Origin of the sequence: Enterococcus sp. DIV0660C (assembly GCF_017316125.1) — a bacterium.
Taxonomy (GTDB): domain Bacteria; phylum Bacillota; class Bacilli; order Lactobacillales; family Enterococcaceae; genus Enterococcus_B.
On the sequence record NZ_JAFLWA010000010.1, the window covers coordinates 1 to 57,671 of the forward strand.

Consider the following 57,671-nt stretch of genomic DNA (forward strand, 5'->3'; position numbering starts at 1 on the left):
TTGTCGTGACTCTTATTTTTGTTTTTTTTTTAAAGTAAAAATTCTTTAAGTGCTTGGTTCACTGCACCAATTGGAAAACCAACAATGCTGTAATAATCGCCACTTATTTCTTTAACAAATGCACCAGCAAAACTTTGTATGCCATAAGAACCAGCTTTATCCTGATAATCACCTGTTGCCAAATACGTATCGATTTCTTTTTCAGTTAGTGGATAAAAAGTTACTTCAGCTTGCGCTAAAATTCTTTCTTCTCGTTCTTTCGATTTTAAGACAACAGCAGTATACACTTGATGTGTTTCCCCACTTAGTGAGCGAAGCGTTGCTTTTGCATCGGCTAAATCCACTGGTTTCCCTAAAATTTTTTGATGATGAATAACCGTAGTGTCACTAGCAATCACTAATGTTTGTTCCGTTTGCTGCTCCACGACTGCTTGTGCTTTTTCATACGCCATTCGTTGAACGTACGCGATAGGGTCTTCACCGTCGATCGGTGTCTCATCAATGTCAGCTGGTTGAATTGCAAACTCAGAAACTAAACGACTCAACAATTCCTTTCTTCGAGGAGATTGAGAAGCTAAGATTATTTTCATTTTCTGCCTCTTTCCTATTTTTTAATGTGGATCTTGGATACGTTTAAACATTCGCTCCATATCCGAGTTAGTAAAATGGATCAATACCGGTCGACCATGTGGGCAATTGAATGGATTTTCACATTGTGCTAAGTCCTTTAGTAATACGCGGGCTTGTGCTTCATTCAAATAATGATTTGCTTTGATTGAACGTTTACAGCTCATCATGATTGCCGTTGCTTCACGAAATTTTTTCACACTAACACTACCTGTTGTCAGCAGCATATCAATCATTTCTCTGATGATCGACTCTTCTTCGCCACTTGGATACCAAGTTGGATGTGCGCGAACAATGAAACTATTCTGCCCAAATTCTTCCAAATAAATCCCGGATTCTTCAAGCAAATGTTTCTTTTCTTTTAGTTTCAATGCGTCATTGTTAGGATAGTCCAAAACAAAAGGTACCAACAATTCCTGTAAGTCATTCGACACTTCGCCGATTTTTTCACGGAAATATTCGTACTTGATACGTTCCTGTGCCGCATGTTGATCGATAATATATAAGCCCGTACTACTTTGTGCAAATAGATAAGTGCCATGCATTTGTCCAAAATATTCCAGTTGTGGAAAGCGTTCAGTTACTTTTTCTGTTTCCAACTTTTGAATGGCTTGATCCAATGCCCGGCTATTTCCTTGACCAAATTCCGGATGCAAGGCAAGTTCGTCTTCGTAAACTTGTTCTGAGGCATTTCTTTCTACTGTTTGGGGTTGTTCTTCTTGAAATTCGACATTATCCACAGTGGATAATGTTTCTTCTGTGATTTTATCCACAGACTTTTCTACAAAGTTTTCCACAGTATTTTCTTGTTTATCCACCATTTTCCCACCGTTTTCTGGATAATTCGTCGTTTCTTCAGAAAACGGAACAAAGTTTTCAACATTTTCCACAGAGTTATCAACAGTTTTTCCAAAATTAGGTTGTTTTGTTTCTTCCACATAAAAACTAGTTGTTTCTCGATCAAAATTTAGACTTTGTGGTTTCTTTGGTTTTTCATCTTCAAATGCATAAGATAAATCAATTTCTGTTTGTTCGACTTTTGGCTGGTCTGTGACTTTCTTTTTAAATCGTAAATTGTCTGCAGCACTAGGAATCAGATTTTCTTGACTAAGCGCTTCTTGGATTGCATTTGCTATCAAGTCAGTCAATTCTTTTTCTTTGGATAAGCGGACTTCTTGTTTTGTTGGATGAACATTTACATCTACTAATAGTGGGTCCATTTTGATTTCTAAAACAGCAATTGGATATCGACCAACCATCAATTTTGAGCCATAACCAGCTACAATCGCTTTATTCAAAGCAAAGTTTCTGATATAGCGTCCGTTAATGATCGTTGATAAATAATTCCGGCTCGCACGAGTTACCTCTGGAAGCGAGACATAGCCCACCAGTTCGAAGTCTAAATCTTTTGCTTCGATTTTCAACATTTTTTTGGCAGTAGTTAAGCCATAAATACCAGCAATAGTCTGCTTGAGATCACCATTTCCCGCAGTAGCTAACATCTTATTGCCATCATGAATGAGACGAAAAGCAATATTTGGATGGCTTAACGCCAAGCGATTCACAATGTCCCCAATATTTGCGAGTTCTGTATGCAACGTTTTGACATATTTAAGGCGAGCAGGTGTGTTGAAAAAAAGATTGCTTACAGTAATCTTCGTTCCTTGACGTAATGGTGCTGGGCGATGTTCCGTAACCTCCCCGCCTTTTAGTGCTACGAACGTTCCTTGATTTTCTTCTTGATTAGCTGTTTCAATCGTTAATTCTGAAACAGAAGCAATACTTGGAAGTGCTTCGCCACGAAAACCAAGTGTACGAATCCGAAATAAGTCATCTCGATTATGGATTTTACTTGTTGCATGACGCTTAAATGCACTTTCAACATCATCAGTCAAAATTCCCTCACCATTGTCTATCACTTGAATTGTTCGCAGACCAGCTTCTTCCACTAAGATATCGATTTGGCTGCTTCCTGCATCAATCGCATTTTCGACCAATTCTTTCACAACAGAGGCTGGGCGTTCGACAACCTCACCGGCTGCGATTTGATTGGCTAAACGTTCTGATAATTCTTGGATTTTCGCCATGGGTCTACGCCTTCTTTCTAAAGTTGTTTTTGTAATTCATATAATTTATTCAGTGCATCCATTGGCGTCATTTCTAATAAATTAAGTTTCTTCAATGATGTCACAACTTCTTGTTCTCCATCTGACAATTCAGCAAATAGAGAAAGTTGTTGTGTTTCCTCATTTACTTGTGCTTCCGAGATTTGTGCAGGCCGTTCCTGCATCTCCACAACAGATTTAACTGGTTCAACAGGGATTTGATGATGCTTTTCTTCCCCAGATTCAAGTGTTGCTAAAATCGTTGATGCTCGTTTCAACAAGTCTGTTGGTAATCCTGCAATTTTCGCCACATGGATTCCATAACTTTTATCAGCTGGACCTTCCATCATTTTATGAAGAAAGACAACTTCCCCGTCTTTTTCAACTGCTCCGACATGAACATTCTTCAATTGAGAGAGTTCTTCGTCTAAGACTGTTAGTTCATGATAATGCGTCGAGAAAAGTGTTTTTGCCTGAACATTTTGATGAATATATTCAATGATTGCTTGTGCTAGTGCCATCCCATCGTATGTCGCCGTTCCACGACCCAGCTCATCAAATAAAATCAAGCTATTTGGTGTAGCATTGCGCAGTGCTTGATTGGCTTCCATCATTTCAACCATGAAAGTACTTTGACCAGCAATCAAGTCATCGCTCGCTCCAATTCGAGTAAAGATTTGATCAAAAATCGGTAAAACAGCTTTCTGTGCCGGAACAAAACACCCCATTTGTGCCATGATGACAGTTAATGCAAGTTGGCGCATATATGTGCTTTTCCCTGACATATTCGGCCCTGTGATTAACAGAATCATCTCTTGTTCGTCCATCTCGACACTATTTGGAATGTATTCTTGGTGGCCTAGTACTTTTTCAACTACTGGATGCCTACCTTCTTGAATACATAATTGTTGACTATTATTCGTTAAGACTGGACGAACATATTGGTAACGTTCACTGATTGTCGCAAAGCTTTGTAAAACATCAACTGTACTGATTGATTTTGCCAATGTTTGTAAAGGTTGAATAGCTTTTTTCACTTCTTCACGAACAGCTAAAAATAGTTGGTATTCTAAATCGACAGACTTTTCTTCGGCTTCAAGGATTTGAGTTTCTAGTTCTTTTAACTCTGGCGTAATAAAGCGTTCTGCATTTGCTAATGTTTGTTTCCGCTCATACTTGCCTTCTTCTAAGCTCGCTAAGTTTGATTTTGTAATTTCGATATAATACCCAAACACACGATTAAACCCAACTTTTAAGTTTTTGATTCCAGTTTCTTTTCGTTCCCGAGCTTCTAGTTCAGCTAGCCATTGTTTCCCGTTTTTCATGGCTGAACGATAGGCGTCTAATTGTTCATTGAATCCATCGCGAATCACGTTACCTTCTGTGATTTGTAATGGAGGATCTTCATTGATTGCTTGGTTGATTAGCTGAACAAGGCCTTCCATTGGTTGCATTTTTTCTAATAGTGCTTGCCATTGTCCTTGGTCGATTCCTTCAATCAGTTGACGAATCATTGGCACTTGTTCAAGTGACGTCTTCAATTGAATCAAATCGCGACCATTCACATTTCCAAATGCCACTCGGCCGGCTAAGCGCTCTAAGTCATAAACTTTAGTCAACGCACTTTGCAGATCAATTCGTTCAAAATAACTATCAACTAAAGAAGCAACCATCTCTTGGCGGGTATTGATTGCATGTGATTGAATCAATGGTCGATCAAGCCATTGTTTGAGCATGCGACCACCCATTGCCGTTTTGGTTTCATCTAATAACCACAATAAAGTCCCATGTTTTTTACCTGTTCGGATCGACTGACTTAATTCCAAATTGAATTTGGAATAATAGTCCATTTTTAAATAGTGATCTGGTTGATATTCCACTGCGTTTTGAATATGGGCTAAACTTCTCTTTTGCGTCACCGCTAAGTAAGTCAATAGCTTTCCTGTCACTTCTTTTTCAAGTCCATCTGTTATTTCACGCGTCAAAAAATTAAATTCGGCATTTTCTTCCAATGTCTCTTGAGAAGAAAAAACTAAACCCAAACGAATACTTAATTGTTCACGTAAGCTAACAGAAATCTCTGTGCCCAATACTAATTCTTTTGTCTGCAATGCAGAAGTTTCATTTAAAACGCCTTCTTCATCAAAAAGATGTGCTGTTTTTAACTCGCCAGTGCTCAAATCAACATAGGCAAAACCAAACTCATCACCTTCTTGTACAACAGCAGTCAAGTAATTATTATCTTTTGCAGAAAGACCTTTACTGTCCATAACTGTTCCTGGTGTCACTAACTGAACAACTTCACGTTTAACCATGCCTTTCGTTGTTTTTGGATCTTCAACTTGTTCACAAATGGCCACTTTATAGCCTTTTTCAACCAAACTATCGATATACCCTTGTGCAGCGTGATGTGGCACGCCGCACATTGGGATTGGATCATCCGCATTGCGATTTCGGCTCGTTAACGTTAGCTCTAGTAGCTGTGAAACTTGGATTGCATCTTCATAAAATAGTTCATAAAAATCACCAAGACGATAAAACAAAAAAGCATCTTGGTATTGTGCCTTAATGCTTAGATATTGTTCCATCATTGGTGTGTTCTTTGTTTTTTGAGGCATTGTTTTCCTCCTCTAATAATTCATTGATTTCATCTTGAATCAACCCAGTCAAATAGTGTAAAAGATCATTTGCCTCTAGTAATTGGCGACGATATGCAATCACTAAAGGATGTTGTTCAAATGTTTTTGTCAATTGATTCGCACGAGCAATTGCTGCTTGCTCAGCAATCACTTTACCATAATGACCAAATTGGACTGCCTCTTTTTGCGCCACTTTGATCTCCTCGGTCAATTCTTTTAAATAGTTATTTTGATTTACTTTTTCTTCTAATTCCTTATAGCGAACAATAATTTCGTTTTTACCTAGAAGTTTCGTCAGTTGGTCAACTGTTTCTTGTATTTCTGGTTCATTTTCTAAAAAAGCCATTGATCTACCTCACTCCATAAATGGTCGGTCGTCATTGATTTGGATCAATTGAATGTCTTTTGCTTTTCCAGTTGTATCGTCAATCTCCAGCAAGCAACCACATAAAATAGCACGACCTTCTTCCACAACTTCAAAGCGCTTTGGCATTGCTGTTAAAAATTTTTCGATAACCACGTCACGACGCATTCCTAAAATACCATCGTATGGACCTGTCATACCGACATCCGTTAAGTAAGCTGTTCCATTTGGTAGAATACGTGCATCATTTGTCTGAACATGTGTATGTGTTCCCACAACGGCTGACACTTCACCATCTAAAAACCAGCCCATTGCTTGTTTTTCACTAGTCGTTTCTCCATGAAAATCAACAAAAATGATTGGCGTTCTTTTTCGTGCTTCAGCAACTAGTGCTTGCATTTTACGAAATGGGTCATCCAAATCAGTCATAAATGAACGAGCTTGCATATTGATAACGGCAAGTTCCACTTGATTGACTTTGACAAATACCATTCCTTGACCTGGTGTTCCTTCTGGAAAGTTCGCTGGACGAACCATTTTTTTCGCGTCATCAATAAATTCAAAAATACCGCGATTGTCCCATGTATGATTTCCCATAGTCACAACGTCAACACCATCTTGTAAAAGTTTTTTATAAATTTTTTCCGTGATACCTCTTCCAGAAGCAGCATTTTCACCATTCACGATAGTTACTTGTGGACGATATTTTTTCTTCAAACGAGGGACATATTCCGTAATCATTTCTCTTCCCATAGATCCCACTACATCACCAATAAACAATACCCGCACATTGATTCCTCTTCTCTTTTAACATCATTCTATTATTATAGTAGTTTTTTTTAAGAAAGAAAAGCTCTCTGAGAAGGTTGTAACCATGAGTCATAAGACAAACTGTGGAACAAAAAAGCCCGAGACTTTCTTTCGTCTCGGACTTCTTATCAAGGGCTAGTCATCAATGTTTGATTACTCATTGACTAATTGTATTTAAATTACAGCTAATTTTTTGAGTGCTTTCCAAATACCATCTTGATCAGTCGTATCAGTCACCAAATCGGCTGTAGCTTGAACTTCTGCTGACGCATTTCCCATTGCCACACCAATACCCGATTCACGTAACATTTCTCGATCATTCAATCCATCGCCAAAACTGATGATGGATTCGCGTGGAATTCCGACTTGGTCTGCCAAATGAAGGATCGTTGCAGCTTTTGAACCATCATGAGGCACAACATCTACACTGTTTTCATGCCAACGAACAAAACGAAGTTTGTCGTATTTTTGAAACTGTGTGTCATAACTTTTATTGAAGAATGCTAAAGCTTGATAAATGTCTTGATCTTCAACAAAAAATTGATCCAATTCAGGCAACACCGCGCCAAAGGAATGCATCGCTTCTTCCATGATTTGAACATCATTAGAAGAAGATCGCTTCATATTATCCAAACTAACAAACGCTGTATCAATTTCTTTTGTCTGAGCTTCTTCAACAAACGTGTCTAGCTGGTCACGATCCAACAAATTTTTGTAAACTTGTTCATGATCCAAGAATCCAGCTGCGCCATTACACAAAATATAATTTTCAAATTCTAATTCACGAATAATTTCTTGCGCATGAAAACGACTACGCCCTGTTGCGATTGTCACTAAATGTCCTGCTCGTCGCAATTGTTGCAATGCTTCTCTTGTGCTATCTAATGCTTGTTTGTTTGTGTCCAATAACGTTCCGTCAATATCAAAGGCAAATAAGCTTCGTTCCATGTCTGATCGTCTCGCTTTCTTATAGATATTTGCTTGCTTCTCTTACTGCCAACTTACTGAATGTTTCGTGTTCTAATAAATCTTTTACCCAGCCGGGATTCGTTTTGCTGTAATCGCGCAAGGCCCAGCCAATCCCTTTTTGAATAAAAAATTCGTTTGTTTTTATATCTTGTAGGATCGCTTTTTTCAATAGTGACTGGTTTACCTTTTCTTTTAATCCTAACTGTAAAGTAATTGCGATCCTTCGTAACCAAAAATCTTCTTGCTGAATGAATAGGTTAAACACTTGCTCTAGCTGATCTGGATGTGCCATACACCACGTCGTGTATACTTTACGCCAAGAATCAATACTGTCCCACCACTCTTTTTCTTGTACAAGTGATAACAACATTACCAAGTCAGAAAATGCCAGACGTTTCACATGAAGTTGAATCAGCTCGATTGCTACATATTGATACTCTCTTTCTGATTTTTGATAATATTTTTTTGCAAGTGACAAAATTTCTGTTACTTCTAGTTGTTTGCTTTGCGCCAGAAACATTTTTTGTAAACGCGCGCGTTCTGGTTTTGGCACACCTGCAAAAATGAAATGATTTTTCATGTACTTTTCCATGGTTACAGCCTGTTCTTCATTTTTAGGAAAAATAAGTTCGTCCAAGTTAGCTCCTCCGCTCAAAATAATAAGCAATTCACTTTTACAGTTTCCTTACCATTTCACGATTTATTTTTATTTTAAAAGTGCCCCTTTATTGTCAGTTAAATCGATTGGACAGATACCTTCTCATTTTATAGAGCATACGATCGTTTGTAAAGCGTTTTTACGCGTTTCTCTACTTGACACTTGCCCTTTACATCAACTATACTGTAATTTGTGTAAAATAATGCAGCAGGAAAATAATAGCTCGTCCCTAGTTTGTTGCCCCGTTTCGGGTTCAATTGTGTAACCGCGGCTGCAAAGGTGAAGATTGAAGAACAAACTATACGAATATGAATTTTTTAACGGATTATTTTACTCCAAAAACTAAACTTAATTTATTGGAGGAAATCTCAATGTCTCGTTATACTGGACCATCATGGAAAATTTCTCGTCGCCTAGGTATTTCATTATCAGGCACAGGTAAAGAATTAGCACGTCGCCCTTACGCACCAGGTCAACACGGACCTAACAGCCGTGGCAAACAATCTGAATACGGCATGCAATTAACTGAAAAACAAAAACTTCGTCACATGTACGGAATGAACGAACGTCAATTCCGTAACTTGTTCGTTAAAGCTAGCAAAATCAAAGAAGGTAAACACGGTGTTAACTTCATGATCTTACTAGAACAACGTTTAGACAATGTTGTTTACCGTCTAGGTCTTGCAACTACACGTCGTCAAGCACGTCAATTAGTTAACCATGGCCACATCACTGTTGATGGCAAACGTGTTGATATTCCATCATACCACGTAGAAATCGGTCAAGTAATCGGTGTTCGTGAAAAATCACAAAACATCGTAACTGTTAAAGAAGCTGTAGAAGCTACTGTTGGACGTCCAGCATTTGTAAGCTTTGACGCTGAAAAATTGGAAGGTTCATTAACTCGTTTACCAGAACGTGACGAACTTTATCCAGAAATCGACGAAGCTCTTGTCGTTGAATACTACAACCAAAGCCTATAATTCATGGCTTCAAAACCAAAGCAACCATTTTCGGATGGTTGGCTTTGGTTTTTTTTTTGCAAAAATACTTTACAAACTAACTTTTTTCTTCTAAACTATCGTTAACCAAAACAAAAATTAAAGTTAACGAAAAGAGGAAATTATGAAAACGACATTGAAGCCACTTATTATTGCTGCAGAATTTGCAGCCATCATCGCTATTTTGTCTCAATTTACGATTCCATTAGGGATTGTGCCATTAACTGGACAAACTTTCGCGATTGGATTAACAGCTACTTTATTGGGTCGACGTAACGGAACACTGTCTGTCTTAATTTATTTATTATTAGGAATTATTGGGCTTCCTGTTTTTGCAGGATTATCAGGTGGGTTGAGTATTGTTTTTGGTCCTACTGGTGGCTATTTGCTTGGTTTTATTTTCCAAGCCTGGCTGACTGGTTACCTCGTGGAAAAAAATGTTTCTAGCTATACTTGGGTTATCATTGCTAACGTGATTGGTTCATTTGTTACACTCATTTTCGGTGTCATTTGGCTAAAAGTCAGTGGTGACCTGTCGTGGCATACAGCCATGGTTAGTGGCTTCGTTCCATTCATTTTCCCGGGAATCATCAAAGCGATCGCTGCTGGTTATCTAGGAACGCTCATTCGTCATCGTTTACCAAAATATTTTGCCTTTGAACAGCAACAATCATAAAATGGAAAGTCTTAGCCATTTTGATTTTTTTTGCTGATTTAAAAAATTGAAACACGGCCAACTTTCAGCATAAAAAAGAGTGGAACAAAACAACTTTTTGTTTGTTCCACTCTTTCTTATTATCTTTAATTTGAACTAGAATCAAGCATTTCATTGATTTGTTCATCGTATAAGTTTTCAACGCTTTCGACAAATTTTTCAACTTCAGCTTTCGTACTTGTTCCCTCTTCCCACTTTACATAAAAGAGAAAATATTCTTTTTCCAATTCATTGATAAACTTGGAAATAGCTAACGTTTGTTCCTCAAAATTTTTCCACGTTTGCAATCCCTGAAGCACAGCCACGATTGCACTGATAATTGAGATCACCCTTAATAAATACATGTGCTCAGGTACCATTGATGCCAGAACGGGTATACAGGAAGACAAAATCAATTTTGATGCATTGCTAACAAAGATGATATTCTTTAATCGTTTTCTTTTTTTGCGTAAATGAGTAATTGGTTGCTTGATCCTTTTCTCTATGTATTCATTAAAATTATCTTTCGCTTGATTTTTTTCCATGCACAAAACTTCTTTCATTTTTATCCTATCATTATATTTAGTATAACTTTAACTTTAATATAAAAAAAGAGCTTCAGGCAATCCCTAAGCTCTTCACGTAATCGTCCACTTGCAAGTTCCCATCAAACCTGCAACAGACGAATCATTTATTTTGTTAAATCAATTTTTTTACTCATCCAATAGATAATCACACCGCCAACACCCATCGACACCAATTCTCCTAAGGCAATGATCGCCCAGTTAAAGAAAAAGGGTGCTTGATAGAAAAAGGTCAACTGACCTGCCACCGTAAACATTGAAAAAGCAAAAATCAATGCAGTAATAATCATTTTCGTTTTCATCTTCTTGACTCGTTTGGTTACTTGATAATTGATCAATAAAACGAACAAGGTACTGACACTCCCAATGACAACATCAACGAGGCCTAACGGAGAAAACAGATTGGCCAAAGCGACACCAAGAGTTACTGAGATAATATATTTCTTATTGTACAATGATAAATAATTAAACATTTCTGATAGACGAATTTGGATTGCGCCAAAGCTAATGACAGCTAAAAAGACGGTCACTGCTACGTAAAGTCCAGTAACTAACGCCATTCTTGCCATTTCCGTCGTCGTCCAGCGACTAGCAGCCTGGCTATTTTTCTGTTCCATAATTGTTCTCCTTTGCAAGATCAACATCTTGGTAATAACTACGACCAAAGGATGGGAATCTTCTTCCAACTGAAGTGCCGTAGTGCGGAAATTCCGCTACATTTATCATACAGGAATCAAGAAAAAACTCAAGATTATTTTAGCAACCATCCACCATCGATTGGCACGATTGCTCCTTGGATGTAACTCGCTTGAGGCGTTGCCAAGAACAAAGTCAGTTCTGCCACTTCTTCTGGTTTTGCCCAACGCTTAACTGGTGTTTCATCTGCTACCCACTGAGCCATTTCTCCTGTTCCTGCGAAATCAGCTGCGTTCATCGGTGTCTCGATTGCACCTGGCGCAATCGCTTTTACCCGAATCCCTTTTGCAGCATAATCCAAAGCAAGTTGTTTCGTAAAACCAACAATTGCATGTTTGGCACTCGTGTAGGCAATTCCGCCACCACCAGCTACTAAGCCGGCAATAGAAGCCATGTTGATGATCACACCTGCTTGTTGGGCAATCATTTCAGGTAAAAGTAATCTTGTTACGCGAAACATACTTTTTACATTTGTTTCATAGATGCTTTCCCACAATTCTTCACTTGTTTCAAGTAGCGGTTTATAGTCGTCCAAAATGCCAGCAGTATTTAACAAAATAGTCACAGTACCAAAATACTCATGACATTGTCTAATTGCTTGTTCCAATGAGGATTGATCTCTTATATCACCTACAAAAAAAGAAAATTGCTCAGAAAAATGTTGCGCAACTGTTCCCATTTTTCCGACTTGTCGATCAAACCCAAATACAAAAGCACCCTGCGCTAAAAAAGCGTGTACTTGTGCTTCACCAATGCCCGAAGCTGCACCAGTTACAAAAACGACTTGTTTGTCTAAGTCTGGATACTGGTTATTCATTCAACTACTTCCCAGTCATCTGCTAAAATATCACACACAGTTGGCGCAAAACTTGAAAATCCTTCATCACTCGTCTTGATTAAAAAATAAGGTGTTACTGGACAACCATCAAACTCATCATCTGTGACTAAAACGACATATAACTCAAAGCCACTCCAGCCCTTACGAATCATTTTTGCTCCTTGTTTCACTTTTGGTAAAATTTCTTCAAATGTCATTATTGTACCCCTTCTCATTTTTTTCTTTTTGAATTGCCTGTAATTTTTGAGTCAACTGAATATAATCTGTCAGCTGTAATTCCTGAGCAACAATAAAATAATCTAAGTCGGCCCAAGGTTTTTTGTGTACCTTACTTGTGGAGATCAATAAATCAACTGCTCGTCCGCGATAATTCGCCGGCAAAAAAACTAGTCGATAATCATTGCGGAAAAAATTACGGAGACTTGCCATCAATAATTCTTCTTCAAAGACCGGAAAATCAGTCATTAGCAAAACAGTAATTTCTGGTAATTGCGTCATAAATGCGCCCAAGGTTTTCATAACCGTCAAATAACGAGCCATCAAAAAACTTTGATTTTGAAACGCTAAGCTAGCTTCGGTTTCTTTTGCCTCTTCAAAAAAAGATAGCAACCATTGGTTCAACTTAGGATTTCTCACAATCAGGTGATTATGAAAGTCGCTACTGTTTCCATCAATCGTTGCCTTTGCATCTGGAAATAAAAAAGTAAAGATGTGGCTACTAAATAAATAATTTTCTGCTTCCATCGACAAAGGTTCCTCAGGTAGATGCTGTTCTTTTTGATAAAGAAGCAAGGCACGTTCTGCTTCGCGCAGAGCTTTAAATGGCGGCGTCTCTGCTGAATGATGGAATGAGTAGATCATTTCTCTGATTTGAGAATTAGAATAATATTCTTCTCTAGTCATCAATACTAAAAACAATGCTCCTAATTCATCCTCAACTTGAAAATAATTGGGAAACACTGGTGCCATTGCTTGGCAAAAACGTTTAAATAACAAGTTATTAGAAATCAACTCTCGTTTTCTGCGATTTAAAATAACAAAATGTTTTTGTGATTTTCGCAAAAAGAACGCACCTAGCATGTACTCTAGTCGTCTTTTCTTGATTTCATTCAGTTGAACGTGGAAAAAATCAATAATTTGATCGGCGATTTTTTTGACATCTGTTTGCGAAATTGTTTCGAATGGCCAAATTTTTCCACGGAACAATTGCCAAAAAGTCATATGTAAATATAAGCGAATGATTTCTTCTTCCCCTTTTGCGACATAACTTCTTCGTTGTAATGTAATTCCATATGAATGCAACTCTTGTTTCCATTCATTGATTTTTCGATGCGCCGTTGACTCACTGATATAATTTTTCTGAGCAAACTGGTACATCGTCCGAAACTCTTCAAAAAAAATGTCGTGCAACAACTGAAACTTCAGCGTACTTTGCACGAGATAGATTAAAAATCGTTCATGTTCTATCGGATCTAACGTCGTTGAAAAGTTATAGCCTGATCGGCGATTTTTGCTAAAAAGCGCTTGTGCCTTCCCGCTGAAGTGCTGATAACTTTTCGTTAATTCACTCAAATATTTTGTGACACTCCGCGCGTCAAGCTGTACACTTTGTGCAAGCTGAGCCGCAGTGTGCCACTCATGATCCTCGAAGCTTTCCAGCAGGAGAATCTGATAATATAAGTCTTTATCAAACGTCTTGAGGTAATCTGATGACAAATACATTTGCTCGGCTCCTTTGTGCTAGAACTTTTTGGTTATTGTAGCACAAAACGCCATTTCTCGCATTAAAACCAGCTAGCAAAAGGTTGGAAAATCAACGGTAGTAAGAAAACTGTGAGCATTCCATTCACACAAATAGCAAGTCCAGAAATGATTCCTTCCACTTCGCCAATCTCAATCGCTTTTGCAGTTCCTATAGCATGTGACGTACTACCTAAAGCAACGCCTCGTGCAACTGGACTTTTGATTTTAAATAAACGAAAGATGTGTGTGGCAATCAATGACCCAAAAATACCCGTTGATACAACAATTGCTAAAGTGACTGCATTAACGCCGCCCATTGTATGAGAAAGATCAACGGAAATTGCTGTCGTCACAGATTTTGGTAGCAAAGAAATCACCATCTCCTTCTTCAACAAAAAAAGATAACCAATTCCGACACTAACCAAACAATTCACCACAATTCCAGCAAGAATAGCCGAAATGACCGGAAGAAAATTTTCTTTCAGTAAATGTAGATTCTTATATAAAGGAATCGCTAAAGCAACCGTTGCAGGGGTAATTAGCATCGTTAAAAAATTTCCACCAACATTATAGTCAGCATAACTAATCCCCGTAAAATGCAAAAAGAAAATAATAACAACAATTGACAACACTAAAGGATTGATGATTGGTAATTTATATTTCCGCAAAAATTTATCTGATAATACATACACACCTAAAGTCAGGCTAAGACCAAACAATGGGTTTTTAAGAAACTCACTCAACTTGGTTATCCTCCACTTCATTTTTTTGGTTTTTTCGCTCTTGCAAATAATTGATTGCTGCTTCGACACCTTCTGCTGTTTTCCCAGCAGCCACCATCGTAACAATTGCACAAACGACTACTGCCCCCAATAAGACAGGCCAGATAGTTGCGATGTCGTCATAATATTCCAATAACCCCACGCCAGCAGGCACAAATAAAATGGTCAGATTGTTCAATAAAAAATCACCAGTTGCTCCAATTTTTTCAGGATCTACTAATTTCATTTCAAATGCTAGAAATAAAAAGATAATACCTAAAATACTTCCTGGAATTGGTAAATGGGCAAACACTCGTATTCCCTCGCCTAAGACAGAGAAAAAAAGAATAATGAAAAACTCTTGAAAAAATTTCATGTAATACACTCCTTACGTCTGATTTTCATTTTACTAACAATCTTTTTCTGAAAGTTTCAAAACGTGCTATTTCTAAGAAGCATCTTTTGAAAAAATAAATAAGTTTTATTTGGTATATTTAAAGGTGAAGTTGGTGAGTTGTAGGGGACTTTTTTTCTAAAAAAAGGGTTAGCTTGTTCCAGTTGGTCTAAATCATTTTTTCTTTTGATTGATTGCACTTATTACGACCTCGAAGAATGGCTAGCACGAGACACCGCACCTGCTTTTGTGTTGATGTTTCTTTTTTTTTGCACTTTTATAAATTTTTGGAGGTATATATGGATTACTCATTAATGACTCGTCTTGCGGCGGAAGTGTTGGGTACAGCTTTATTGATTATTTTAGGTAACGGTGCTGTAGCCAATGTAGATTTAAAAGGTACAAAAGGTTATGGTAGCGACTGGATGCTGATTGCTGTTGGTTACGGTTGTGGGGTTATGATTCCAGCAATGATCTTTGGTGGGATTAGTGGAAACCACATCAACCCTGCATTTACTATTTCTCTAGCAATGAACGGATTATTCCCTTGGGCAGAAGTTGCACCTTACATTGGCGCACAATTCCTTGGAGCAATCATTGGACAATTAGTCGTTGTTGCTTGTTACAAACCTTACTACGATCAAACAGAAGACGTAAACCACGTGTTAGGAACTTTCTCAACGATCAATAGTGTTGGTTCTAAGTTCAACGGCTTCGTTAACGAATTCTTTGGTTCATTCGTTTTATTCTTTGGCGCTTTAGGAATTACCAAAGCACCTTTCTTCCAAGACAATCTTGGAACTGCTCACTTAGCACTTGGTTTCCTTGTTTGGACACTGGTAGCTTCACTAGGTGGTCCTACTGGTCCTGGATTAAATCCAGCTCGTGACCTTGGTCCTCGTTTGTTACATGCAATCTTACCATTGAAGCACAAAGGTTCATCACAATGGAGCTACGCTTGGGTACCAGTTGTTGCACCTATCTGCGCTGGGATCGTTGCAGTCTTCTTATACAAAGCATTATTCATGGCTTAATCTTATCGATAAAAAGCGCACAATGAAAAATTTCATTGTGCGCTTTTTTTTGTTAATGTATGGTCCTTTCAATTTAGGCAACTTCTTACTTATCCTGCTAAGTTTGCTTCACTTTTCTCAATAACAGAATCATTGACACAGAAACGAGAAAACTTGATAAAAAAGATAGGACAAAGACACCACTTGTCGCCCCCTTTTCAATTCGTTATTCAATAGTCAATTATCGTAAGTGCTTGCTCGAACTCTTCTTGCAAATGCTTTTTTTGATAGGTCAAAAATGCTGGATAATGGTCACGTAAAACACCACGTAATTTCATTGGATTATATTTTTCTACCAACTTTTCTTGCAGTACAAATTTTCTTGTCAGTTGCCATTCATAATAATAGCCAAATGGGCGACAGCTATATTTCGTTCCATGAATGACCTGATCTTCAAATCGACGATGGGTATGCCCAAAAACGACTTGTTTTACATTGTCATACTGATCTAAAAGCTCCCCCATTGAAGCAGAACCCAAAAAGGCATTCAATTTATTCCAACGTTCATAAGGCGCAGATTGATAGACAATAAATTCTTTTTTTGGGACAAAATGCGTAGCCATTATGACAGCTAAATTTTTTTGCGCAAGTGTTTCAAGAAGTTGGTTAGTTGCCACTAGCACTTGCTCATTGACTTCCAAATCTGTCCCCTCTCGTTCAATCATTCGGTCATACCAATATAAACGCTTCATCCGTAAAATTTGTTCCTCATCAGTTAGTTCAGAAAACTGGTAATCATACCAACCATTCATTCCAAGTAGAACAGTATGGTCATTTAATGCAAGATAACGTTCATTCAAAAAATGGTTATCTGGAAAATGATTCATCATTGGCTCACCTGTCACATCTGCTAGTTCATGATTGCCAAAATTAAACGTCGTGGGCAATCCTCTCATCGCAAAAAAATCAACAACTGCCAAAGCCTGACTGACCTTATTGGCGATGTCACCTGCCAAATGTAGGCGCGTAATATCCCTTTTTTGTAACACTTGCCATAAATCATTCAATTGTGATTCGCCAAATTTATTGATATCTACGTGTAAATCACTAATTACTGCCAGTTTCCCCATTTATTGTTACCTTCTTAATTGAAATTTTTTAATCTTTTCTAACAACAGGTAGATTGCCCTTTAATAACCCGCTTGGACCTTTCAATTGCAAACTTTGATACGTTGGTTCTAAAGCTAAAGTTGTCGGATTATCTAAATACATTTCAGCACTTTTTTTGATACGGATTGGTCCTAATGGCGTATCTACCAAAATGGAGTACAAACTAAGATCAACCGTTGACTGTTTTTTGATCAAAATCAAGCGAAAAGCCGTATCTAATTGACAAGTGATCCGACTATCAGCAAACGGCCCGTCACCATTTTCTAGATCCAGCAAAATTTGTTCATCTTCTTTTCGATGGCTTTCTAACCAGCTTTGTGCTTCCTTTGTCACTATTAATTCCATAGTCGATTCTCTCCTAACATTTATTGATGAGCCTTCACCCATTCACTTTTTGTAATGCCTCTTAATATAACCGAAATCATTTTTTCTTTCCAACGTCGTGCATCAGGAATCATTCCTTCTTGTTTCATTCCGAGTTTTTCCATCACGCGACCAGAGTTTGGATTTTCAACATCATGGTAAGCAAAAATGCGTACGAGATCCAACTTAGTAAATCCCAAAGTAAGTAAAGCTTCCGCTGCTTCTGCGATGTATCCATTTCCCCAATAGTTTTTGTTCAGCACATACCCTAGCTCAGCAACTGCTGCAACATCTTCAATTCTCAAATCAATCGTACCAATCATCTTACCCGTTTCTTTGACTTCAATGGCATACTTTCCCAAAGGAGCATTCATAAAATAATTGGCGATTGAAATTTTTGTTTCTTCTAATGTTTGATGGCGAATAAAAACAAAACGAGTCGTTTCTTCATCGTTCGCGTATTCAAACATATCTTCCGCATCCATGATCGAAATAGGGCGCAACCATAGTCGAGCTGTCTCTATTTGTTGATGCTCAGCAAAAATCAAGTTTCGGTTTACTTTTAATTCCATCTGCATCACGCACCAATCGCTAGTTTTCTAATTACTGTAGCGAAATTTAACAGAAGAAGCAAGTATTTACCTGACTTTCCTTAGCCTTTCCTTAAAAGAAAAAGAATAAAAAACAAAACAAGAAAGTTTTAATAACTAGTTGAAAAAGAATAATGTTTTGTTCACAGTTTGTTAATATCTCTTAGCTATAGTTTTCTTATCAAAACAAATCAAGTATTTGGAGGAATCATTATGAGCGAGCAAATCAAAAATATTTATTTTATTGAAGAAACACAAAACATAGAAGGTTCATATATTGAAGTCAAAACTCTTTTTGTCAATGAAGACAAAGAAACGGCTCTTCAATTTTACGAAACACAGACAAAGAAACAGCAAAAGTCCTTTGGTTTGACGCTCAGTGAATATAAAATCAAGGCCGAAGCAAGTTATTTCTATCAACTATTAAAACGCTGGAGCCATTTACCTGCCGATTTTTATCGTAAAATGAATATCGTTCAATACCAACCACTTGCAGAATACTATGCATGAGGTAAAGTTAAGCTTTCTTTAAGGTGAATCACTTACAATCGATTTATCCTAAAGGAGGCGATGAACGATGTTCTTACACTGGATCGCAACTTTTTTAACCGATGAAACGCCGCGAATCAGTCCTTATGAGATTGACAGCGAATGCCTGTTGCCAACTGATTTTCCGAACTGAGTGCAAAATAGCAAAAAGCCAAGACAAAACCATTAGTCGTTTTGTCTTGGCTTTTTCTCTAGCTCTTATTTAAATGCTTGATTCACATCATCTAACATTAATTTCATTGACTCTAATCCGCCACCACTCAAATACCATACATCTGGTTGTAGTGAAATGATCTTCCCATTTTTTCCTGCATTCGTTTGCGCAATCAATTCGTTTTCTGCCAGATTATTTTGGCTGTCATCTCCGCCAATTGCTTTGGTACGATCAATCACAAATAGTAAGTCTGGATTTTTTTCTAAAACATATTCAAATGAAACACTTTGACCATGTGTTGAAGGTTCAATTGTATCATCTGCTTGTGGGAAGCCAAAAACGTCGTGTACAAATCCGAAACGTGAGCCAGAACCATAAGCAGATAGTTGACCTTCATTCACTAAAACAACTAAAGCCTTTTGATCAAGTTCACTTGCTTTATCGGCTGTTTTTTCGATTTCAGTAGCTAATTCTTTGATTTGTTTCTTTGCTTCAGATTCTTTATCAAAGATTTCACCTAAAGTTAAGACATTTTGTTGGATTGATTCCCATGGTTTTTTCGTATCAACTGTTAAAAATAAAGTCGGTGCGATTTTACTTAGTTCTTCTTGAAAATCACTTTGACGACCAGAAATAATGATTAAGTCTGGTTTCATTTGATTGATTTTTTCTAAATCTGGTTCTTTGATTCCCCCAGCAGATTCCACTTCTTTGTAACTTGATAAATAACCAGGTAAATTTTGCGTTGCGGCACCAATAACTTGATCTCCTACGCCCAATGCATCAAGTGTATCTAATGATCCATTGTCAAAAACGACAACTTTCTGAGGATTCTTCGTTACTTTTACTTCACCATTGCTGTCTTTGACTGTCAGCGTCGTTTCTTCACTGCTGGCAGTTTTTGTTGCTGTTGTATCTTTTGATTTATTCCCTGTTCCACAAGCTGTTAACAATGATGCAACAACCACGAAACTAAACATCCATTTTTTCATTCTTTATTCTCCTAACATTTATTTTTAGAAATAAAGACAGAATCTGCGACCTTCAATTTCGCAAATTCGTATGTCCATTTCATATAATTCGTCGAGTACAACTTTTTGGATAATCTCATTGGTTTTCCCTTGCGTAAACAATTTTCCTTCTTTCATTGCCACAATTTCATCAGCATAACTAGCGGCAAAATTAATATCGTGAAGAACAATTACTACTGTTTTTCCAAGTTCAGTCACCAATTTTTTTAAAATCTGCATGATTTGAACTGCAAAATTCATATCTAAGTTATTCAAAGGTTCATCTAGCAAGATATAATCGGTATCTTGTGCTAAAACCATCGCAATATATGCACGTTGGAGTTGTCCGCCAGACAAGGTATGGACGAATTGATCTGCCAACTTAGTTAGTCCCAAATGTTTGAGCGCTTCTTCCACAAGCTGATGATCTTCTTGTGTCAAACGTCCTTTTGTATAAGGAAACCGACCAAATTCAACCAATTCTCTAACTGTAATTTGTAAATTCAATTCATTAGATTGACGTAAAATAGCTAATTTTTTCGCTAAGTCATTTGACTTCCATGTTCGTACTTCATTATGATCTAAATAAATTTCCCCTGTATCTTTTGGGACTAAACGACTAACCAAGGAAAGCAAAGTTGATTTTCCCGCGCCATTTGGTCCAATAAAAGCTGTTAATTGTTTTTCTTGGATCGTCAAGTTGATATTATCTACCACTGCTTTTCCTTGATAAGCTTTATTCACATCAGCTAAATCAATCATCCCGCTTGCTTCCTTTCACGAATTAATTTTAGTAAAAAGTAACTACCACCCAGAAATTCAATCACCACACTAATTGTTGTATTCCAACCAAAAAGTTGTTCAACAAGTAGCTGGCCTCCAGTCAATAACAACATCGCCACTAAAAAACTACCCACAAATAAAACTTTATGTCGATACGTTGCAAATAACCGGTAACTAACATTTGCTACGATAAACCCTAAGAAGGTCATAGGACCTACTAAGGCTGTCGCTGTTCCCGTCAGTAAACTAACCACAAACAGCACAAGGAATTGTAATCGCGCAACATCTACACCTAAGTTCGTTGCTTGTTCTCTTCCCAAGTGAATAACATCTAGAAAACGATGTAAATAAAACAGTAGACACCAGCCAGTAACAATCAAACAAGCAGCCGGCAAGAGATATTGACTCTGGATATTCCCAAAACTCGCGAACAACCGACCTTGTAACAAATCATATTCATTAGGGTCCATTATGACTTGTAAAAACGTACTCATACTCCCAAACAACGTTCCTAGGACCATCCCAGTCATCAATAATAAAAACAAGCTAGCTTGCATTTTTTTTAATAAAAAATAGAATAAAATCAAACTCAAGCCAACCATTAGACTAATTGTCAGCAAAAAAAAGACAAGGCCTGTTTGCTGTAGCATCGTCACACCGCCCAATAAGAAAAATAAAATTGTTTGAACAAGCACATACAACGAATCTAGTCCTAAAACGGACGGAGTTAGAAATTGATTCTGACTGATAGTTTGAAAACTGATTGTTGCCCCACTCACTGCTAATGAAACTAAGAAAAAAGCACCAATTTTTTTACTTCTCAATGCCCAAGCAAACGACCAATTCCCATAAGTATTGATGATTAAATAACTTATCGTAACCAAGCACACTACACTAACTAATAACAATAAGCGCCAGCATATATTTTTTTTCATCGTTTCTCCCCCTTCACTAATAAAAAGAGGAAAATAATTCCACCAATTATTCCAACAATGACACTCACTGGAATTTCATAAGGATAAATTAGAATGCGAGCCAAAATATCGCAAATTAATAAAAAAATACTTCCAAACAATGCAGTTATTCCTAAAGTTTGATGGACCTGATCTCCATACATTCTCGCCACTAAATTGGGAACAATAACACCTAAAAATGGCATCGTTCCAACCATAATCAATACGACTGCACTAGCTAAAGAAACTAATCCTACTCCTAATAACTGCATTTGGTGATAATTCATACCAAGGTTCACCGCAAATGATTCACCCAATCCCACAATCGTAAATTGATATGCAAAATAATAAATAATTCCTAGTAAGGGGATCGTTAGATAAAGCAATTCATAGTTGCCACGCAGAATAGTGGAAAAGTTGCCTTGTAACCACGACGACATATTTTGGACTAGCTGATTTTGGTAAGCAAAAAAAGTTGCGACGGAACCAATAATATTTCCCCACATCACACCGATCAGTGGCAACATCAATTGATTTTTTTGTGGAATCATTCGTGCAAAAAGAAGAAACAGTCCTGTCCCTAAAAAAGCAAATGCAAAAGCCGTTACTGAACGCGTGACAATTGACGCATTTGGCAGAAAAAGCATCACAACCAAAATTCCTAAACGTGCACTGTCCATCGTTCCAGCAGTCGTTGGTGAAACAAATTTGTTCTGTGTCAAGTGCTGCATAATCAGCCCACAAATACTACTTGTGGCTCCTACTAGAACAATACAAATAGTGCGAGGTAATCGACTAATAAGGAACAATTGTGCACTTTGGGTATCCGCTTGAAAAAATTCTGTTACTTGTACCGATGACACTCCAATCAATAATGAAAGTAAACTGAATCCCACTAAGCTGGTAATCAACCAGCGATAACGCATAAAATCCCTCTTTTCTAATTGAGAATGATTTTCATTCTTATTCTAAGTGAGAAACTGAGCAAAAGCAACCGCTTTTTTGTCATTTGTCTTATTTCAAATAATTTGTGTTATAATCGCTGTATCAAACGCTATAAAGGAGGGCTTCTTTTGCCACAAGATGAATTGCAAAGTCACTTGGACAAAGGTCGTTACGGAACACCTTTGGTCAACCCAGATGAACAACATAAATATCTAGGAACTTTTCGTGAGCGTTGCTATGTCAGTATGACCATTGGCGAAATGGAAAAAGCTGAGAATCAAGCAAACTTCATCAAAGAACTTGAAAAACATCCAGATGAACAAATCTTATTAAATGGCAGCATGCCTGAAGACCTTCAAGCACGCTATATCCAATTGGCAACAAAACAAAAAGTTCGTTTCACAGTAATCAATGACTTTGTCAAAAATGATGACGATAGTCTTGGTCTGATTTTAACTGCTAAAGAAGCGGTCAATGAGCCCGTCATTGATATTGAAAAAAAATACCCAAAAGAACAAGAATCTGAACAATCAGAAAAACCGAAAAAAAGTCTTTGGGACAAATTATTCCACTAAGATAGCAAAAAGCTCGTGTAAATTCATTGAAGAATTTTACACGAGCTTTTTTATTTAATTCAACTTATTTTTCTTCTTCGTTCCAATGGTTCAATGCCCAGACTTCCGGATATAAAAGTTTCAACACCGCTAATGTTAGTCGTTGTCCCGTCCCAGAAAATGGATAGACGTGCATGTGCATGGCAGGATTAAAATTAGCTTCAATGATTCCATAAGCTTTCTCATCTGTTGCCGGATCCATTTCTTTATCTGGAATAATCAAATCGATTCCACTGACTTTTGCTCCCAACGCCGTAACAGCTGCAACGGCAATTTCTTTGTACGCATTAGAAAACTCAGCTGTTACATCAATTGAATCTCCACCAGTACTGATATTAGAATTTTCCCGTAAATAAACGATTTGATCTTTCGCAGGAATAGAATCAATTGTTAATCCTTGTTCTTTCAGCATCAATTGTTCAAGATCCCCTAACTGAATTAATTCTAATGGTGCGCGATGGTTCGTCCCACGTAAAGGATCTTGATTTTTTTGAGCAACTAATTCCGCCACAGTTTGTTCCCCATTGCCAATAACATTTGCAGGTATCCGAAGTAAGATTGCTTGAACTTGTCCATCAATCACAAAAAAGCGATACTCCGTTCCAGGTAAAAATTCCTCAACTAAAACAGATGTGTCTTCCCGAAAAGCAATTTCTAACCCTTTTTGATAGTCTTCTTCACTCGCCCCTTCTTTAAAAATGGTGATACCCAATCCGTAATTCGTTGATTTTGGTTTAATGACAAACGCTTCATTGGCAAAACGGGAATAGGCACGTTTGGCGTCAGCCATTGAAGTAAACTCTGCACCAGCAGGAACGCGAAAGCCTGCTTCTGCCAGAATTTTTTTGGTCACTGTTTTATTTTCCATGATCAAAGGCACAATGTAACTATCTTTACTTGTCATATTTGCATTTTTAACGTATTCGACATGCTTTTCAAATTGCAAGCGTAAAAACTGATCTGCTTCATCAATCACTTTCACTTGAATTCCTTTTTGAATTGCATCAAAAAGGAAAATCTGTGTGGATAGCTCCATCTCACGAAAACCAGCCAATTGATAAGGGCGCTCATGGCTTTCAGCATCGTATTTTCTGCCTAAGGCAACGGCAACAGCCTTTTGGCTATCACTTTGTGCTTCTGTATATAATTGGGCAGCAATCGTCTGAGAGGGGTTATTTAAGCGTTCAGTTAACTTGTCGATTATAGGCAATAATTCTTCATGTTGTAAAGCTTGAACCATCTCTTTCATTTGTGCAAAGAGCGTCAGACCTTCTTCATACATGGCCGTTTGATCCAAAGGTCCTTCTAAAGCAACTCGATTGTTGTAAAGCGTTCCTTCTTCTACCCATTCGTCGACAGATGATCCTTCAGGTGTCCATAACATAAACACTAAAAATAATTGTAAAAATTGCACTTGTTCTTTACTAATTCCTAAATGGTGGTAAGGGTTCAAATCAATATTTCGCAGCTCGATATAACGTACACCCATCTTCGCAACGTCCGCAACTCTTTTACCTCCACGGAAACGAACAGGTGCATAGAATTCTTTTTCTTCAGATAACTTTCCTTCTTCAATCATTTGTTCAATATCTGCTAAGTACTGATTCATTGAAGCATAAGAAACTTTTACGTTTGAATGGTTAGTGTAGCCATATTCACTGTTTCGAATACTACGAACAGGTTCATGAGGATGTAACTCATCAACGAAATAATTTGCCTCGCTTAATGGGGAAGCCCCGTATAAATACGTAATCAACCAACGATAGCGCAAAAAGTTTCTTGCAACTTTTAAATACACTTCTGTTTTAAAAGTTGCAAATTCTTGAATCTCTGTTTGTTGAACAAACAAGGTACGAATTAATTCCTCACCAAATTCAAAATTAAAATGAATACCACTAACCATTTGTTTTCGTTTACCATATTCTTTTGCTAAATAGCGACGATACAAAACATCTTCAAACGTTGCTAGTTTGGCAATCATGATTTCCTCATCTTTTTGTGGCAAAGCAGGTGGCATACTTAATGGCCAAATCATTTCCTCATCTGACATTGATCGAGAAGTCACATCATAAATAGCATCTAAATATTGAAAAAGTTCTTCAATGGAATCTGTTACTGGTGTAATCATTTCCACCTGAGTTTCACTAAAATCAGTTTGAATATATGGATGATACGTGCGATCTCCAAAAATAGCTGGATGATCTGTTTTTGCTAACTTTCCATCGTGTGTTACCCGTTGTCCTTCGCGTTCAATTCCAAATCGAGCTTGATCGATAAACGGTATGACACTTGAATGTTCTAATAATTTTTTAAAGTTCATCATTACATGTCCTCCACTTCATACATTGACATTATAGTAAAAAACAACCAGAAAAAGAACGATCTTGCTTTAAAATGAGGAGATTATGAAAAACTGCACAAAAAAAGAAGTATGCCAGTCTTTTCCCAGCATACTTCATACATTTCAAAACACCATGTTCACAGTTTAATTGATTATTCTTCTTTAAGTAGTCCTTTGAACAACCCAATAACAAAATCATTGGGATCAAATGGTTCTAGGTCATCGATTCCTTCACCCAATCCAACTAATTTTACTGGTAAATGCAATTCATTTCTGATAGCTAAAACAATTCCACCTTTAGCAGTTCCGTCTAGTTTAGTCAAAACTAAGCCAGTTACATCTGTTGTTTCTTTAAATTGCTTTGCTTGGACCATTGCATTTTGCCCCGTTGTTGCATCTAATACCAATAATGTTTCATGTGGTGCATCTGGTAACTCACGTTGAATCACACGTTTGATTTTTTCTAATTCTTTCATCAAATTAACTTTATTTTGCAAGCGCCCCGCTGTATCGACAAGCAAAACATCTGCTTCCTCTGCTTTTGCACGTTCCAACGCATCATAAACAACTGCGGCTGGATCGCCACCAGCATTTCCGTGAACGACTTCCACACCTGCGCGTTCGCCCCAGACTACTAATTGGTCAATCGCTCCCGCACGGAACGTATCAGCTGCCGCCATCAAAACTTTTTTGCCTTCATTTTTGTATTGATGCGCAAGTTTCCCAATACTTGTCGTTTTACCCACGCCATTCACACCAACAAAAAGCATGACCGTCAGACCTTCTGGTTGAATATTCAACTCATTCACTTCATTAAGCCCTTCTTGTTCATATAAATCAACTAGTTTTTCAATGATGGCATTTTGAACTTCTGCTGGTTTCTTCGCGTTGCGCAGTTTCACTTCTTGACGCAAAGATTCTGTAATTTGAATTGCTGTTTCAAAACCAACATCTGCACCAATCAATGTTTCTTCTAACTCTTCAAAGAAATCTTCATCAACTGTTCGAAAATTGGCAAACAATTCATTCATTCGCTCGCCAAAAGTTTTTCTCGTTTTTTCTAATCCTTTGTCATACTTTTCTTGGACTTCAACGACTTCTTCTGGTTGTTCTTCACCAGTAAATGCTCGTTTGATTTTGTCAAAAAATCCCATTTGATTCCCCCCTATGCTAAAACAAATTTCTCAATTGCTTGTGCAACACCATCTTCAATATTGCTTGCAGTCAAATAGTCTGCACTTTCTTTAACTAAAGGAACAGCATTTGCCATTGCAACACCCATTCCAGCGTATTCGATCATTGGTAAATCATTTTCTTCATCACCAATTGCCATGACTTCTGCTTGGGTGATCCCTAACTCTTCTGCTAGTAAAGAAATTCCATACGCTTTAGTAACACCTTTTGGCATAAATTCTAGCAACATACTACGAGTCTTGATGATTTCAAATTGCTCATGGAACACACTTGGAATTTCTTTAATCTTTGGATCTAGTTCTTCTTGTGCATAAGCAATAACTGCTTTATTCAAAACATTTGCCTTTTTAACGTCCATCAAAGTTCCTGGACGGAAATCCAAAACTTTATTCAACACATTATAAAGTGATTGTTTTTCAGGAGCTGTTGGCAATTGATAAACAATACCATCAGATAACACATCTAGCGGCAAAGACAACTCTTTTGCTAACTGGGCCAATTGCTCAATATCTGCAATAGTCATTACTTTTTTCGCCATGATCTCGCCTGTGTCATTTTTTTGAACAAGCCCACCATTAAACGTAATGCTGTAATCACCTGCATCAAGCAGATCCAATTCCGTTAAATAATGTGCCATAGCCGCCAGTGGACGACCTGTGCACAAAACGATTTTGACTCCTTGATTTTTTGCTCGCGCTAAAATTTCTTTATTTCTAGCAGAAATTTGTTTTTCTTCATTTAGTAATGTTCCATCTAAATCAATGGCTACTAATTTAATCATATTTACTTCCTACTCTTTCACAACAAGATTCTCGTCTTCTTTAAGATCTTCCATACGGACAGAAACGATTTTTGAAACACCAGATTCTTGCATCGTTACGCCATACAAAACATTTGCAGCTTCCATTGTTCCTTTACGGTGTGTGACAACAATAAATTGGGTATCATTTTGGAAATTACGTAAATAGTTACCAAAACGTGTCACATTTGCCTCATCCAAAGCTGCTTCTACTTCATCAAGAATACAAAATGGTACTGGACGAACACGAATGATTGAGAACAGCAAAGCAATTGCCGTTAATGCGCGCTCCCCACCCGAAAGTAAGCTTAGACTTTGTAATTTTTTACCTGGAGGTTGAACTTCGATTTCAATTCCTGTTTTCAATAAATCAGTTGGATCAGTCAAGACAAGTTCTGCTCGACCACCACCAAACATATTCGGAAAGACGACTTTGAATTCTTTGCGGATTGCTTCAAAAACTTCTTTAAAACGTGTGCGAACTTCGTCATCCATTTCATCCATTGTTTCAAACAACTGATTTTTCGCAGAAAGCAAATCATCTCGTTGAGTAGATAAAAACGTATAACGCTCATTCACCTGTTCGTATTGTTCGATTGCATTCAAGTTAACTGGTCCCAGTGCTTCAATACTTCGTTTCAATGCCGCTACTTTTTCTTTGCTACCTGAAACATCTGTTGTTGGTTGATAATCGACCACAGCTTTTTCAAAGGTCATTTGGTATTCTGTTTCTAAGTACGTAACATGCTGGTCTAACAGCATTTCTGCGCGGTCTTTATTCACTTCAAGTTTTGATTGCTCAGTTAAACGAACTTTGTGTTCTTGATTTTGTTGTGCCAATACTTCAGCTAATTGATCGATTTCAACTTGGGTTGCGTCGCGAGACGTTTTCACTTCTTGAAGCTCAATCTGGAGCTGTTCACGTTGGGTAGATAATTCGTGAATTTTTTCGTCTAAACTTTCTTCTGTCAACTCATGATCAGAAAAGTTTGCAGTTAACGCTGCTAACTGTTTCTCTAAACTTGTCTGGCGCTCCATTGCCTCTGTTTTTTGGACACGCGCACCACGTAACTGGATCTGCAAGTGGTTAAATTGCTCTTTTAATACAGCAAGATCCGCTTGCTGTTGCGCTTTTTGTCCTTGGATTTGCGCACGACGGGCTTCCATTTGATCGCTTTCTTGACTTAAAGATTTGATTTCTTCGTCAATTTTCGTGCGTTGTTCTTCCAATTCTTGTTGCTTCGTTGCTAATTCTGTACGTTGTTTTTCATAAGTTTCGATAAATTGATTTAACTCACGGGTCTCAAAATTAGAAATCTGTTGTTCTTTTTCAAATCGTGTTAAATCATTTGAGATATTTTGAAGTTTATTTGCAACTTCTTGCTCTTCAAAACGTAACTGTTCCATCACACTTCGTGCTGCTTCGTATTCTTCACTAAGTGTCGTCACTTTTTCTTGTAAAACTTGCACTTTCTTTTCTTGAACTTGTAGTTCTTGATTTGCTTGGTCAAACTCACTAGTCAATTGTTTCAATTCTTGATTTTGAGCGAATAAACTTCCTTGATTTCCACGTTTATTGGCTCCACCAGTCATCGAACCACCTGCGTTCATCACGTCTCCCTCTAAGGAAACCACGCGATATTGATAATGAATCGTTTGTGCAATTGCATTCGCACTGGCTAGATCTTTTGCTAAAAGAATCGTTCCCAATAAATTATTCACTACTGATTGGATTGCATCTGGGTAAGTCACTCGTTCACTTGCTACGCCTAAAAAACCCTCGATAGTCGCTGCTTGTGCTGCAACATGAGCAGGTAGTTGACGTGGTTTAATCGTTGTCAATGGCAAGAAAGTTGCACGCCCACCTTTTTGTTGTTTCAAATAAGTAATTGCTTGTCTTGCATCCACTTCATTTTCAACAATAATATGTTGTGCAGCCCCGCCTAGTGCGGTTTCGATCGCTAAGGTGAAATCCGCTGGAACATCGATTAATTCAGCAACTGCACCTACAACGCCAGATAATTGTTGTTTGTGTTGTAATACTAAACGTACACCTTGATAAAAACCAAAGTAATTTTCTTGGATTTCTTGCAAACTCTTTTGTCGTGCACGTAACTGTTGCACCTGATTCATCAGTTGATACATTTTGGGGTGCTCAGTATTCAACTGTTCTTGGAATTTCTTTCCTTCAGTCTGAATAGCTGCCACTTTTGCTTTTGTTTCTTCTGATGATTGAGCCAGTTTCGTTTGTTGCTCCACTAATTCTGCTTTTTTTGCCGACAATTCTGCGACAGTTGCTTGAACTTCTGTTTGTTTTGCCAGTGTTTGTTGGCTCTTTGCTGTCTCTTGCTGATACTGACGTTCTAAATATTTCAATTCATTTCCGACAGCAGCTTGTTCTTGCATTAAATCGACATATTGATCACGTAATTCAGCTAATAATTCTTTTGTCGATTTTTGATATTTTTCAAGTTCTTGTTGGGTCACCATCAATTGTGCTTCTGCTTGCTGGATTTCCGCTTCTTTCTTGTCGACATCTTTTGTTAAACTAGCTTGTTGTTTTTCAAAGTGTTGAACTTTTTTCTGCGCTTCCGCTAAAGATGCTTGGTATTCTTGTGTACTTTGTTTCGTATGTTTTGAGCGTTCCAGTAAGACATCTTTTTGTCCTTCTGTTTGCTTTAGACTTTCTGACAAAGCAAGTAATTTTTGCTGATTCTTTTCAATCACACGATCTGCTTGAGCATTTTGTTTACGCCAAGTTGCAAGTATTGATTCATGCTCTTGGATTTGTTCAGTTACGTTCGCTAATTCTTGGTTAAATTGTTTTAATTCAGCTTCTCGTTGTGTCCACTCAGTTCTCGCCGTTTCGATTTCAGCAATCATTAGAGCAATATCTGTTTCAGTCAACTCTTCTTTTAAGCGTAAAAACTCCTTTGCTGCCTTACTTTGAGTAGCTAAAGGAGTTAGCTGTTCTTCTAATTCATAGATGATATCTTGAACTCGGCTAAGGTTATCTTCTGTTTCAAAAAGCTTTTGTTCAGCTTTTTTCTTACGTTGTTTATACTTTAAAACACCCGCCGCTTCTTCAAAGATTCCACGACGGTCTTCCGGTTTACTACTAAAAATCGCTTCAACTTTCCCTTGTGAGATGATTGAAAAAGATTCTTTTCCCAACCCAGAATCTAAAAACAATTCTTGGATGTCTTTCAAACGACAAGATTGTTTATTGATAAAAAAATCGCTTTCCCCTGTTCGACGATAACGACGTGTCACACTGACTTCATTGTATTCCAATGGTAGATAATGGTCTTCATTATCTAAAATAACTGTTACTTCTGCTACATTTAGTTGTTTACGGGAATCTGAACCTGCAAAAATAATATCTGGCATCTTTCCACCACGCAGACTTTTCGCCGATTGTTCACCTAAGACCCAACGAATGGCTTCCGTGATATTACTTTTTCCGCTACCATTTGGGCCGACAACTGCTGTAACACTATTTTCGAAGTCAATCACTGTTTTATCAGCGAATGACTTGAACCCAGCGATTTCAATTCGTTTCAAATACACGAAAGCTTTCCCTCACTTACTCTTCCAAGGCTGCTAATGCATTTTCAGCGGCAGCTTGTTCTGCTAATTTTTTTGATTTTCCTTGACCCGTACCTATTAATTGATCATCAACATAGACTTCAATCCAAAAGATACGTTCATGGGCGGGGCCTTCCTCTTTAATCAAGCGATATTCAATAAAAACATCTCCTGATTTTTGCAAGACTTCTTGCAATTTGGTTTTGTGATCCATCTCATGTGAAAAAGCACCTGCTTTGACTTTTGGGAAGATAACTTGCTCGATAAATGCGTGTGCTGTTTTGAAGCCTTGGTCCAGATACAAAGCACCTAGAAAAGCTTCAAATAGGTCGCATAGTAACGCAGGACGTGTTCGTCCACCAGAGTTTTCTTCACCTTTACCTAACAAGACATGTTGATCAAAATGACATTCTTTTGCAAATTTTGATAAACTGTCTTCACGAACGATTGCTGCACGCATTTTTGTCAATTTTCCTTCTGGTAAATCTGGATACAAGCGATACAAATACTGAGAAACCATCAATTCTAATACTGCGTCTCCCAAAAATTCCAAACGTTCATTGTCTGATAGGTGTAAATTGCGATGCTCATTCACATAGGATGAATGAGTAAAAGCTTGTTCAAGTAAATTTAGATCGTGAAAAACGATTGTATATTTTTCTTTGAGTTCTTTTGTCAGCTGATTGTCCATTTTCCACATTCCTTTTATAGGATATTTTTCATACTTCCTTATTATACTGGTTTTTTGATAATTTTGAAATGTTTGGCTAAAAAGTAAGAAAGCTTTAAGAAAAACGTTGTGGTTCAACATAGTTTGCTTTGAACAATTAGATTTGTTTCTAGAAAAAAGTTCTCAAATTTTCGAAAACTTGTGGTCACCTATCTTACTCTTCCTCATTTTTTATATCTAACTAAAAAATAAGGCCAACCAACAAGTGGTTGACCTTATTCATCGTAAAATCATTAGCGAAAATAGTTCCTGTTAAAAATTTTGATTAACGTGAAGCATCTGTCACAGAAACTTCTGCCCAAGGATTACGTTCGTCGTATGCCCAGTTCCAGTCTTTTACGCGATTATTTACAGGTAAAACTTCATTACGGAATAATGTTGGAATTGCAAAGGCTTCTTTAAACGCATATTCTTGCCATTTTTGATATGCTTCTTTTTGGAAATCTGCATCAAACGCATCACTTGAATTGATTGCATCAATTAATTTTGTGTTTTCTTCAGATTCGTAACGTGTGTAGTTAAATGCTGCATTTGGTCCCCATAGTCCACTTGGATTTGGATCAGTTCCTGTATTCCAAGCTGCTTGGTAAACGTCAATTTCAGGATCATCATTTTTTAGTTTGTCATAGAATGAGTTAAACTCAATTAAACGTCCAGTTGTGTATTCAACATTTAAACCAATTTGTTTCCATTGTTGTACATAGTAATCAGCTAATGGTTGTGCTGTTTCGCCACCTGACATTGACGCAAATTTAATTGTTAACTCTTTGCCGTCTTTGTCTTCACGAATGCCATCACCATCAACATCTTTAAATCCTGCGTCATCTAATAATTTGTTTGCTTTATCGATATCTTGTGTATAACCTTTTAGTTTAGAATCATGGTAAGACTCGAATACTGGAGGAATCAATGAAGTTGCATTGCTTCTTAAGCCAGCGTAGAATTTGCTACCTACAGAGTCATTGTCTAAAGCATAACCCATTGCTTGACGTAATGATTTGTCAGCCATTTTTGAATTAGGATCATATTCCACTGTGCTTTCTTCATTATTCCATTTACCCAATTTAAATCCAAGGTAAGTGTATGAAGTTTGTTCACGACCTAAGTTTGTATAGCCTTCGATATCTTTATATGTTTCATAAGTATCTGTTGGCATTTGGAAAATCATGTCATACAACTTAGAGTTCAATGCTTCTGTCGCACTTGCTGTTTGTACTGATTTCATAGTAATTTTTTTCAGTTTTGGTGTGCCGTTCCAGTAGTACTCGTTTGGTAAATATTCTACTGATTCACCAGCGACAATATTACTCATGTAATAAGGACCAAAAGTTACGGGGTGTTTACGAACTTGATCGCTTGATTCCATGTCTTTGATTGCTACGCCTTCAAGTGTATGTTTTGGAGCAGCATATGAGTAAACGCCACCGCCAGCTTGTAACATACTTGGCTCAACTTTTTTATATTCAATCTCAACTGTTTTGTCATCTACTTTTTTAATTCCAGAAATTGTATCTGCTTTGCCATCATGATATTCTTCCATACCAATTACATTACGGAAAGTATCATCATAACGAATACCTGTATAGTCTTTGTGACCGATGATTTCGTAAGAGAAGATCACGTCGTCTGCCGTAACATCCACTCCGTCAGACCATTTCACATTGTCTTTCAGTTTGATTGTTGCAATTTTTTTATCTTGGTCTAAGTCTAAAGTAGCTGCTCCATCATCAGTGATTTTGAAATCTGTATCATTTGAAAACAATGCTTCATGTGATGGTGCCATGAATGCTGCATCAAACGCATCTTGATAGAATTCCCATTGGAACAACCCAGCGAATTGACTATCTGTTGCAACTGCGGCTTCTAATTCACCATCTTTAATTGCCTCTTTATCATTTTTTGTTGCAAGTGGGAATGATAAAGCTTGGCTATCCCCTTTATCTCCTGAAGCATTTCCAGAAGAATCCGTACCGCTGCCACCGCCACAAGCTGCGAGCGTTACGACAGATAACAATGTTACTACTCCAAAAATCGTTTTCTTCATTCCTATATCCCCCTTATTCGTTCTATCCTAAACGTTGACGCGCATCAGCAGAACGCTTGAATGCTTGACCAACATAGTTTATACACAACATCAAAACTAAAATTAGCATTGACGCGGGTAACCAGATCCATTGACGATTAACTAACACTTCACCACTACTTGCGTAACCAATTAACGTTCCCAAACTTGGTACATTCGTAGGTAATCCAAAACCTAAGAAAGTCAAAGTAGTTTCAATTCCAATATTTGCTGCAAAGTTCATTGTTAAGTTGGTAATAATCAATGAACTTAAATTGGGCATAATTTCACGGAACATGATTTTAAAATCACTTGTCCCCATTGTTTTCGATGCACTAACGTAATCACGTCTTGCTTCTGACAATGTTTTACTTCTAAAGAGTCGTGCTTTCGCTACCCAGTAGAATGCACTCATGATAAAAATGAATGACCAAACATTGTATTTAGGAATAATTGAAACAAATACGATAATAATCAGCATAATTGGCAAAATCATGACGAAATCAACAATTCGCATCAAAATATTATCAATCATTCCACCGTAATAACCAGAAATGATTCCTAGTCCAACCCCGATGATCGAAGTAATGATCGTAATCGCAAAACCAATCAACACAGAGTTTCTAGCACCAATCACTAATTGACCAAAAACATCTCGTCCGCCTTCATCTGCACCAAGCAAAAATTTATGACCTTGTGTAGAAATTGCTCCAGGTTCAGCGTATTTATCAAAAATACTTACATACATTACTTTATCTTGGTCTGTTAAAATAGCACCAATAAAGACAAACAACAATAAAAGAACTAATAAGCCCAATGAAAACATGGCTATTTTGTCTTTTTTAAATTCACGTGCAATCATACGCAAGCCCATTGGTGGGACACTTTCTTGCGCTACGACATCTTTCTTTTCACTCATTTGACTCATCCTCCTTTTTTGATTGATTTTTATTGGATTCTAATACGTGGATCAACAATACTCATGATAATATCTGAAAGCAAGGTTCCCACTAATGTTGCAATCCCTAAAATCAATACTAAAGAAGTAATAACAGCATAATCACGTTGACCAATCGCATCGATAAATAATTTACCAACACCCGGATAACCAAAAATCTTCTCGATAACCACTGAACCGGCAATCAATGAAGTAATTTCGTACCCCATCTGTGAAGCCATTGGTAAAGCAGCATTTCTAAAGATATGACGACTAAAAACTTTCTTAGTTGGTACACCTTTTGAACGTGCTGTTCTTACAAAGTCTAATGATTTTGAATCAATTACTTCACTTCGAAGATATTGAATCGTAACCGCCGTAGCCAAGAATGCTTGCGTGATTGACGGTAATAAAATATATTTCATTCGATCGGCAAATTGAGCAAAAAATCCACCACTTAAACCTAAAGTCTGTGAACCACTTGTTGGGAACCAACCTAAACGGTAACCAAAAATGAATAACATGATTAAACCGAAAATGAACAATGGTACAGCAAAACTGAAGAAGTTATAGATAACTACAGCTTTGTCCAGAATCGAATTTTGGTAACGCCCTGCTAACATTCCTAACGGTACAGCAATCAAATACGTTAGAATAACTGTCAAAATAGATAAGTACAACGTATTGACGATCCGTTCACCAATCAAGTCAGCAACTGAACGTTTGTATAAGAAACTTTGTCCAAAATCTCCATGTAACGCATTTCCAATCCAACGGAAATATTGTTCATACCACGGATCATTTAGCCCAGCAGCTTGTCGCATTTGCTCAATTACAGCTGGATCTTGGTTTGGATTGATCAATCCAGTAAATGGGTCACCAGGCATGGCTTTTGCCAACATGAAAATTAAAACACTAAGAATAATAACTTGAGGAATCATCAATAACACACGACGTAGGATTGTTTTCCACATTAGCTAGCACCTCCATCTTTTAACGCTACTTTATGAGTAGTTGATAATGTACGTAAATCGTACACCCGACCAGTTGAATCGTAATAATCCTTTTGACTATTGATGTATTCTTGTTCAACTCTTCGGCGATTCTCTTTATGCAATTCGCGATTCTCAACATCGATTCGAGGAATTGCAGACAGTAAACGTTTTGTATAGATGTGACGTGGGTCATTGTAAATATCTTCCCTTGTTCCGATTTCAACGAAACGACCTTTATACATGATAGCGATATTGTCACACATGTGTTTAACAACACCTAAGTCATGGGAAATAAATAGATAACTAAGTCCAAATTCCTGTTGGATTCGTTTCATAAAGTTCAAAACTTGCGCCTGTACAGATAAATCAAGCGCTGAAACTGGTTCATCTGCTACAATCAATTTTGGATTTGTTGCTACAGCACGAGCAACACCTAAACGTTGACGCTGACCACCAGAAAACTCATGTGGATATTTGTACAGTGCATCCTCTGGCATCCCAACAATATCAAGTAAACTTTTTACTTTTTTCTTCTCTTCTTGGTCACTTAACCGCTCGAAATTGCGAATTGGTTCCGCAATGATATCTAATACTCGCTTTTTAGGATTTAAACTAGACATTGAATCTTGGAAAATCATTTGAACATCTTTGTTGTACTCGATTTTCTTACGATTACTACGCTTTGTTACATCTGTTCCTTGATAAATGATTTGACCATCCGTCACTTTTTCTAGCCCAACAATCGCCTTACCCGTCGTTGATTTTCCTGAACCAGATTCTCCAACTAAACCATATGTCTTTCCTTTTTCAATAACGAAGTCGACGCCATCTACAGCATAAACATAATCATTTACTCGATTGAAAAAACCGCTGCGAATCGGATAGTGAACTTTTAAATCATTAATTGTGATTAATTCTGTCATCTACACCTCTCCTTTTTCGTCTCTAAAATGAAAATGTTTATAGCATGAACAACGAACAAGATGGTTCGGTGCTACTTCATGAAGAATTGGGTCTTTCTCATGATCACTTTCTGGAATCCATGGAATTCGTGGAGCGAAACGACAACCCCTGCGTGGCATATTTTTCAGTGAAGGAACAACACCTTCAATTACATGTAACTCTTCTTCATGTTGACCTTCTTGAGGAATGGAGTTCAATAATGAACGTGTATATGGATGTTTTGGATTTTCAAACAATTCTTCAACTTCAGCAACCTCAACGAATTGTCCACCATACATAACGGCTACGCGATCTGCCATCTCAGCCACGACACCTAAGTCATGAGTAATCAAAATAATTCCTGTTTTTGTCTCTTCCTGTAAGTCTTTTAATAAATCAAGAATCTGTGCTTGAATTGTCACATCTAACGCTGTTGTTGGTTCATCAGCGATGACAATCGGCGGTTTACATGCAATTGCAATCGCAATAATGACACGTTGGCGCATCCCACCAGATAATTCGTGCGGATATTGACGTCCCACTCGAGTCGGATTAGGAATCCCTACTTGATCTAATAATTCTAGTGCTCTTGCTTGGCGTTCTTCTGCATTCATTTTTGTGTGATAAGAAAGACCCTCTTTAATTTGGTCTTCAATTCTCATTAAAGGATTCAATGCTGACAATGGATCTTGAAAAATCATTCCAATATCATTTCCACGAATCTTGTTATAAAGTGTTTCATTTAAATCAATTAGATTTAAATCATTATATAAAATTTCTCCTGTAATCTTGGTATTGTTAGGATCCAGTAGCCCCATAATAGTGGTAGCTAATGTACTTTTTCCGCAACCAGATTCTCCAACGATTGCTAAGATTTCGTTTTTATCTAAAGTAAAAGAAACGTCGTCTACTGCATCGTAAAATTCATCTTTGATACGGAAGCCTGTGTGTAGGTTCTGAACATCTAATAATTGATTATCCGACAATCGAATACCCCTCTCTGCTCCCTAGATGGAAGTTTTTCGTTAATAAAATAATACTCACACAGAATAAAATCATTTAAACCAATCCTATTCTTAACGAAGTATAATATTTTCTTAATAATTATATAGAAAACCGTTTTACTTTGCAAGCACAATTGAAATTGTTGCCTGAATTGTCTGAAAACTGAATCTACTACAACCGCTACCATTTGCATTAGATTAAAAAAGGTGCTTTTAAAGAAAAAGAAAAAGACCTAAAAATCAACGAAGATTTTTAGGTCTTTTGGTTATACGTGGGTTTAAATTATTTTAGATGTTCTGAGATATAATTTACTGCGCCGCCCACAGTTTCAATTTGTTCTGCGTCTTCATCCGAAATTTCTGTTCCAAATTCGTCTTCAAGCTCCAAAACAAATTCCATGATACTAATTGAGTCAGCTTTCAAATCATCCTTGATATTCAAGTCATCTGTAACTTTATCTGTATCCATTTCAAAATGGTTTGAAATAATTTTTGCTACTTTATTAAATATTTCTTCACGAGTCAATGTTTTCACCTCCAACAATCGAGACAACTGCCTTAACCAAGGCTAATTTTACTGACATTTCTTGAAAATGTCTACCTTTTTTTCATTATCTCATATTTCACATCGTTTACATTAAATGATAATTAATCTGCAGAGCTTTCAAATTGCTCAACTAACTGTCCCACAACATTTGTTTCTAACATTGTATGGATTTGACGAATCGTATAACGAACGGCATCAGGACCAGTTGCGCCATGTGTTTTGATCACAGGAGCTTTTAATCCAAATAAAACCGCACCGCCATGTTTAGAATAATCCATCTCAGATTTTAATGAACGTAATCCATCTTTTAATAATAAAGCGCCCATCTTCCCTTTGATTCCTTCATTCAAAATTGCAGATTTCAATAAATCCATCATATTTAGCGCTGTTCCTTCAATTGATTTCAAAACAGCATTTCCAGTAAAGCCGTCTGTCACAACCACATCAGCCACACCATTCAACAATTCGCGTGCCTCTACATTTCCAATAAAGTTCAAGCTTGTTTCATTTTGCAATAACTCGTATGCACGTTTCGTTAACTCGCTACCTTTTGTCGCTTCTGTTCCATTATTCAACAAAGCTACACGAGGACGCCCAATTCCACGAACTTTTCGTGCATAGAAAGAACCTAAAATTCCATATTGTAGTAAGTGTTCTGGTTTATTTTCAGCATTCGCACCTAAATCTAACATATCAAAACCAGCATTTTCTTTTCCAATGACTGGTAAGGTTGACATCAAACCAGGACGTTCAACATTTTTGATTCGTCCAACGATAAATAAACCGGCAGCAAGTAACGCACCTGTATTTCCTGCTGAAAAAATTGCATCTGCTTCCCCATTTTTAACAGCTTGTGCAGCAAGAACCATTGAGGCTGTTTTTTTACGACGGATTGCTTTCACTGGTTCGTCATCACTACTAATTTTTTCATCTGTATGAATAATCGTAATATTTTTTTCATTTGTTAAATACTTTTTGATTTCTGACTCTTTCCCATACAATAAAAATTCAATCTCTGGAAAATCTTGTTGAGCTAAAGCAACACCTTCCACAATTGCTTGTGGTGCATGATCGCCGCCCATTGCATCTACCGCAATTCTCATTGTCTTCACTCCTCTTTCGTTCATCATTTCAAAGTATAGCACATCTGCTAATCAAAATAACGATTGTCTTGACTTTCTAATTGTAAGCTTTGGACTAACACTCGGTATTCCGGCAAGACTTGCCAATTAACTTTCTGCCAAATGGTTGTCGCTTCCTCACGAGCTACTTCTAAAATATTTCCGTCTGCTACTAAGTCTGCAATCGCAAATTGCGGTAACCCAGATTGTCGGAAACCAAAAACTTCTCCTGGCCCTCGTAATTCTAAATCTTTTTCACTTAAAACAAAACCATTATTCGTTTCCGTCATGATTTTCATCCGTTCTACACCCATTTCGTTTTTTGGATTAGCAACCAAAATACAAAATGAAGCGTCACTTCCACGACCAACCCGACCACGCAACTGATGCAACTGCGCTAAACCAAACCGATCTGCATCCATAATCAGCATAACCGTTGCGTTTGGAACATTCACTCCAACTTCGATTACTGTGGTAGAAACCAAAATTTGTGTTTGATTTTCTTTAAAGTCTTCCATGATATTTTCTTTTTCTTGGTTCTTCATTTTTCCATGCAGTAAACCCACTTCGTACTCTGATGCGAATAAATTACTGAGTTTTTCATAAATTTCTACAGCATTTTTAACATCGAGTGCTTCTGATTCTTCAATCAATGGACAAATCACATACATCTGATGTCCTTTACGTAACTCTTTTCTTGTCCACTCTAAGACACTATCTAATTGCGGTGTGCGAATCCATCTAGTTTCAATCGGAATCCGTCCTGCTGGAAGTTCATCAATAATGGATACATCCATTTCACCATAGGCAGTAATAGCAAGTGTTCTTGGAATCGGCGTCGCTGTCATAAATAAAACATCTGGCTGCCATCCTTTTTCTCGTAAAACCTTGCGTTGGTTGACACCAAAACGATGCTGTTCATCTGTTATGACTAGCCCAAGATTTTTAAATTCCACGCCTTCTTGAATCAATGCATGAGTCCCAATCACTACATCTATTTCGCCATTTTCCAAACGTTCTAATAGCTCACGTCTTTCTTTCGCTTTTGTCGAACCCGTTAGCAATGCAACAGAAAGTTTATCTGAAAATAATTGTACAAAGCTTTCCATATGTTGCTGAGCTAAAATTTCAGTGGGCACCATCAATGCACCTTGGAATCCTGCTGTAACGGTTGCATACAAAGCAATTGCTGCTACCACCGTTTTCCCACTACCAACATCCCCTTGCAGGAGACGTTGCATATGTTGAGGACTACGTAAATCACGGCAAATTTCATTTGTTACTCGTTTTTGAGCCTCCGTTAATTCAAATGGCAAACTTTGAGTGAATTCTTTGAGCTTTTGAACGTCATACAAAACTTCAATTCCATTTTTTTCGGATTTTTCAGCATGTTTAAGTCCTTGTAACTGCATTTGGAACAAGAAAAACTCTTCAAAAACAACACGTCGTTTGGCTTGATGATTTTCTTCATGATTCTTGGGAAAGTGCATACTTCTAACTGCCGTTTGACGATCAAGCAAACGATATTTGTCCACTAATGTATAAGGAAGATTTTCCTCAACTAAATCACCGTACTCGTCAAAACCTTTTTTGATCAAATCAACCAACGTTGTTTGTCTGATTGACTTATTGACATGGTAGATTGGTGAAAAATCATCTAACGTCTTTGAGCCAAGGACTTTCATCCCGCTCAGTGCCTTTCTTTTGGAATCCCATTTACCGTAAACCGCAATTTCTTCAGACAAAATAATTTTATCTTTAAGATAAGGCTGATTAAAGAACGAAACGTTAAAAACAGCGTGGTCTTGCATCATCCGAAACTGTAGCCGACTTTTTTTGTATCCAAAACGACTCAATACCGGCGGTGAAACAACCAATCCTTTTAACGTTACTTTTTCTTGATCTTGGATCTCGATTAAATTTCTTTCTTGTATATCTTCATAACGAAAAGGATAATACGTTAGCAAATCTTCAATTGTATGTATGCCCAAACTAGCCAGACTTTCTGCTCTTTTTTCTCCTACACCAGCTAGCACAGTAACTGGATCCATTAACGTTCGCATCAACTTCACTCCTTTCTTAACAAAAAAAGGACTTTGGTTTTCGATCAAAGTGAATCGAAAACCGAGGTCCTTCATACTTTCTGCACCATAAAATGATAGTTTAGTGACAAGTTCTCCTATTCAGCAGAAAACAGATAAGGATAGACTGGTTGATCTCCTTGGTGAATCTCGATTTCTAAATCAGGATATTTTTCCGTTAGCGTTGCTGCCAACTCCTCTGCTTGTGCGACTGTACCGCCTTCACCAGCAAGGATTGTCACAATTTCAGTATCTTCATTAATCATTTGTTTTAAAGTAGCTAAAGAAGTAGCCAAAATATCAGGATTTGAAATAACGATTTTCCCATCGATCATTCCCAAAAAGTCGCCTTCAACAATCTCTACCCCATCAATTGAAGTATTTCTGATTGCGTGGGTTACTTGACCACTTATGACACTGCTTAATACATCAGTCATCGTTGCTTTGTTTTCCTCTAATGAAGCTTGATCGTTGAATGATAACATCGCTGTCAAGCCTTGAGAAATCGTTCGAGACGGAACAACTGCAACAGGAACTTCAGCAACTTCAGCTGCTTGATCTGCAGCCATGAAAATATTTTTGTTATTTGGTAAAACAATTACTTGGTCAGCATTAACATCCTTAATTGCTTTCAAAATATCTTCTGTACTTGGATTCATTGTTTGTCCACCGCTAATCACATAGTTAGCACCTAGACTTTCAAAAAGTTCTTGGATTCCTTGTCCTGCCGCGATAGCTACCACGCCATAAGGAACACGTGCTTTTTCTTCTGTAAATTCTTGGACATCTTCATCATGTTCTAAAATCGTTTCATGTTGTAAGCGCATGTTGTCAACTTTTACTTTAATCAATGAACCAAATTTTTGACCATAATTCATTACTTCACCGGGATGTTCTGTATGAACATGTACTTTGATAATCTCATCATCATTTACGACTAATAATGAATCACCAAGTCCATCTAAGTAATTACGGAAGCCTTCGTAATCAAATTGACTGTCAACAGTCGGACCTTCGCCAATTTTAACCATGATTTCTGTACAATAGCCAAAATGGATATCTTCCGTTGCTAATTGTCCTTGTACACTACGGTGATGCTCTGCATTTACCATCTCATCCATTTCTGCAGGAGATGGTTCATAGACGTCATCAACTTGGAATTCACCATTTAATGCACTCAAGAAACCTTCGTATACAAACAATAACCCTTGACCGCCACTATCTACTACCCCAACTTCTTTTAGTACAGGTAATAAATCAGGTGTTTTCGCTAATGCGCGTTTTCCACCTTTAACAACAGCAGTCATTACTTCGACTACGTCATCCGTAGACTTCGCTTTCTTTTCACCTGCTTTGGCTGCTTCTCTAGCAACAGTTAAAATCGTTCCTTCAACTGGTTTCATCACTGCTTTATACGCAGTTTCAACCCCATGTGTGAAAGCTGCTGCTAAGTTTGTTGCATTCAATGTTTCTACTTCTGGAATTTGTTTTGAAAATCCGCGAAATAGTTGAGACAAAATAACTCCTGAGTTTCCTCGAGCTCCCATAAGAAGTCCTTTAGAAAGCACAGCGGCTAATTCGCCAACTTTTTCAGAAGTTGAGTCGACTACGGCTTTTGCGCCACTAGTCATTGATAAGTTCATATTTGTTCCAGTATCCCCATCTGGTACTGGAAAGACATTTAATGAATTGACATACTCTGCATTTGCCTGCAGACGATTCGCACCGGCCTGAACCATTTCTTGGAACTGGCTTGCACTGATTTCTGTTACACTCACCTGGATAATCCTCCTTCAGATCGACTGCTGAGTTACTAGCAAGTCTCCTGCCTAGTCTGGCAGTACACGAACACCTTGTACAAAGACATTAACTGAATTGGCTGTTACACCTAATAATGCCTCTAAGTTGTATTTTACTTTTTCCTGAACATTACGTGAAACTTCAGAAATTTTTGTTCCATAACTAATAATTGTATATACATCAACTGCAATACCATTTTCTTCTTGACGAACAACTACTCCACGAGAATAGTTTTCTTTGCGCAAAATCTCAGTAATATTATCTTTAATTTGGTTCTTGCTGGCCATGCCAACAACACCAAAAACGTCCGTTGCAGCGCCACCAACAACTGTTGCAATCACATCATTGGTAATTTCAATGGTTCCAGCTGAAGTTTGAATTTTTACAGCCATGAATAAGCCTCCTTAACGGGCAAAAATAGCCCATTTTTCTTCTATAATATTTTATCATAGCATAACGTGAAATAAAAGGCAGTTACTTTCAAAGTACCTTAAAACCCTCAAAATGTTTATTAGCAACCCTGTATAATTTACAATTATTATGCAGAAATGTCAATTATAACTCGATAAATGTGCTTGCAAATTACCTCCTTATATGATAAGTTAGTTTGGTATGAGCTTAATTATTCTATTGCTCCAATATCAAGGCAAAGGAGGAAATTTACATGGCTAAAGTTTGTTACTTTACAGGTCGCAAGACTTCAAGTGGAAACAACCGTTCACACGCTATGAACTCAACAAAACGTACTGTTAAACCTAACTTACAAAAAGTTCGCGTTATGATCGACGGAAAACCTAAAAAAGTTTGGGTGTCAACTCGTGCTTTGAAATCAGGAAAAGTTGAACGCGTTTAATTGAATCAGGACTGCGAACCGTTCATCGTATGAACGGTTTTTTTCTTGGATTTATTTTCAGGATCGTTATTGATTCTTCAAAAAAAGAAGTTGTGCTTGGAGCACAACTTCTTAAACCGTTCTTACATACTATGATATCAACTAAAAACATCTAGGAAAGAAAAAGAACTTAGAGCAATTATCCATTGAGATAGCTGTTCTAAGTTCTTTTTTATGTGCCACTTGCTTCTAAACGCAAATGAGTAATATATGTTTTTTTTACATCTAAAATATACGCTTATATTCAAATGCTGTCAATAGGTTAAACCTTGTAAAATTAACAAAAATTCGATTAATTTATTTTTTATCAGATCATAAATTCCTAGGTTTTTTAAACTTACCAGTGTTATTTATTTCATTTTTTTATTTTTTCATGAAAATTGTGCTCTTTTTTGGTGGAGAAAAACCTGAGTATGATAAACTTAAAACAACTTAATAGAAATTTGGTGAAAAATAAAATGAAAAAAAATTACAAACTATTCTTCAAAGAAAATTGGCCATATATGGTTGCTAGCTTTTTCATTCCACTAATTATTCTGGCACTTATTTATTTAAGCATCGGAATTTATCCTGGTAGTAGCAGAAGTATTTTAGCAAGTGATGCATTCTCACAATTTTCGAATTTCCATGCCAGCTTCCGAAATATGCTTTTAGGAAAACAAAGTATTTTCTATACATGGAATGCTTCATTGGGATTAAACTATTTATCCCTAATCTCCTACTATCTTGGAGGAATTTTTACACCCTTAGTCTTCCTTTTTCCAAATCAGTACATGCCTGATGCACTTTACTTTTTAACTTTGATCAAAGTAGCTAGTGCGGGTTTAGCTTTTTGGTTTTTAGGAAGAACATTTAAAATCCCACACTGGGGCCAAGTGGCACTTAGTATCAGTTATGCGTTGATTTCTTTTATCACAGCACACTCAGAAATCATTATGTGGTTAGATGCTTTCGTCTATCTACCGCTAATCATTTTAGGTATTCATCGCGTGATGGATTTGAAAAAGCCTCTTGTTTTATTTGTTAGCTACTTATTATTATTTTTATCTAGCTTTTATATGGGCTTCATGATTGGCGTTTTCTCTTTTCTTTATTTCTTAGCGAGACTTTTTACCAATTGGTCCAAATACAAAAAAACTATTCTACCTTACGGGATTACTTCGTTATTAGCTGGTGGTGCATCAATGATTATCATCTTACCCGCTATAATTGATTTACGATCTAATGGTGAGGAACTGAGCCAAATAACTACCTTAAAAACGGAAGCAACTTCCTTCTTGGATTTAGCGATGAAAAACATGATCGGTGTCTATGACACAACGAAATACGGATCGATTCCATTTGTCTACGCGGGATTGTTTCCACTAGTTCTTTGTATTTTTTACTTTGTTAGTCGAAAAATCAAATTAAAAAATAAACTTTTGTTTGGAAGTTTGTTCATAATTTTAATTGCAAGTTTCTATCTTGTCCCCTTAAATTTATTCTGGCACGGGATGCACGCACCTAATATGTTCTTATTCCGCTATGCCTACTTGTTTTCTTTTCTGGTCATTTTGCTTGCCGGTTATGGTTGGGAAAAGTTAGAACAGAACGATCACGGACTTTTTGTTGGTATCACACTCATATTAGCTGCCATCTTCTCCATTTCTTGGGCGCTTAAACCAGCTGAAAGCTACACATATGTAACGTCAACATCCTTTATTTTAACAATCGTCTTTTTGATTCTTTATGCGATTGCTGTTGGATTTTTCCAACTCAAAAAGATTCCTATGAAACATTTAAGTATTTTATTATTGCTTCTAATGTCTTCTGAGGCAGTAGTCAATACGAATAGCATGATTCACGGCATTTTAGATGATTGGAACTATGCTTCACGCAGTTTATTTACAGATCCTTATCCAAATATTCAAGAGTTAGTCCAAAAAACTAAGAAAGAATCTGACACATTTTATCGGTTAGAAAATTTAGATCCTGTTTCTGCCAATGATTCATTAAACTATGGTTATAGTGGCATCAGTATGTTTTCTTCAATCCGTAATCGTAACTCTTCTTCTTATCTTGACCGACTTGGCTTTCGTTCTCGCGGTACCAATTTAAATATCCGTTATGCAAATAATACATTGCTAATGGATGGATTTACTGGTATTAAATATAACATCAGCAAAAATGGAAATACTTTCAGCAAATACGGCTTCAATCAAGTTGGACAAAGTGGTGATTACACACTATATGAAAATATCAATGCTCTACCTCTTGCTTTCACTGCTCCATTGACAGTCGATGATATCGAACAACCAGCAACTGATAATTTAACGAGTCAGACAAACTTAATCAATGAACTTTCCGGTTTACAAGAAGAGTATTACTCGTTCTACAAACCTACATTGAAAAAACAAACAAATACGAAAATCACTAATACAACAACTGGTGTCACTTATTCTGAAATAACCGACAATCAAGCAAAAGAATTGACTTGGGAAGTCCAAGTTCCTGCAAATACACAGGCTTATTTAAGCTTATTCCCAACAAATTATGCCCAGTTGGAAAGCTCTAGTGCAACTATTACAGTAAATGGAACTTCAAGACAAACTCAAATTAATATCTCTGGTCAATATTATGATTTAGGCTACTATCCTACTGATACTACAGTAACTTTTACAACTAGTTTTTATGGAACAAAAGAAGTGAGCTTCATGGAACCAGAAGTTCTTGGACTAAATATTATTGCCTATCAAGCTGCTATGAATCAGATTAAAAATAAAGGTGTTGATCTGACCACTTCAGGTCACAAAGCAACTGGCACAGTCAATTCAAACCAAGACAGCATGCTTGTGACAACCATTCCTTATGATGAAGGTTGGCAAGCAAAAGTTGACGGAAAAGCTGTAACTATTGAAAGCTTCCAAGATGCTTTTGTAATGATCAAAGTTCCAAAAGGCAAACACACAATTACTTTTAGTTACTTACCAAAAGGATTTAAGCTTGGCAGTATGCTATTCGTCATTTGCATCTTACTTTTTGCTCTGTATTCTTATCTTTTAAGTCGAAAAAGAATTTTAGACGGCACAGATTCCCTCAATTAAATGTTTTAGACGAAAAAAGCACTCCAACTAAAGTAGTTGGTGTGCTTTTTTGCACTCTAATGGCTATTTAACGAAGTATCATACTATTTATTTATATTTCACCTCATACAAGTATAAACCCTCTGGATATGCCGTTGGACCTGCTAAATTACGATCTTTTTTTTCGATAATTTCTGGAATTGCATCTTCCGGTATACGACCATTCCCAATTTTCAATAAAGTACCCACCAAAATACGAATCATTTTGTACAGAAACCCGTTTCCTCTAAATGTAAACAACAATTCATCTCCTGTATCATTTACTTGCATTGTTGCTTCATAAATTGTCCGTGTTTTATCTTCAATTGAACTACCTGCAGCACAAAACGAAGTAAAGTCATGCGTACCAAGCAAGTCTGGCAAAGCTCGTTCAATCTTCTTCAAATCTAATGGATAAGGGTAATAACTCGCGTAATGTCGACGGAACGGACTTCTCGGCTTGCCGATATCTACTCGAAATTGATACGTTTTTTCATGAACCATATAGCGCGCATGAAAATCTTCCGCAACAAGTTCCACTTCTTTAACTGCAATATCTTCTGGCGATTGAGTATCCAAAGCAAATCGCATACGTTCTAAAGGCCGTTCTTGCGGATAATCAAAGTGAATAACTTGTCCAACTGCATGAACACCAGAATCTGTTCGACCAGAACCAAAAACAGTAATAGTTTGTCCATTCGCCATTTTTTTTAATGTTTTTTCCAACTCATCTTGAACAGTTCGACCATTTGGTTGCTTTTGAAAACCATGAAAATTTGTACCATCGTACGCAATGATTGCTTTGTAACGTACCATTTTTTCTCTCCTTATCTTTCCATAAAAAAGAGGCTGTGACATCGTCACGGCGCCTCTCTTTTTTCATATAATAATCAATTTACTAATTTTTATCAACCACGTAATACCACTAAAATGACTGTTAATAGAGCAAAAGCGCCCATAACCATCGTATCTTGGTTGTGCCAATGAAGCATCCGATACTTCGTACGCCCTTCACCGCCTCGATAACCTCGTGCCTCCATAGCAGTTGCTAAATCTTCCGCTCGATTAAAGCTACTTACAAATAAAGGAATCAATAAAGGAATAATGGCCTTCATTTTTTGAACTAAGTTACCTTCACCGAAATCAACACCACGTGCACGTTGCGCATTCATAATTTTTTCTGTCTCATCCATCAATGTTGGCACAAAACGTAATGCAATAGACAACATCAGTGAGATTTCATGGACGGGAAAACGAACAACTTTTAGCGGACGCAATAAATATTCAATTGCATCAGATAATTCTAAAGGTGGGGTTGTCAAAGTAAGTAATGTTGACATAAAAATAATCAAAACAAATCGGCAAAAAATGAAAATGCCATTCAATACACCATATTGGGTGATATTAAAAATTCCCCAATGCCAATAAACTTCGCCACCACTTGTAAATAAAACTTGTAGTGCTACAGTAAATAAAATTAACCAAATCAATGGGCGAATGCCACGAATGAAAAATTTCATGTCCACTTTTGATAATGAAACAGCGAATAAAGTAAACACCGCTAGAAGAAGATATGTTTGCCAATTATTTGCTAAAAAAATAATCCCAATAAAATAAAAACTAGCTAATAACTTTGCTCGAGGGTCTAATCTGTGAATGAATGAATCCCCTGGCATGTACCGTCCGAAAATCAATTTATTCATCATGAGCAATTCCCCCAGACAAACGTACAATTTCGTCTGCTAATTCCTCAGCTGTTAAAGGTATTTCAGACATTCTAATTCCTTTTTCACTCAATAATTCAGCAAATTCCGTTGCAGTAGGCACACCTAATTGTTTTTCTTTTAACCAATTTAAATCTTGAAAGACTTCTCTCGGTTCACCATTCTTAACGATTTTCCCTTTTTCTAAAACATAAACAAAGTCAGCATAGTTAGCCACATCATCCATTAAGTGAGTAACCAATACAATAGTAATATTTTGTTCTTTATGAAGCCGCCAAAACATCTCCATCATTTCTTTTCTTCCTTGAGGATCCAACCCTGCAGTTGGTTCATCTAAAACTAACACTTCAGGTTTCATTGCAAGAACTCCTGCAATAGCAACCCGACGCATTTGTCCACCAGATAGTTCAAAAGGTGATCGATTCAAATATGTTTCATCTAAGCCAACTTGAATCAATGCTGCCTTAGCAATTTCTAAAGCTTCTTCTTCCCCTACACCAAAGTTTTTTGGTCCAAATGCGATATCTCTAGCAACTGTTTCTTCAAATAATTGCGCTTCTGGAAACTGGAACACAATGCCCACTTTTTTACGAATTGGTTTTAGATTCTTGTTATCAGTTTCCGGAGTTATTTTTCGATCACCAATTTGTACAAAACCACTGGTTGGTTTAACCAAAGCATTCAAGTGTTGTAATAATGTCGACTTTCCACTTCCTGTGTGCCCGACCAAAGCAGTATAACTTCCTTCTTTGATTAACAGATCAATGTCAAATAATGCTCTTTGTTCAAATGGTGTATTTGGTTGATAAGTAAAGTTTACTTTCTCAAAATGGATGTCCATAACCAATTCACCATCCTTTCTTCTGTCATATATTCATCAGGAACATCTATCCCACGCTCTTTTAACGCGCTTTTTAACTTTTCTGGAAATGGTAAGTCTAATCCCAGACGAATCAAATCTGGACCAGCAGAAAATATTTCTTCCGGTGTCCCTTCGCCAACTAGTTCTCCTTCACGCATGACTAAAATACGATTTGCATTTGCAGCTTCGTCAATATCATGTGTAATAGAAATGACAGTTAATTGACTTTCTTCTTTAATTTTTTTGATAGTTGAAATAACTTCTTCTCGACCTTCAGGATCAAGCATGCTAGTTGCTTCATCTAAAATAATAATATCTGGTCGTAAAGCAACTACACCAGCAATTGCTACACGTTGTTTTTGTCCACCAGATAAGCGAGCGGGTTCTCGAGTTGCAAATTCGCTCATACGAACTTTTTCTAACGCATCTTTTACACGTACGAGCATTTCTTCGCGAGGAATACCTTGATTTTCCAAGCCAAAAGCAACATCATCTTCCACAGTTGAACCAACAAATTGATTATCTGGATTTTGAAACACCATTCCAACCATTTGCCGAATCGTCCAAATATTTTCTTCGTTAAGTGTTTGCTGTTCTACTGCTACTGTACCAGATTCTGGTAAAATCAAACCATTAATCGTTTTAGCAAGAGTCGATTTTCCAGAACCATTGTGCCCAATAATTGCAACCCATTCTCCTTTGTTAATTGTAAATGAGACATCTTTTAATGCTGGTCGAAGGTCATCAGGCTGATATGTGTAATTTATATGTTTCAAATCAATAATTGGCTCCATGCTTACTCCTTCTTCATCCTAAAGTTCTTTCTAACACTATCAAAAAAAAACTAAATTTTCAATTATTTATTGTTTGAATAAAATGTTTTTTTGTACCTTCAATCAAACGTGTCAAGACAGTTAATTGAAGGTACAAAAAAACACTTTATGATGAGTGCATACTCCCCAAGCTAAAAACTTGGGGAGTAGCGCTGAGCTAGACTCGGAGCAAAGCTCCAACATCATAACACTCTAAAAGAATCATCTATAAAGTGATGTTATTAGTGTGATTTTAGACAAGTTCTAAGATAACCATTGGTGCACCATCACCGCGTCTTGGTTCTGTTTTCAAGATACGAGTGTAGCCACCTTGACGTTCTGCATAACGAGGTGCAATGTCATTGAATAATTTTTGTAAAGCTGATTCAATAACGATGTCTTCGTTTTCTTCGCGCACGCTAGCAACTTCATTACGTACAAAAGTAGCCGCTTGACGACGAGCATGCAAATCTCCACGCTTACCTAAAGTGATCATTTTTTCTGCAGTTGAGCGAACTTCTTTCGCACGAGCTTCAGTTGTCACAATACGTTCGTTGATTAATAAATCAGTTGTTAAATCACGCAACATCGCTTTACGTTGGCTAGATGTGCGTCCTAGTTTACGATAACTCACGTTGGTTTCCCTCCTTCGTAAAAGGTTTTAATCTTCTTTACGTAAACCTAAACCTAAGTCATGCAATTTTGCCTTAACTTCTTCCAATGATTTACGACCCAAGTTACGGACTTTAATCATTTCTGGCTCAGATTTATTCGTAAGTTCTTGTACAGTATTAATTCCTGCACGTTTCAAACAATTATAAGAGCGAACAGATAAGTCTAATTCTTCAATTGTCATTTCTAACATTTTTTCTTTTTGTGTTTCTTCTTTTTCGACCATGATTTCAGCATTTTTTGCTTCATCAGTTAAGTTCACAAAAATATCTAAATGTTCCGTCATGATTTTCGCAGATAAACTCATTGCTTCCAATGGTTCAATCGAACCATCTGTCCAAATCTCCATCGTCAATTTATCAAAATCTTCACGGTGTCCAACACGTGTGTTTTCTACTTGGTAGTTTACACGACGAACTGGTGTGTAGATTGAATCGACTGGAAGAACACCGATTGGCATATCTTCTTTTTTATTTTCATCTGCTTGAACATAACCACGTCCAGGTTTCACAGTTAAGCGAGCATGGAACGTAGCTCCTTCAGAGACACTACAGATATACATATCTTTGTTCAGAATCTCTACATCACTATCAACGATAATATCGCCAGCAGTTACTGTAGCAGGTCCGGTAATATCGATTTCAAGGGTTTTTTCTTCTTGGCCATACATTTTAAGCGCTAAGCCTTTAATGTTCAAGATGATTTGAGTGACGTCTTCTCTAACACCTTTAATAGTAGAGAATTCATGCAGTACACCATCGATTTGAATATTAGTGATGGCAGCACCTGGCAAAGAAGATAATAAAATACGACGTAGGGAATTCCCTAAAGTAGTCCCATACCCTCTTTCAAGAGGTTCAACGATGAACTTGCCATAATCTTTTTCTTCATCAATTTTTGCGATTCTTGGTTTTTCGAACTCAATCATTCTTATCTTTACCCCTTTCAAAACGAAAAGTGTCTTGTTCAATGACGTTACTATAGAAACTCAAAATGAGCGGCACTCATTAAACACGACGGCGTTTTGGAGGGCGGGCACCATTATGAGGAACTGGAGTCACGTCACGAATTGCAGTCACTTCTAAACCTGTTGCTTGTAATGAACGAATTGCTGCTTCACGTCCAGAACCAGGTCCTTTAACTGTTACTTCAACAGTTTTTAATCCGTGTTCCATTGCTGCTTTAGTAGCAGTTTCTGCTGCCATTTGAGCGGCAAAAGGAGTTGATTTTTTGCTTCCTTTGAAACCTAATGAACCAGCTGATGACCACGCTAATGCATTTCCGTGAGTATCAGTGATCATGATGATTGTGTTGTTGAAAGTAGAGTGGATATGTGCAATCCCTGCTTCTACATTCTTTTTCACACGGCGTTTACGATTCACTTTTTTTGCTGCCATGAAGTTCTAACCTCCTTCACTTAAGAATTATTTTTTCTTGCCAGCGATAGAACGAGCTGGACCTTTACGAGTACGTGCATTGTTTTTTGTGTTTTGTCCACGAACTGGCAAACCACGACGGTGACGGATACCACGGTATGAACCGATTTCCATCAAACGTTTGATGTTTAAGTTTACTTCACGACGAAGGTCACCTTCAACTTTTAATTTGTCAACTTCAGCACGGATAGCATCTGTTTGTTCATTCGTTAAATCACGAACACGAACATCTTCAGATACACCAGCATCAGCCAAGATTTTTTGAGCAGTAGTGTTACCAATACCATAGATATAAGTAAGTGAAACTACTACACGTTTATCACGAGGAATATCTACTCCTGCAATACGAGCCATACTTGTTACACCTCCAATTATCCTTGACGTTGTTTATGTTTTGGATTTGCTGGGCAAATCACCATAACGCGTCCTTTACGACGAATTACTTTACAATGTTCACACATTGGTTTTACTGATGGTCTTACTTTCATGATAATACCTCCTGTAGTTTTACGGAGTACAATTATTTAAAGCGATAAGTGATACGGCCACGGCTTAAATCGTATGGAGACAATTCAACCGTTACTTTGTCACCAGGTAAGATACGGATATAATGCATACGAATTTTACCTGAAACAGTAGCAAGAACTTGGTGTCCGTTTTCTAGTTCAACTTTAAACATTGCATTCGGCAAAGTTTCGACGACTGTACCTTCGACTTCAATCATATCTTCTTTTGCCACGCACAGTACCTCCTTGTACTTGTTTCGCATTTTCACACGATAAAATGGCGGAAACTGCAGTTCCCACCTCAAAATTCTCAAAATGGATCATCTAGAGGAATCTCTAGAAGTCGGACTGACATATTCTATCATAATTTATTGAACTTTACAAGAGTAACTGCATAAAGCAAGTTGGCTACGGGCAATCATGCTATTTTTCAATGATTTTTTGTACATCAGTAAACACAGCATCGATTTCACGATCACCATCAATAGTATGAAGCAAACCGTGATCTTTATAAAAAGCAAGGATTGGTTCACTATTTTTGATGTTGATAGCCAGACGATTTTTAACCGTCTCAGGTTTATCATCTTCTCTTTGATAGAATTCATGCCCCCCACAACGATCACATGTATCTTCAATTTTTGTAGGATTGAAAATTTTGTGATAAGTTGCTCCACAATTGCTGCAGATGAAACGGCCAGCTAATCGCTCAACCAAAACTTCTTCACCAACATGGATATCAATGACAGCATCAATTTTTTTATTTAAATCTTTTAGCATTACGTCTAGAGCTTCAGCCTGCTCGATTGTACGAGGAAAGCCATCTAATAAAAAGCCTTTCTCTGTATCAGGTTCTGCTAGGCGCTCTTTCACGATTCCATTTGTTACTTCATCAGGAACTAATGCACCTTTATCCATATAAGACTTTGCTTCCAAGCCTAGAGCTGTTTCATTTTGGATAGCCGCACGAAACATGTCTCCAGTTGAGATATGAGGAATACCATAAGCATCAATGATTTTTTCAGCTTGTGTTCCTTTTCCCGCACCTGGCAGCCCCATTAAAATGAGGTTCATTGCTTTCCCTCCTAATAAATGTGAGAACGTGTGTTGAGGAAAGAACCTCAACACGCTTTCTTACTTATTCGATAAAGCCAACATACTTGCGTTTCAGCATTAAGCCTTCTAACTGTTTTGCAGTTTCTAAAGCTACACCAATAACAATCAGTAAGCTTGTACCACCTAACCCAATCGATTGTGGTAAATCCCAAATCATCTGAGCGATAATTGGTAATAAAGCCACAAGTCCAAGGAAGATTGCACCAACTGTACTCAATCTCATTAATAAGCTTGAGACATACTCCTCAGTCCCCTTACCAGGGCGCACGCTAGGTATATAACTTCCTTGTTTTTGTAAGTTCTCCGCTAATTTCTCAGGGTTAACTTGGACAAAAGCGTAGAAAAATGTAAATGCAATAATCAAAACAGTATAAATCGTTGCACCAGGCACCGTATTATAATTGAAAATTTGCATCATGATTTTATACCAATTTTCAGACCCAAATCTACCACTTAATGCTTGTAAAACAGCATTAGGAGTAGCAATAAACGAACTAGCGAAAATAACCGGAATAACACCAGCAGCATTTACTTTTAATGGTAAATAACTACTTGTTGGTGCACCTGCTACACGCTTCGTATATTGAATTGGAATCTTGCGTTCAGCTTGTTGGAAAAATGTTACAAATGTCACGATCAATAAAACCGCGATAAGTAAAACGGCAATAAAAATTGCAGATTTCCAAATATCAGAAGAATCAATATTTACAAAGTAATCTTCGTAAATTTCTTTGATACTATCAGGTAATCGAGAAATGATACCTGCGAAAATAATCATTGAAACGCCGTTTCCGATTCCCTTTTCTGTAATTTGCTCTCCTAACCATGTAACAAACATTGTACCGGCAGTTAAAATTAAACCTATCGTTACATATGTAGACACGTTTGGATTGCTTACAAAGCCTAATTGAGCGTATTGATTAAATCCAGCAGTAATCCCTACTGATTGAACAAAAGCCAAAACTAATGTTAAATAGCGAGTAGCTTGATTTAATTTCTTACGTCCAACTTCTCCTTGCTTCGACCATTCAACAAAACGAGGAACAATGTCCATTTGTAATAATTGAATGACGATTGAAGCAGTAATGTATGGCGAGACCCCCATTGAGAAAATAGAAAAGTTTTGCATTGCACTACCACTTACCAAGTTCAACATGTTGAAAAATGGTAAAGAAGAAAGATTTTGTAATGTACTAGCATTCACGCCTGGTACCGTAATATGGGCACCCAGACGGAAAACAAATAGTACAAATACAGTAAAGAAAATTTTAGATCGAATGTCTCTTACTTTAAAAGCATCTTTTAATAGTTTAAACATTAGATCACCTCGATTGAACCACCAGCCGCTTCAATAGCGTCTTGAGCTGCTTTCGAGAATTTAGCTGCTTTAACAGTTAATTTTTTAGTTAATTCACCGTTAGCTAATACTTTAATCCCAGCTTTTTCGTTTTTAACGATTCCAGCTTCAACTAAAGCAACAGGTGTTACTTCTGCACCATCTTCAAAACGGTTCAAAATATCTAAGTTGATGACAGCATATTCTTTACGATTTACGTTAGTAAATCCGCGTTTTGGTAAACGACGGAATAATGGAGTTTGTCCACCTTCGAATCCTAAACGTACACCACCGCCTGAACGAGCTTTTTGACCTTTTTGTCCGCGTCCAGAAGTTTTTCCGTTACCAGATGAAGTACCACGACCAACGCGATTGCGTACTTGGCGTGAACCCTCTGCAGGTTTTAATTCATGAAGTTTCATAGGTTTGGCACCTCCTTAAATAATCTAGTTCTTAATTATTAGACTTCTTCAACGTCCACTAGGTGAGAAACAGTATTGATCATACCTTTAATAGCTTCATTAGAAGGCTTAACCACTGAACTGTTAATCTTTGTAAGACCCAACGCTTTAACAGTGTCACGTTGGTTTTGAGGACGTCCGATAATACTGCGTTTTAAAGTAACTTTTAATTCAGCCATTATTTTTGTCCTCCTTATCCGATAATTTCTTCAACTGATTTGCCACGAAGTTCTGCAACTTCTTCAGCACGTTTCAATTGTTTCAAACCTTCAACAGTTGCACGAACAACGTTGATTGGTGTATTTGAGCCTAATGATTTAGAAGTGATATCAGCTACCCCTGCTAATTCTAATACGGCACGAACTGGTCCACCAGCAGCAACCCCAGAACCTTCTACAGCAGGTTTCATTAGGATTCTACCACCACTAAAAGTACCGATAACTTCGTGTGGGATTGTTGAACCGACCATTGGTACTTCAACTAAGTTTTTCTTCGCATCTTCAATTGCTTTACGGATTGCTTCTGGTACTTCTTGAGCTTTACCAGTACCGAAACCTACGTGTCCGTTTTTATCACCGACAACAACTAAAGCAGCAAAGCGTAGACGACGTCCACCTTTAACAACTTTTGTTACACGGTTGATTGCAACAACGCGGTCTTCTAATTCCAAATGTTTTGGATCAATGTAAACCATGAATGGTATTCCTCCTTCTTCTAAAATTCTAGTCCATTTTCGCGAGCAGCTTCAGCTAAAGCTTGCACACGGCCATGGTAAAGGTATCCACCACGGTCAAAGACTACTACTTTAATGCCTTTTTCAGCTGCGCGTTCAGCAACTAATTTACCCACAGCAGTAGCTGTTTCTGTTTTTGTTCCACCTGAAATTTCTTTATCCAAGGTAGAGGCACTTGCTAGCGTTACACCCGCTACGTCATCAATTAATTGCGCGTAGATGTTTTTATTAGAACGGAAAACGTTCAAGCGTGGGCGCTCAGCAGTACCAGAGATATTATTACGTACACGACGATGTCTCTTTTGACGTGTTTTATTCTTATCTGGTTTTGTAATCACAATTGTCACCTCTTTAATAATGCTAGCCGTTAGGCCGCGAATCGTAATTTGAACAAATTACGATTATTTACCAGTTTTACCTTCTTTACGGCGTACATATTCACCAACATAGCGAATACCTTTACCTTTATAAGGTTCTGGAGGACGAGTACCACGAATGTTCGCAGCTAATTCGCCAACTGCTTCTTTGTTCGCACCTTTAACAATTACTTGTGTATTGGCAGGAACTTCAACTGTAACACCAGCTGGTGGTGTAATTTCTACTGGATGAGAATAACCAACGTTCAATACAAGTTTTGAACCTTGTAATTGTGCACGGTATCCAACCCCAATAAGTTCTAATGCTTTTTGGAAACCTTCACTAACACCGACAACCATGTTGTTGAAGTTAGCACGAGTTGTTCCATGGATTGTTTTCATTTCTTTACTGTCGTTTGGACGAGTGAAAGTAACTTCATTTCCTTCAATATTCATAGTAATATCTGAAGAAAAAGTACGTGTTAATTCACCTTTAGGT

The 57,671-nt window shown here is 37.3% G+C and carries 59 protein-coding genes and 1 pseudogene (1 of these 60 running past the window's edge); 7 read left to right on the plus strand and 53 right to left on the minus strand.

The features are described from left to right. Window positions 1-29: 29 nt before the first annotated feature. The 7 genes from DOK81_RS02125 to DOK81_RS02155 all read right to left on the minus strand — a co-directional run bounded on the left by DOK81_RS02125 (window position 30) and on the right by DOK81_RS02155 (window position 8,151). Window positions 30-590: a Maf family protein gene (locus DOK81_RS02125; RefSeq protein WP_206907660.1), complete on the minus strand. Its 561-nt coding sequence runs from the start codon at window positions 588-590 to the stop codon at window positions 30-32. 21 nt (window positions 591-611) lie between these two features. Next, a complete protein-coding gene (mutL, locus tag DOK81_RS02130; RefSeq protein WP_206907662.1) occupies window positions 612-2,714 on the minus strand; it encodes a DNA mismatch repair endonuclease MutL in 2,103 nt (700 codons plus the stop codon). 17 nt (window positions 2,715-2,731) lie between these two features. Beyond that, window positions 2,732-5,350 carry a DNA mismatch repair protein MutS gene (gene mutS, locus DOK81_RS02135; protein ID WP_206907664.1) on the minus strand — a complete coding sequence of 873 codons (2,619 nt, stop codon included), beginning with the start codon at window positions 5,348-5,350 and terminating at the stop codon, window positions 2,732-2,734. Further along, window positions 5,298-5,717 (minus strand): YlbF family regulator, encoded by a 420-nt coding sequence (locus tag DOK81_RS02140; RefSeq protein WP_206907667.1) that lies wholly within the window; start codon window positions 5,715-5,717, stop codon window positions 5,298-5,300. Before DOK81_RS02140 ends, mutS begins: the two co-directional genes overlap by 53 nt. Before the next feature lie 9 nt (window positions 5,718-5,726). Further along, window positions 5,727-6,524, minus strand: coding sequence for a TIGR00282 family metallophosphoesterase (locus DOK81_RS02145; protein ID WP_206907669.1), 798 nt, complete (start codon window positions 6,522-6,524; stop codon window positions 5,727-5,729). A gap of 195 nt (window positions 6,525-6,719) precedes the next feature. Further along, window positions 6,720-7,493 (minus strand): HAD family hydrolase, encoded by a 774-nt coding sequence (locus DOK81_RS02150; protein ID WP_206907671.1) that lies wholly within the window; start codon window positions 7,491-7,493, stop codon window positions 6,720-6,722. A gap of 19 nt (window positions 7,494-7,512) precedes the next feature. Further along, window positions 7,513-8,151 (minus strand): DNA alkylation repair protein, encoded by a 639-nt coding sequence (locus DOK81_RS02155; RefSeq protein ID WP_206907678.1) that lies wholly within the window; start codon window positions 8,149-8,151, stop codon window positions 7,513-7,515. 392 nt (window positions 8,152-8,543) lie between these two features. Between DOK81_RS02155 and rpsD the strand changes: the two genes are divergently transcribed. Together rpsD and DOK81_RS02165 are read left to right on the plus strand one after the other, a co-directional pair. Further along, entirely contained in the window at window positions 8,544-9,155 is a 612-nt protein-coding gene (rpsD, locus tag DOK81_RS02160; protein ID WP_067483447.1) for a 30S ribosomal protein S4, read from the plus strand. A gap of 142 nt (window positions 9,156-9,297) precedes the next feature. Then, a complete protein-coding gene (locus DOK81_RS02165; RefSeq protein ID WP_206907680.1) occupies window positions 9,298-9,849 on the plus strand; it encodes a biotin transporter BioY in 552 nt (183 codons plus the stop codon). A gap of 125 nt (window positions 9,850-9,974) precedes the next feature. On the opposite strand, the gene DOK81_RS02170 is transcribed toward DOK81_RS02165, so the two are convergent. From DOK81_RS02170 to DOK81_RS02200, 7 genes and pseudogenes are all read right to left on the minus strand, one after another. Further along, window positions 9,975-10,412, minus strand: coding sequence for an SLATT domain-containing protein (locus tag DOK81_RS02170; protein ID WP_206907682.1), 438 nt, complete (start codon window positions 10,410-10,412; stop codon window positions 9,975-9,977). Between the two features lie 146 nt (window positions 10,413-10,558). After that, entirely contained in the window at window positions 10,559-11,068 is a 510-nt protein-coding gene (locus DOK81_RS02175; RefSeq protein ID WP_206907684.1) for a QueT transporter family protein, read from the minus strand. Window positions 11,069-11,202: 134 nt separating this feature from the next. Then, on the minus strand, window positions 11,203-11,964 hold the full coding sequence (locus DOK81_RS02180) for a 3-oxoacyl-ACP reductase (RefSeq protein WP_206907686.1): 762 nt from the start codon (window positions 11,962-11,964) through the stop codon (window positions 11,203-11,205). Continuing rightward, window positions 11,961-12,182, minus strand: coding sequence for a DUF2829 domain-containing protein (locus DOK81_RS02185; protein WP_206907688.1), 222 nt, complete (start codon window positions 12,180-12,182; stop codon window positions 11,961-11,963). Before DOK81_RS02185 ends, DOK81_RS02180 begins: the two co-directional genes overlap by 4 nt. Next, window positions 12,172-13,770 (minus strand): annotated as a pseudogene (locus DOK81_RS02190) (helix-turn-helix domain-containing protein). Before DOK81_RS02190 ends, DOK81_RS02185 begins: the two are co-directional and overlap by 11 nt. Next, window positions 13,770-14,471 carry an LrgB family protein gene (locus tag DOK81_RS02195; RefSeq protein WP_206907692.1) on the minus strand — a complete coding sequence of 234 codons (702 nt, stop codon included), beginning with the start codon at window positions 14,469-14,471 and terminating at the stop codon, window positions 13,770-13,772. The pseudogene DOK81_RS02190 and the gene DOK81_RS02195 overlap by 1 nt, the downstream one beginning before the upstream one ends. Then, window positions 14,464-14,865, minus strand: a complete 402-nt coding sequence (locus DOK81_RS02200; protein ID WP_206907694.1) for a CidA/LrgA family protein — start codon at window positions 14,863-14,865, stop codon at window positions 14,464-14,466. The genes DOK81_RS02195 and DOK81_RS02200 overlap by 8 nt, the downstream gene beginning before the upstream one ends. Window positions 14,866-15,182: 317 nt before the next feature. Between DOK81_RS02200 and DOK81_RS02205 the strand changes: the two genes are divergently transcribed. Then, complete coding sequence (locus tag DOK81_RS02205; protein ID WP_206898871.1) at window positions 15,183-15,917, plus strand: MIP/aquaporin family protein; 735 nt, start codon at window positions 15,183-15,185, stop codon at window positions 15,915-15,917. 209 nt (window positions 15,918-16,126) lie between these two features. Here the strand turns inward: DOK81_RS02205 and DOK81_RS02210 are convergent, their stop codons facing one another. Genes DOK81_RS02210 through DOK81_RS02220 form a run of 3 tightly spaced genes read right to left on the minus strand, consistent with a single transcriptional unit; the run spans window position 16,127 to window position 18,001 of the window. After that, window positions 16,127-17,026, minus strand: a complete 900-nt coding sequence (locus DOK81_RS02210; RefSeq protein ID WP_206907696.1) for a metallophosphoesterase — start codon at window positions 17,024-17,026, stop codon at window positions 16,127-16,129. A gap of 28 nt (window positions 17,027-17,054) precedes the next feature. Beyond that, window positions 17,055-17,411 carry an iron-sulfur cluster biosynthesis family protein gene (locus DOK81_RS02215; RefSeq protein ID WP_206907698.1) on the minus strand — a complete coding sequence of 119 codons (357 nt, stop codon included), beginning with the start codon at window positions 17,409-17,411 and terminating at the stop codon, window positions 17,055-17,057. Window positions 17,412-17,431: 20 nt separating this feature from the next. Then, a complete protein-coding gene (locus tag DOK81_RS02220) occupies window positions 17,432-18,001 on the minus strand; it encodes a GNAT family N-acetyltransferase (protein ID WP_206907700.1) in 570 nt (189 codons plus the stop codon). Between the two features lie 231 nt (window positions 18,002-18,232). On the opposite strand from DOK81_RS02220, the gene DOK81_RS02225 reads away from it, so the two are divergent. Continuing rightward, complete coding sequence (locus DOK81_RS02225; protein ID WP_206907702.1) at window positions 18,233-18,529, plus strand: hypothetical protein; 297 nt, start codon at window positions 18,233-18,235, stop codon at window positions 18,527-18,529. 237 nt (window positions 18,530-18,766) lie between these two features. Here DOK81_RS02225 and DOK81_RS02230 read toward each other — a convergent pair whose 3' ends face one another. Genes DOK81_RS02230 through DOK81_RS02245 form a run of 4 tightly spaced genes read right to left on the minus strand, consistent with a single transcriptional unit; the run spans window position 18,767 to window position 22,394 of the window. Beyond that, a complete protein-coding gene (locus DOK81_RS02230) occupies window positions 18,767-19,714 on the minus strand; it encodes a siderophore ABC transporter substrate-binding protein (protein ID WP_206907704.1) in 948 nt (315 codons plus the stop codon). Window positions 19,715-19,738: 24 nt separating this feature from the next. Beyond that, window positions 19,739-20,494, minus strand: coding sequence for an ATP-binding cassette domain-containing protein (locus DOK81_RS02235; protein ID WP_206907710.1), 756 nt, complete (start codon window positions 20,492-20,494; stop codon window positions 19,739-19,741). Then, window positions 20,491-21,450: an iron chelate uptake ABC transporter family permease subunit gene (locus tag DOK81_RS02240; protein ID WP_206907712.1), complete on the minus strand. Its 960-nt coding sequence runs from the start codon at window positions 21,448-21,450 to the stop codon at window positions 20,491-20,493. Before DOK81_RS02240 ends, DOK81_RS02235 begins: the two co-directional genes overlap by 4 nt. Next, window positions 21,447-22,394, minus strand: a complete 948-nt coding sequence (locus tag DOK81_RS02245; protein ID WP_206907714.1) for an iron chelate uptake ABC transporter family permease subunit — start codon at window positions 22,392-22,394, stop codon at window positions 21,447-21,449. Before DOK81_RS02245 ends, DOK81_RS02240 begins: the two co-directional genes overlap by 4 nt. A 147-nt stretch (window positions 22,395-22,541) precedes the next feature. Between DOK81_RS02245 and DOK81_RS02250 the strand changes: the two genes are divergently transcribed. Continuing rightward, window positions 22,542-22,988 carry a YueI family protein gene (locus DOK81_RS02250; RefSeq protein ID WP_206907715.1) on the plus strand — a complete coding sequence of 149 codons (447 nt, stop codon included), beginning with the start codon at window positions 22,542-22,544 and terminating at the stop codon, window positions 22,986-22,988. A 64-nt stretch (window positions 22,989-23,052) separates the two neighbouring features. On the opposite strand, the gene gshAB is transcribed toward DOK81_RS02250, so the two are convergent. The 15 genes from gshAB to DOK81_RS02325 form a co-directional block, all read right to left on the minus strand. Next, window positions 23,053-25,350, minus strand: a complete 2,298-nt coding sequence (gene gshAB, locus DOK81_RS02255; RefSeq protein WP_206907718.1) for a bifunctional glutamate--cysteine ligase GshA/glutathione synthetase GshB — start codon at window positions 25,348-25,350, stop codon at window positions 23,053-23,055. Between the two features lie 170 nt (window positions 25,351-25,520). Further along, complete coding sequence (gene ftsY / locus DOK81_RS02260) at window positions 25,521-26,522, minus strand: signal recognition particle-docking protein FtsY (protein ID WP_206898881.1); 1,002 nt, start codon at window positions 26,520-26,522, stop codon at window positions 25,521-25,523. Window positions 26,523-26,533: 11 nt separating this feature from the next. Beyond that, window positions 26,534-27,343, minus strand: a complete 810-nt coding sequence (locus DOK81_RS02265; protein WP_206907720.1) for a Cof-type HAD-IIB family hydrolase — start codon at window positions 27,341-27,343, stop codon at window positions 26,534-26,536. Between the two features lie 9 nt (window positions 27,344-27,352). Next, a complete protein-coding gene (gene smc / locus DOK81_RS02270) occupies window positions 27,353-30,931 on the minus strand; it encodes a chromosome segregation protein SMC (protein ID WP_206907729.1) in 3,579 nt (1,192 codons plus the stop codon). Between the two features lie 16 nt (window positions 30,932-30,947). Further along, complete coding sequence (gene rnc / locus DOK81_RS02275) at window positions 30,948-31,640, minus strand: ribonuclease III (protein ID WP_206907731.1); 693 nt, start codon at window positions 31,638-31,640, stop codon at window positions 30,948-30,950. 304 nt (window positions 31,641-31,944) lie between these two features. After that, window positions 31,945-33,723 (minus strand): oligopeptide ABC transporter substrate-binding protein, encoded by a 1,779-nt coding sequence (locus DOK81_RS02280; protein WP_206907733.1) that lies wholly within the window; start codon window positions 33,721-33,723, stop codon window positions 31,945-31,947. Between the two features lie 22 nt (window positions 33,724-33,745). Next, complete coding sequence (locus DOK81_RS02285) at window positions 33,746-34,660, minus strand: ABC transporter permease (RefSeq protein ID WP_067483489.1); 915 nt, start codon at window positions 34,658-34,660, stop codon at window positions 33,746-33,748. 29 nt (window positions 34,661-34,689) lie between these two features. Further along, window positions 34,690-35,652 carry an oligopeptide ABC transporter permease gene (gene opp4B, locus DOK81_RS02290; protein ID WP_206898886.1) on the minus strand — a complete coding sequence of 321 codons (963 nt, stop codon included), beginning with the start codon at window positions 35,650-35,652 and terminating at the stop codon, window positions 34,690-34,692. Then, on the minus strand, window positions 35,652-36,596 hold the full coding sequence (locus DOK81_RS02295; protein ID WP_206898887.1) for an ATP-binding cassette domain-containing protein: 945 nt from the start codon (window positions 36,594-36,596) through the stop codon (window positions 35,652-35,654). The genes opp4B and DOK81_RS02295 overlap by 1 nt, the downstream gene beginning before the upstream one ends. Continuing rightward, entirely contained in the window at window positions 36,597-37,601 is a 1,005-nt protein-coding gene (locus DOK81_RS02300) for an ABC transporter ATP-binding protein (protein ID WP_067483495.1), read from the minus strand. Between the two features lie 301 nt (window positions 37,602-37,902). Beyond that, complete coding sequence (gene acpP / locus DOK81_RS02305; protein WP_067483497.1) at window positions 37,903-38,145, minus strand: acyl carrier protein; 243 nt, start codon at window positions 38,143-38,145, stop codon at window positions 37,903-37,905. 122 nt (window positions 38,146-38,267) lie between these two features. After that, a complete protein-coding gene (gene plsX, locus DOK81_RS02310) occupies window positions 38,268-39,269 on the minus strand; it encodes a phosphate acyltransferase PlsX (RefSeq protein WP_206907735.1) in 1,002 nt (333 codons plus the stop codon). Window positions 39,270-39,316: 47 nt separating this feature from the next. Continuing rightward, entirely contained in the window at window positions 39,317-41,350 is a 2,034-nt protein-coding gene (gene recG / locus DOK81_RS02315; protein WP_206907737.1) for an ATP-dependent DNA helicase RecG, read from the minus strand. A 116-nt stretch (window positions 41,351-41,466) separates the two neighbouring features. Continuing rightward, a complete protein-coding gene (locus DOK81_RS02320; protein WP_206907739.1) occupies window positions 41,467-43,146 on the minus strand; it encodes a DAK2 domain-containing protein in 1,680 nt (559 codons plus the stop codon). Window positions 43,147-43,197: 51 nt separating this feature from the next. Continuing rightward, window positions 43,198-43,560 carry an Asp23/Gls24 family envelope stress response protein gene (locus tag DOK81_RS02325; RefSeq protein WP_067483505.1) on the minus strand — a complete coding sequence of 121 codons (363 nt, stop codon included), beginning with the start codon at window positions 43,558-43,560 and terminating at the stop codon, window positions 43,198-43,200. 272 nt (window positions 43,561-43,832) lie between these two features. Between DOK81_RS02325 and rpmB the strand changes: the two genes are divergently transcribed. After that, entirely contained in the window at window positions 43,833-44,021 is a 189-nt protein-coding gene (rpmB, locus tag DOK81_RS02330) for a 50S ribosomal protein L28 (RefSeq protein ID WP_067483507.1), read from the plus strand. Window positions 44,022-44,518: 497 nt separating this feature from the next. Then, complete coding sequence (locus DOK81_RS02335; RefSeq protein ID WP_206907742.1) at window positions 44,519-47,143, plus strand: YfhO family protein; 2,625 nt, start codon at window positions 44,519-44,521, stop codon at window positions 47,141-47,143. A gap of 87 nt (window positions 47,144-47,230) precedes the next feature. Here the strand turns inward: DOK81_RS02335 and truA are convergent, their stop codons facing one another. The 17 genes from truA to rplF form a co-directional block, all read right to left on the minus strand. Further along, window positions 47,231-47,977: a tRNA pseudouridine(38-40) synthase TruA gene (gene truA, locus DOK81_RS02340; RefSeq protein WP_206907743.1), complete on the minus strand. Its 747-nt coding sequence runs from the start codon at window positions 47,975-47,977 to the stop codon at window positions 47,231-47,233. 92 nt (window positions 47,978-48,069) lie between these two features. Further along, a complete protein-coding gene (locus DOK81_RS02345; protein WP_206907745.1) occupies window positions 48,070-48,867 on the minus strand; it encodes an energy-coupling factor transporter transmembrane protein EcfT in 798 nt (265 codons plus the stop codon). After that, a complete protein-coding gene (locus tag DOK81_RS02350) occupies window positions 48,857-49,726 on the minus strand; it encodes an energy-coupling factor ABC transporter ATP-binding protein (RefSeq protein ID WP_206907747.1) in 870 nt (289 codons plus the stop codon). Before DOK81_RS02350 ends, DOK81_RS02345 begins: the two co-directional genes overlap by 11 nt. Next, complete coding sequence (locus tag DOK81_RS02355) at window positions 49,702-50,541, minus strand: energy-coupling factor ABC transporter ATP-binding protein (protein WP_206907749.1); 840 nt, start codon at window positions 50,539-50,541, stop codon at window positions 49,702-49,704. Before DOK81_RS02355 ends, DOK81_RS02350 begins: the two co-directional genes overlap by 25 nt. A 271-nt stretch (window positions 50,542-50,812) precedes the next feature. After that, complete coding sequence (gene rplQ, locus DOK81_RS02360) at window positions 50,813-51,193, minus strand: 50S ribosomal protein L17 (RefSeq protein ID WP_067483516.1); 381 nt, start codon at window positions 51,191-51,193, stop codon at window positions 50,813-50,815. A gap of 27 nt (window positions 51,194-51,220) precedes the next feature. Further along, window positions 51,221-52,159, minus strand: coding sequence for a DNA-directed RNA polymerase subunit alpha (locus tag DOK81_RS02365; RefSeq protein ID WP_002288715.1), 939 nt, complete (start codon window positions 52,157-52,159; stop codon window positions 51,221-51,223). 79 nt (window positions 52,160-52,238) lie between these two features. Next, window positions 52,239-52,628 (minus strand): 30S ribosomal protein S11, encoded by a 390-nt coding sequence (rpsK, locus tag DOK81_RS02370; protein ID WP_067483518.1) that lies wholly within the window; start codon window positions 52,626-52,628, stop codon window positions 52,239-52,241. A gap of 27 nt (window positions 52,629-52,655) precedes the next feature. After that, window positions 52,656-53,021: a 30S ribosomal protein S13 gene (rpsM, locus tag DOK81_RS02375; protein WP_067483520.1), complete on the minus strand. Its 366-nt coding sequence runs from the start codon at window positions 53,019-53,021 to the stop codon at window positions 52,656-52,658. Between the two features lie 17 nt (window positions 53,022-53,038). Further along, a complete protein-coding gene (gene rpmJ, locus DOK81_RS02380; protein WP_002288710.1) occupies window positions 53,039-53,155 on the minus strand; it encodes a 50S ribosomal protein L36 in 117 nt (38 codons plus the stop codon). A 32-nt stretch (window positions 53,156-53,187) separates the two neighbouring features. Then, window positions 53,188-53,406 carry a translation initiation factor IF-1 gene (gene infA / locus DOK81_RS02385; RefSeq protein ID WP_010767960.1) on the minus strand — a complete coding sequence of 73 codons (219 nt, stop codon included), beginning with the start codon at window positions 53,404-53,406 and terminating at the stop codon, window positions 53,188-53,190. A gap of 190 nt (window positions 53,407-53,596) precedes the next feature. Then, a complete protein-coding gene (locus DOK81_RS02390; RefSeq protein WP_206907750.1) occupies window positions 53,597-54,244 on the minus strand; it encodes an adenylate kinase in 648 nt (215 codons plus the stop codon). 64 nt (window positions 54,245-54,308) lie between these two features. Then, window positions 54,309-55,604 (minus strand): preprotein translocase subunit SecY, encoded by a 1,296-nt coding sequence (secY, locus tag DOK81_RS02395; protein WP_206907751.1) that lies wholly within the window; start codon window positions 55,602-55,604, stop codon window positions 54,309-54,311. Then, window positions 55,604-56,044, minus strand: a complete 441-nt coding sequence (gene rplO / locus DOK81_RS02400; protein WP_206907752.1) for a 50S ribosomal protein L15 — start codon at window positions 56,042-56,044, stop codon at window positions 55,604-55,606. Before rplO ends, secY begins: the two co-directional genes overlap by 1 nt. Before the next feature lie 38 nt (window positions 56,045-56,082). Continuing rightward, a complete protein-coding gene (gene rpmD / locus DOK81_RS02405; protein ID WP_002290455.1) occupies window positions 56,083-56,262 on the minus strand; it encodes a 50S ribosomal protein L30 in 180 nt (59 codons plus the stop codon). A gap of 14 nt (window positions 56,263-56,276) precedes the next feature. After that, the gene (gene rpsE, locus DOK81_RS02410) at window positions 56,277-56,777 is read right to left on the minus strand and encodes a 30S ribosomal protein S5 (protein WP_067483528.1); all 501 of its coding nucleotides are present in this window, start codon (window positions 56,775-56,777) and stop codon (window positions 56,277-56,279) included. Window positions 56,778-56,797: 20 nt separating this feature from the next. Beyond that, the gene (gene rplR, locus DOK81_RS02415) at window positions 56,798-57,154 is read right to left on the minus strand and encodes a 50S ribosomal protein L18 (protein WP_075491300.1); all 357 of its coding nucleotides are present in this window, start codon (window positions 57,152-57,154) and stop codon (window positions 56,798-56,800) included. Window positions 57,155-57,217: 63 nt separating this feature from the next. Then, window positions 57,218-57,671: the 3' portion of a 50S ribosomal protein L6 gene (gene rplF, locus DOK81_RS02420; protein WP_067483530.1), read on the minus strand. Its footprint extends 83 nt past the window's final position; the window shows 454 of its 537 coding nt (coding positions 84-537); its start codon lies beyond the right edge, outside the window; it ends in the stop codon at window positions 57,218-57,220.

Excerpts from the sequence above, each read along its gene's own strand:
- DOK81_RS02125 (WP_206907660.1), bottom strand. The coding sequence starts at position 590 with ATGAAAATAATCTTAGCTTCTCAATCTCCTCGAAGAAAGGAATTGTTG.
- mutL (WP_206907662.1), bottom strand. The coding sequence starts at position 2,714 with ATGGCGAAAATCCAAGAATTATCAGAACGTTTAGCCAATCAAATCGCA.
- mutS (WP_206907664.1), bottom strand. The coding sequence starts at position 5,350 with ATGCCTCAAAAAACAAAGAACACACCAATGATGGAACAATATCTAAGC.
- DOK81_RS02140 (WP_206907667.1), bottom strand. The coding sequence starts at position 5,717 with ATGGCTTTTTTAGAAAATGAACCAGAAATACAAGAAACAGTTGACCAA.
- DOK81_RS02150 (WP_206907671.1), bottom strand. The coding sequence starts at position 7,493 with ATGGAACGAAGCTTATTTGCCTTTGATATTGACGGAACGTTATTGGAC.
- rpsD (WP_067483447.1), top strand. The coding sequence starts at position 8,544 with ATGTCTCGTTATACTGGACCATCATGGAAAATTTCTCGTCGCCTAGGT.
- DOK81_RS02165 (WP_206907680.1), top strand. The coding sequence starts at position 9,298 with ATGAAAACGACATTGAAGCCACTTATTATTGCTGCAGAATTTGCAGCC.
- DOK81_RS02170 (WP_206907682.1), bottom strand. The coding sequence starts at position 10,412 with ATGGAAAAAAATCAAGCGAAAGATAATTTTAATGAATACATAGAGAAA.
- DOK81_RS02175 (WP_206907684.1), bottom strand. The coding sequence starts at position 11,068 with ATGGAACAGAAAAATAGCCAGGCTGCTAGTCGCTGGACGACGACGGAA.
- DOK81_RS02180 (WP_206907686.1), bottom strand. The coding sequence starts at position 11,964 with ATGAATAACCAGTATCCAGACTTAGACAAACAAGTCGTTTTTGTAACT.
- DOK81_RS02185 (WP_206907688.1), bottom strand. The coding sequence starts at position 12,182 with ATGACATTTGAAGAAATTTTACCAAAAGTGAAACAAGGAGCAAAAATG.
- DOK81_RS02200 (WP_206907694.1), bottom strand. The coding sequence starts at position 14,865 with ATGAAATTTTTTCAAGAGTTTTTCATTATTCTTTTTTTCTCTGTCTTA.
- DOK81_RS02205 (WP_206898871.1), top strand. The coding sequence starts at position 15,183 with ATGGATTACTCATTAATGACTCGTCTTGCGGCGGAAGTGTTGGGTACA.
- DOK81_RS02210 (WP_206907696.1), bottom strand. The coding sequence starts at position 17,026 with ATGGGGAAACTGGCAGTAATTAGTGATTTACACGTAGATATCAATAAA.
- DOK81_RS02215 (WP_206907698.1), bottom strand. The coding sequence starts at position 17,411 with ATGGAATTAATAGTGACAAAGGAAGCACAAAGCTGGTTAGAAAGCCAT.
- DOK81_RS02220 (WP_206907700.1), bottom strand. The coding sequence starts at position 18,001 with ATGGAATTAAAAGTAAACCGAAACTTGATTTTTGCTGAGCATCAACAA.
- DOK81_RS02225 (WP_206907702.1), top strand. The coding sequence starts at position 18,233 with ATGAGCGAGCAAATCAAAAATATTTATTTTATTGAAGAAACACAAAAC.
- DOK81_RS02230 (WP_206907704.1), bottom strand. The coding sequence starts at position 19,714 with ATGAAAAAATGGATGTTTAGTTTCGTGGTTGTTGCATCATTGTTAACA.
- DOK81_RS02235 (WP_206907710.1), bottom strand. The coding sequence starts at position 20,494 with ATGATTGATTTAGCTGATGTGAATAAAGCTTATCAAGGAAAAGCAGTG.
- DOK81_RS02240 (WP_206907712.1), bottom strand. The coding sequence starts at position 21,450 with ATGAAAAAAAATATATGCTGGCGCTTATTGTTATTAGTTAGTGTAGTG.
- DOK81_RS02245 (WP_206907714.1), bottom strand. The coding sequence starts at position 22,394 with ATGCGTTATCGCTGGTTGATTACCAGCTTAGTGGGATTCAGTTTACTT.
- gshAB (WP_206907718.1), bottom strand. The coding sequence starts at position 25,350 with ATGATGAACTTTAAAAAATTATTAGAACATTCAAGTGTCATACCGTTT.
- ftsY (WP_206898881.1), bottom strand. The coding sequence starts at position 26,522 with ATGGGATTTTTTGACAAAATCAAACGAGCATTTACTGGTGAAGAACAA.
- DOK81_RS02265 (WP_206907720.1), bottom strand. The coding sequence starts at position 27,343 with ATGATTAAATTAGTAGCCATTGATTTAGATGGAACATTACTAAATGAA.
- rnc (WP_206907731.1), bottom strand. The coding sequence starts at position 31,640 with ATGGACAATCAGCTGACAAAAGAACTCAAAGAAAAATATACAATCGTT.
- DOK81_RS02280 (WP_206907733.1), bottom strand. The coding sequence starts at position 33,723 with ATGAAGAAAACGATTTTTGGAGTAGTAACATTGTTATCTGTCGTAACG.
- DOK81_RS02285 (WP_067483489.1), bottom strand. The coding sequence starts at position 34,660 with ATGAGTGAAAAGAAAGATGTCGTAGCGCAAGAAAGTGTCCCACCAATG.
- opp4B (WP_206898886.1), bottom strand. The coding sequence starts at position 35,652 with ATGTGGAAAACAATCCTACGTCGTGTGTTATTGATGATTCCTCAAGTT.
- DOK81_RS02295 (WP_206898887.1), bottom strand. The coding sequence starts at position 36,596 with ATGACAGAATTAATCACAATTAATGATTTAAAAGTTCACTATCCGATT.
- plsX (WP_206907735.1), bottom strand. The coding sequence starts at position 39,269 with ATGAGAATTGCGGTAGATGCAATGGGCGGCGATCATGCACCACAAGCA.
- recG (WP_206907737.1), bottom strand. The coding sequence starts at position 41,350 with ATGCGAACGTTAATGGATCCAGTTACTGTGCTAGCTGGTGTAGGAGAA.
- DOK81_RS02325 (WP_067483505.1), bottom strand. The coding sequence starts at position 43,560 with ATGGCTGTAAAAATTCAAACTTCAGCTGGAACCATTGAAATTACCAAT.
- rpmB (WP_067483507.1), top strand. The coding sequence starts at position 43,833 with ATGGCTAAAGTTTGTTACTTTACAGGTCGCAAGACTTCAAGTGGAAAC.
- DOK81_RS02335 (WP_206907742.1), top strand. The coding sequence starts at position 44,519 with ATGAAAAAAAATTACAAACTATTCTTCAAAGAAAATTGGCCATATATG.
- truA (WP_206907743.1), bottom strand. The coding sequence starts at position 47,977 with ATGGTACGTTACAAAGCAATCATTGCGTACGATGGTACAAATTTTCAT.
- DOK81_RS02345 (WP_206907745.1), bottom strand. The coding sequence starts at position 48,867 with ATGATGAATAAATTGATTTTCGGACGGTACATGCCAGGGGATTCATTC.
- DOK81_RS02350 (WP_206907747.1), bottom strand. The coding sequence starts at position 49,726 with ATGGACATCCATTTTGAGAAAGTAAACTTTACTTATCAACCAAATACA.
- DOK81_RS02355 (WP_206907749.1), bottom strand. The coding sequence starts at position 50,541 with ATGGAGCCAATTATTGATTTGAAACATATAAATTACACATATCAGCCT.
- DOK81_RS02365 (WP_002288715.1), bottom strand. The coding sequence starts at position 52,159 with ATGATTGAGTTCGAAAAACCAAGAATCGCAAAAATTGATGAAGAAAAA.
- rpsK (WP_067483518.1), bottom strand. The coding sequence starts at position 52,628 with ATGGCAGCAAAAAAAGTGAATCGTAAACGCCGTGTGAAAAAGAATGTA.
- rpsM (WP_067483520.1), bottom strand. The coding sequence starts at position 53,021 with ATGGCTCGTATTGCAGGAGTAGATATTCCTCGTGATAAACGTGTAGTA.
- rpmJ (WP_002288710.1), bottom strand. The coding sequence starts at position 53,155 with ATGAAAGTAAGACCATCAGTAAAACCAATGTGTGAACATTGTAAAGTA.
- DOK81_RS02390 (WP_206907750.1), bottom strand. The coding sequence starts at position 54,244 with ATGAACCTCATTTTAATGGGGCTGCCAGGTGCGGGAAAAGGAACACAA.
- secY (WP_206907751.1), bottom strand. The coding sequence starts at position 55,604 with ATGTTTAAACTATTAAAAGATGCTTTTAAAGTAAGAGACATTCGATCT.
- rplO (WP_206907752.1), bottom strand. The coding sequence starts at position 56,044 with ATGAAACTTCATGAATTAAAACCTGCAGAGGGTTCACGCCAAGTACGC.
- rpmD (WP_002290455.1), bottom strand. The coding sequence starts at position 56,262 with ATGGCTGAATTAAAAGTTACTTTAAAACGCAGTATTATCGGACGTCCT.
- rpsE (WP_067483528.1), bottom strand. The coding sequence starts at position 56,777 with ATGGTTTACATTGATCCAAAACATTTGGAATTAGAAGACCGCGTTGTT.